This window comes from Arcticibacter svalbardensis MN12-7 (assembly GCF_000403135.1).
Taxonomy (GTDB): Bacteria; Bacteroidota; Bacteroidia; order Sphingobacteriales; family Sphingobacteriaceae; genus Arcticibacter; species Arcticibacter svalbardensis.
Genome location: NZ_AQPN01000043.1, coordinates 1 through 57,671 on the forward strand (window position 1 = coordinate 1; position 57,671 = coordinate 57,671).

At 38.5% G+C, this 57,671-nt stretch carries 53 protein-coding genes (1 of these 53 running past the window's edge); 32 read left to right on the plus strand and 21 right to left on the minus strand.

Features of this window, described 5'->3' with window-relative positions; all coding sequences use genetic code 11:
* Positions 1 to 54 precede the first annotated feature (54 nt).
* The gene (locus ADIARSV_RS04585) at positions 55 to 2,007 is read right to left on the minus strand and encodes a KUP/HAK/KT family potassium transporter (protein WP_016194238.1); all 1,953 of its coding nucleotides are present in this window, start codon (positions 2,005 to 2,007) and stop codon (positions 55 to 57) included.
* Between the two features lie 183 nt (positions 2,008 to 2,190).
* Between ADIARSV_RS04585 and ADIARSV_RS20425 the strand changes: the two genes are divergently transcribed.
* The 6 genes from ADIARSV_RS20425 to ADIARSV_RS04615 all read left to right on the plus strand — a co-directional run bounded on the left by ADIARSV_RS20425 (position 2,191) and on the right by ADIARSV_RS04615 (position 7,511).
* Positions 2,191 to 2,712: a T9SS type A sorting domain-containing protein gene (locus ADIARSV_RS20425; RefSeq protein WP_052016950.1), complete on the plus strand. Its 522-nt coding sequence runs from the start codon at positions 2,191 to 2,193 to the stop codon at positions 2,710 to 2,712.
* Between the two features lie 109 nt (positions 2,713 to 2,821).
* Entirely contained in the window at positions 2,822 to 3,433 is a 612-nt protein-coding gene (locus ADIARSV_RS04595; RefSeq protein WP_016194241.1) for a fumarylacetoacetate hydrolase family protein, read from the plus strand.
* On the plus strand, positions 3,420 to 5,135 hold the full coding sequence (locus ADIARSV_RS04600) for a peptidoglycan DD-metalloendopeptidase family protein (protein WP_052016957.1): 1,716 nt from the start codon (positions 3,420 to 3,422) through the stop codon (positions 5,133 to 5,135). Before ADIARSV_RS04595 ends, ADIARSV_RS04600 begins: the two co-directional genes overlap by 14 nt.
* Before the next feature lie 4 nt (positions 5,136 to 5,139).
* The gene (gene bcp / locus ADIARSV_RS04605; RefSeq protein ID WP_016194243.1) at positions 5,140 to 5,607 is read left to right on the plus strand and encodes a thioredoxin-dependent thiol peroxidase; all 468 of its coding nucleotides are present in this window, start codon (positions 5,140 to 5,142) and stop codon (positions 5,605 to 5,607) included.
* A 76-nt stretch (positions 5,608 to 5,683) separates the two neighbouring features.
* On the plus strand, positions 5,684 to 6,529 hold the full coding sequence (locus ADIARSV_RS04610) for a transketolase (RefSeq protein ID WP_016194244.1): 846 nt from the start codon (positions 5,684 to 5,686) through the stop codon (positions 6,527 to 6,529).
* A gap of 22 nt (positions 6,530 to 6,551) precedes the next feature.
* Positions 6,552 to 7,511, plus strand: coding sequence for a transketolase family protein (locus ADIARSV_RS04615; protein ID WP_016194245.1), 960 nt, complete (start codon positions 6,552 to 6,554; stop codon positions 7,509 to 7,511).
* A gap of 147 nt (positions 7,512 to 7,658) precedes the next feature.
* Here the strand turns inward: ADIARSV_RS04615 and ispG are convergent, their stop codons facing one another.
* The 7 genes from ispG to ADIARSV_RS04645 form a co-directional block, all read right to left on the minus strand.
* Positions 7,659 to 9,677: a (E)-4-hydroxy-3-methylbut-2-enyl-diphosphate synthase gene (gene ispG, locus ADIARSV_RS04620; protein WP_016194246.1), complete on the minus strand. Its 2,019-nt coding sequence runs from the start codon at positions 9,675 to 9,677 to the stop codon at positions 7,659 to 7,661.
* Between the two features lie 91 nt (positions 9,678 to 9,768).
* Positions 9,769 to 9,921, minus strand: coding sequence for a hypothetical protein (locus ADIARSV_RS22385; protein WP_016194247.1), 153 nt, complete (start codon positions 9,919 to 9,921; stop codon positions 9,769 to 9,771).
* A gap of 15 nt (positions 9,922 to 9,936) precedes the next feature.
* Positions 9,937 to 10,323, minus strand: a complete 387-nt coding sequence (locus ADIARSV_RS04625; RefSeq protein WP_016194248.1) for a glycoside hydrolase domain-containing protein — start codon at positions 10,321 to 10,323, stop codon at positions 9,937 to 9,939.
* A gap of 192 nt (positions 10,324 to 10,515) precedes the next feature.
* Positions 10,516 to 10,755, minus strand: a complete 240-nt coding sequence (locus ADIARSV_RS04630) for a hypothetical protein (RefSeq protein ID WP_016194249.1) — start codon at positions 10,753 to 10,755, stop codon at positions 10,516 to 10,518.
* Between the two features lie 241 nt (positions 10,756 to 10,996).
* On the minus strand, positions 10,997 to 11,611 hold the full coding sequence (locus ADIARSV_RS04635; RefSeq protein ID WP_016194250.1) for an RDD family protein: 615 nt from the start codon (positions 11,609 to 11,611) through the stop codon (positions 10,997 to 10,999).
* 1 nt (position 11,612) lies between these two features.
* The gene (locus ADIARSV_RS04640) at positions 11,613 to 12,545 is read right to left on the minus strand and encodes a LiaI-LiaF-like domain-containing protein (protein WP_016194251.1); all 933 of its coding nucleotides are present in this window, start codon (positions 12,543 to 12,545) and stop codon (positions 11,613 to 11,615) included.
* A gap of 8 nt (positions 12,546 to 12,553) precedes the next feature.
* Positions 12,554 to 13,063, minus strand: coding sequence for a PspC domain-containing protein (locus tag ADIARSV_RS04645; RefSeq protein ID WP_052016952.1), 510 nt, complete (start codon positions 13,061 to 13,063; stop codon positions 12,554 to 12,556).
* Between the two features lie 284 nt (positions 13,064 to 13,347).
* On the opposite strand from ADIARSV_RS04645, the gene ADIARSV_RS04650 reads away from it, so the two are divergent.
* From ADIARSV_RS04650 to msrA, 5 genes are all read left to right on the plus strand, one after another.
* Complete coding sequence (locus tag ADIARSV_RS04650; protein WP_016194253.1) at positions 13,348 to 14,079, plus strand: MlaE family ABC transporter permease; 732 nt, start codon at positions 13,348 to 13,350, stop codon at positions 14,077 to 14,079.
* On the plus strand, positions 14,076 to 14,828 hold the full coding sequence (locus ADIARSV_RS04655) for an ABC transporter ATP-binding protein (RefSeq protein WP_016194254.1): 753 nt from the start codon (positions 14,076 to 14,078) through the stop codon (positions 14,826 to 14,828). Before ADIARSV_RS04650 ends, ADIARSV_RS04655 begins: the two co-directional genes overlap by 4 nt.
* A 117-nt stretch (positions 14,829 to 14,945) precedes the next feature.
* Entirely contained in the window at positions 14,946 to 15,842 is an 897-nt protein-coding gene (locus ADIARSV_RS04660) for a class I SAM-dependent methyltransferase (RefSeq protein ID WP_016194255.1), read from the plus strand.
* A gap of 264 nt (positions 15,843 to 16,106) precedes the next feature.
* On the plus strand, positions 16,107 to 17,123 hold the full coding sequence (locus ADIARSV_RS04665) for a hypothetical protein (RefSeq protein WP_016194256.1): 1,017 nt from the start codon (positions 16,107 to 16,109) through the stop codon (positions 17,121 to 17,123).
* A 40-nt stretch (positions 17,124 to 17,163) separates the two neighbouring features.
* The gene (msrA, locus tag ADIARSV_RS04670) at positions 17,164 to 17,706 is read left to right on the plus strand and encodes a peptide-methionine (S)-S-oxide reductase MsrA (RefSeq protein ID WP_016194257.1); all 543 of its coding nucleotides are present in this window, start codon (positions 17,164 to 17,166) and stop codon (positions 17,704 to 17,706) included.
* A gap of 2 nt (positions 17,707 to 17,708) precedes the next feature.
* On the opposite strand, the gene ADIARSV_RS04675 is transcribed toward msrA, so the two are convergent.
* Together ADIARSV_RS04675 and ADIARSV_RS04680 are read right to left on the minus strand one after the other, a co-directional pair.
* A complete protein-coding gene (locus tag ADIARSV_RS04675) occupies positions 17,709 to 20,462 on the minus strand; it encodes a DNA gyrase/topoisomerase IV subunit A (protein WP_016194258.1) in 2,754 nt (917 codons plus the stop codon).
* Between the two features lie 111 nt (positions 20,463 to 20,573).
* Positions 20,574 to 23,135 carry an ATP-dependent Clp protease ATP-binding subunit gene (locus tag ADIARSV_RS04680; protein WP_016194259.1) on the minus strand — a complete coding sequence of 854 codons (2,562 nt, stop codon included), beginning with the start codon at positions 23,133 to 23,135 and terminating at the stop codon, positions 20,574 to 20,576.
* Positions 23,136 to 23,324: 189 nt separating this feature from the next.
* On the opposite strand from ADIARSV_RS04680, the gene ettA reads away from it, so the two are divergent.
* Positions 23,325 to 25,007: an energy-dependent translational throttle protein EttA gene (ettA, locus tag ADIARSV_RS04685; protein ID WP_016194260.1), complete on the plus strand. Its 1,683-nt coding sequence runs from the start codon at positions 23,325 to 23,327 to the stop codon at positions 25,005 to 25,007.
* Positions 25,008 to 25,052: 45 nt separating this feature from the next.
* On the plus strand, positions 25,053 to 25,874 hold the full coding sequence (locus tag ADIARSV_RS04690; RefSeq protein ID WP_016194261.1) for an MOSC domain-containing protein: 822 nt from the start codon (positions 25,053 to 25,055) through the stop codon (positions 25,872 to 25,874).
* 3 nt (positions 25,875 to 25,877) lie between these two features.
* Here ADIARSV_RS04690 and ADIARSV_RS04695 read toward each other — a convergent pair whose 3' ends face one another.
* Entirely contained in the window at positions 25,878 to 26,939 is a 1,062-nt protein-coding gene (locus ADIARSV_RS04695; protein WP_016194262.1) for a metallophosphoesterase, read from the minus strand.
* 245 nt (positions 26,940 to 27,184) lie between these two features.
* Here ADIARSV_RS04695 and ADIARSV_RS04700 point away from each other — a divergent pair, with 245 nt between their 5' ends.
* Positions 27,185 to 27,562, plus strand: coding sequence for a hypothetical protein (locus ADIARSV_RS04700; RefSeq protein ID WP_040299093.1), 378 nt, complete (start codon positions 27,185 to 27,187; stop codon positions 27,560 to 27,562).
* A 38-nt stretch (positions 27,563 to 27,600) separates the two neighbouring features.
* Here ADIARSV_RS04700 and ADIARSV_RS20430 read toward each other — a convergent pair whose 3' ends face one another.
* On the minus strand, positions 27,601 to 29,562 hold the full coding sequence (locus ADIARSV_RS20430; RefSeq protein ID WP_152439773.1) for a tetratricopeptide repeat-containing sensor histidine kinase: 1,962 nt from the start codon (positions 29,560 to 29,562) through the stop codon (positions 27,601 to 27,603).
* A 390-nt stretch (positions 29,563 to 29,952) separates the two neighbouring features.
* Between ADIARSV_RS20430 and mnmA the strand changes: the two genes are divergently transcribed.
* The 5 genes from mnmA (at position 29,953) to ADIARSV_RS04730 (ending at position 37,450) form a co-directional block, all read left to right on the plus strand.
* Positions 29,953 to 31,041, plus strand: coding sequence for a tRNA 2-thiouridine(34) synthase MnmA (mnmA, locus tag ADIARSV_RS04710; protein ID WP_016194265.1), 1,089 nt, complete (start codon positions 29,953 to 29,955; stop codon positions 31,039 to 31,041).
* Positions 31,042 to 31,127: 86 nt separating this feature from the next.
* Complete coding sequence (gene topA / locus ADIARSV_RS04715) at positions 31,128 to 33,473, plus strand: type I DNA topoisomerase (protein WP_016194266.1); 2,346 nt, start codon at positions 31,128 to 31,130, stop codon at positions 33,471 to 33,473.
* Between the two features lie 24 nt (positions 33,474 to 33,497).
* Entirely contained in the window at positions 33,498 to 33,902 is a 405-nt protein-coding gene (locus ADIARSV_RS04720) for a hypothetical protein (protein ID WP_016194267.1), read from the plus strand.
* 417 nt (positions 33,903 to 34,319) lie between these two features.
* Positions 34,320 to 36,449 carry a ribonuclease R gene (gene rnr, locus ADIARSV_RS04725; RefSeq protein WP_040299094.1) on the plus strand — a complete coding sequence of 710 codons (2,130 nt, stop codon included), beginning with the start codon at positions 34,320 to 34,322 and terminating at the stop codon, positions 36,447 to 36,449.
* Positions 36,450 to 36,472: 23 nt separating this feature from the next.
* Positions 36,473 to 37,450 (plus strand): polyprenyl synthetase family protein, encoded by a 978-nt coding sequence (locus tag ADIARSV_RS04730; RefSeq protein ID WP_040299096.1) that lies wholly within the window; start codon positions 36,473 to 36,475, stop codon positions 37,448 to 37,450.
* A gap of 84 nt (positions 37,451 to 37,534) precedes the next feature.
* Here ADIARSV_RS04730 and rpmA read toward each other — a convergent pair whose 3' ends face one another.
* Together rpmA and rplU are read right to left on the minus strand one after the other, a co-directional pair.
* Positions 37,535 to 37,849: a 50S ribosomal protein L27 gene (gene rpmA, locus ADIARSV_RS04735; RefSeq protein WP_016194271.1), complete on the minus strand. Its 315-nt coding sequence runs from the start codon at positions 37,847 to 37,849 to the stop codon at positions 37,535 to 37,537.
* Positions 37,850 to 37,919: 70 nt separating this feature from the next.
* Positions 37,920 to 38,231: a 50S ribosomal protein L21 gene (rplU, locus tag ADIARSV_RS04740; protein ID WP_016194272.1), complete on the minus strand. Its 312-nt coding sequence runs from the start codon at positions 38,229 to 38,231 to the stop codon at positions 37,920 to 37,922.
* A 271-nt stretch (positions 38,232 to 38,502) separates the two neighbouring features.
* Between rplU and ADIARSV_RS04745 the strand changes: the two genes are divergently transcribed.
* Both ADIARSV_RS04745 and ppnP read left to right on the plus strand, forming a co-directional pair.
* On the plus strand, positions 38,503 to 38,706 hold the full coding sequence (locus ADIARSV_RS04745) for a hypothetical protein (protein WP_016194273.1): 204 nt from the start codon (positions 38,503 to 38,505) through the stop codon (positions 38,704 to 38,706).
* A 111-nt stretch (positions 38,707 to 38,817) separates the two neighbouring features.
* On the plus strand, positions 38,818 to 39,099 hold the full coding sequence (gene ppnP / locus ADIARSV_RS04750; RefSeq protein WP_016194274.1) for a pyrimidine/purine nucleoside phosphorylase: 282 nt from the start codon (positions 38,818 to 38,820) through the stop codon (positions 39,097 to 39,099).
* A gap of 24 nt (positions 39,100 to 39,123) precedes the next feature.
* On the opposite strand, the gene ADIARSV_RS04755 is transcribed toward ppnP, so the two are convergent.
* Positions 39,124 to 40,026: a histone deacetylase family protein gene (locus tag ADIARSV_RS04755; protein ID WP_040299098.1), complete on the minus strand. Its 903-nt coding sequence runs from the start codon at positions 40,024 to 40,026 to the stop codon at positions 39,124 to 39,126.
* An 83-nt stretch (positions 40,027 to 40,109) separates the two neighbouring features.
* On the opposite strand from ADIARSV_RS04755, the gene ADIARSV_RS04760 reads away from it, so the two are divergent.
* The 3 genes from ADIARSV_RS04760 (at position 40,110) to ADIARSV_RS04775 (ending at position 42,786) form a co-directional block, all read left to right on the plus strand.
* Positions 40,110 to 41,054: a Smr/MutS family protein gene (locus ADIARSV_RS04760; protein WP_016194276.1), complete on the plus strand. Its 945-nt coding sequence runs from the start codon at positions 40,110 to 40,112 to the stop codon at positions 41,052 to 41,054.
* 20 nt (positions 41,055 to 41,074) lie between these two features.
* The gene (locus tag ADIARSV_RS04765; RefSeq protein ID WP_016194277.1) at positions 41,075 to 42,121 is read left to right on the plus strand and encodes a hypothetical protein; all 1,047 of its coding nucleotides are present in this window, start codon (positions 41,075 to 41,077) and stop codon (positions 42,119 to 42,121) included.
* Between the two features lie 239 nt (positions 42,122 to 42,360).
* Positions 42,361 to 42,786 (plus strand): nuclear transport factor 2 family protein, encoded by a 426-nt coding sequence (locus ADIARSV_RS04775; RefSeq protein ID WP_016194278.1) that lies wholly within the window; start codon positions 42,361 to 42,363, stop codon positions 42,784 to 42,786.
* Between the two features lie 80 nt (positions 42,787 to 42,866).
* Here ADIARSV_RS04775 and ADIARSV_RS04780 read toward each other — a convergent pair whose 3' ends face one another.
* The gene (locus ADIARSV_RS04780; RefSeq protein WP_016194279.1) at positions 42,867 to 44,765 is read right to left on the minus strand and encodes a DNA topoisomerase IV subunit B; all 1,899 of its coding nucleotides are present in this window, start codon (positions 44,763 to 44,765) and stop codon (positions 42,867 to 42,869) included.
* A gap of 238 nt (positions 44,766 to 45,003) precedes the next feature.
* Between ADIARSV_RS04780 and ADIARSV_RS04785 the strand changes: the two genes are divergently transcribed.
* From ADIARSV_RS04785 to ADIARSV_RS04805, 5 genes are all read left to right on the plus strand, one after another.
* Entirely contained in the window at positions 45,004 to 45,195 is a 192-nt protein-coding gene (locus tag ADIARSV_RS04785) for a hypothetical protein (protein WP_016194280.1), read from the plus strand.
* A 374-nt stretch (positions 45,196 to 45,569) separates the two neighbouring features.
* The gene (gene ruvB / locus ADIARSV_RS04790; protein WP_040299126.1) at positions 45,570 to 46,592 is read left to right on the plus strand and encodes a Holliday junction branch migration DNA helicase RuvB; all 1,023 of its coding nucleotides are present in this window, start codon (positions 45,570 to 45,572) and stop codon (positions 46,590 to 46,592) included.
* A gap of 60 nt (positions 46,593 to 46,652) precedes the next feature.
* Positions 46,653 to 48,239, plus strand: coding sequence for a peptide chain release factor 3 (locus ADIARSV_RS04795; RefSeq protein ID WP_016194282.1), 1,587 nt, complete (start codon positions 46,653 to 46,655; stop codon positions 48,237 to 48,239).
* A gap of 135 nt (positions 48,240 to 48,374) precedes the next feature.
* Positions 48,375 to 48,704 (plus strand): hypothetical protein, encoded by a 330-nt coding sequence (locus ADIARSV_RS04800; RefSeq protein WP_040299104.1) that lies wholly within the window; start codon positions 48,375 to 48,377, stop codon positions 48,702 to 48,704.
* 82 nt (positions 48,705 to 48,786) lie between these two features.
* The gene (locus tag ADIARSV_RS04805) at positions 48,787 to 49,230 is read left to right on the plus strand and encodes a tail fiber domain-containing protein (protein WP_016194284.1); all 444 of its coding nucleotides are present in this window, start codon (positions 48,787 to 48,789) and stop codon (positions 49,228 to 49,230) included.
* A 10-nt stretch (positions 49,231 to 49,240) separates the two neighbouring features.
* On the opposite strand, the gene ADIARSV_RS04810 is transcribed toward ADIARSV_RS04805, so the two are convergent.
* The 3 genes from ADIARSV_RS04810 to ADIARSV_RS04820 all read right to left on the minus strand — a co-directional run bounded on the left by ADIARSV_RS04810 (position 49,241) and on the right by ADIARSV_RS04820 (position 51,998).
* Positions 49,241 to 50,020, minus strand: coding sequence for an N-acetylmuramoyl-L-alanine amidase family protein (locus tag ADIARSV_RS04810; protein ID WP_016194285.1), 780 nt, complete (start codon positions 50,018 to 50,020; stop codon positions 49,241 to 49,243).
* A gap of 102 nt (positions 50,021 to 50,122) precedes the next feature.
* Positions 50,123 to 50,761, minus strand: a complete 639-nt coding sequence (locus ADIARSV_RS04815; protein WP_016194286.1) for a hypothetical protein — start codon at positions 50,759 to 50,761, stop codon at positions 50,123 to 50,125.
* 94 nt (positions 50,762 to 50,855) lie between these two features.
* Positions 50,856 to 51,998, minus strand: coding sequence for a putative sensor domain DACNV-containing protein (locus tag ADIARSV_RS04820; RefSeq protein WP_016194287.1), 1,143 nt, complete (start codon positions 51,996 to 51,998; stop codon positions 50,856 to 50,858).
* A 249-nt stretch (positions 51,999 to 52,247) separates the two neighbouring features.
* Between ADIARSV_RS04820 and ADIARSV_RS04825 the strand changes: the two genes are divergently transcribed.
* A complete protein-coding gene (locus ADIARSV_RS04825) occupies positions 52,248 to 52,748 on the plus strand; it encodes a YMGG-like glycine zipper-containing protein (RefSeq protein WP_040299132.1) in 501 nt (166 codons plus the stop codon).
* A 76-nt stretch (positions 52,749 to 52,824) separates the two neighbouring features.
* Here the strand turns inward: ADIARSV_RS04825 and ADIARSV_RS04830 are convergent, their stop codons facing one another.
* Positions 52,825 to 55,548: a hypothetical protein gene (locus ADIARSV_RS04830; RefSeq protein ID WP_016194289.1), complete on the minus strand. Its 2,724-nt coding sequence runs from the start codon at positions 55,546 to 55,548 to the stop codon at positions 52,825 to 52,827.
* A 122-nt stretch (positions 55,549 to 55,670) separates the two neighbouring features.
* Between ADIARSV_RS04830 and ADIARSV_RS04835 the strand changes: the two genes are divergently transcribed.
* Both ADIARSV_RS04835 and ADIARSV_RS04840 read left to right on the plus strand, forming a co-directional pair.
* Positions 55,671 to 56,789 (plus strand): alpha/beta hydrolase, encoded by a 1,119-nt coding sequence (locus tag ADIARSV_RS04835; protein ID WP_016194290.1) that lies wholly within the window; start codon positions 55,671 to 55,673, stop codon positions 56,787 to 56,789.
* 99 nt (positions 56,790 to 56,888) lie between these two features.
* Positions 56,889 to 57,080, plus strand: coding sequence for a cold-shock protein (locus tag ADIARSV_RS04840; RefSeq protein ID WP_016194291.1), 192 nt, complete (start codon positions 56,889 to 56,891; stop codon positions 57,078 to 57,080).
* 75 nt (positions 57,081 to 57,155) lie between these two features.
* Here the strand turns inward: ADIARSV_RS04840 and ADIARSV_RS04845 are convergent, their stop codons facing one another.
* Positions 57,156 to 57,671, minus strand: the 3' portion of a protein-coding gene (locus ADIARSV_RS04845) for a DUF5686 and carboxypeptidase regulatory-like domain-containing protein (RefSeq protein ID WP_016194292.1). The gene runs 2,082 nt beyond the window's last position; 516 of the gene's 2,598 nt are visible here — the last part of the coding sequence; the start codon falls outside the window, past its right edge; the stop codon is at positions 57,156 to 57,158.

The window sequence follows — 57,671 nt, forward strand, 5'->3', positions numbered from 1 at the left end:
ATGAATGTTATTTAGATTGATAAACCTTATTTAGTCAAGCATAAAACTGCTCAACTAATTATTATCGTACTTTATTCGGGTAAGATCTACCGTATCTGTCGTGGTTACTATCAAAGGAACCTGCTCTACGGTAACGAAACTTAGATCTAAGCCAAAACCTTTCTCTTCAGAAAGACCAAGACGTTTGAGTATAAAGTAATAAGCCATGGTGAGTCTTTCAACCAAACTTAGTTTATTAGAGCGGGAAAGAACTTTTTCCAGCACCACAAATCTAAAGTCACCTACAATATGATGCTTATTAAGTGATGGGTATTTACTGGTGATGTCAATTTCGCCGTTTTTAACCAGCTCCTCTACCACTAACCTAAAAAGTACGTTGATACGTTGCTCAATGCGGAAACCAAGTTTAAAATCTATTCTGATTAGTTTCTGAGGAATTAAAAAATCAACTTTATACTCTAGTGTATAAGGCTCATCCGTAACATCAACATGTACTAACCAGTATACGTCGGCACGCTTAGGCTGTTTCTGAAGTATAGAGTACATGATCTTTGCTTCAATCTCAGATTTAAAGTTTGCACTTGTAAGGTAAATTAGCTGCGATGCATATTTAGGAATACTGGTATCTTCACTTAAATCATTGATGATGGTATAATAATCTTCCACCTCTACAAATTTCACATAGCGGTTCTTAATCCTTCGGGCAGCGGACCATGACCACATGACCGAGAATATAATCACAGAAAGCATGATTGTAAACCAACCACCATGAAAGAACTTGGCCATATTACCAATTAGGAATACTAGCTCAAGCACTCCATATACGACAGCAAAGGTTAAGATCGCATATAGAGGAAATCTTTTTCGCTGAAGGTATACCGTAACCAGAATGGAAGTCATAATAAAGGTAACTGTTATAGCAAGACCATAAGCACCTTCCATTGCTTCCGATCTTTTAAACAAAAGGATAACCACAATACAGCCTGCCCATAAAATCCAGTTCATAGAAGGAACATATAATTGTCCTTTTTGATCAGAAGGGTAATTGATTTTAACCTTCGGCCATAGATTAAGTCGTACTGCTTCAGAAATTAAGGTAAAAGAGCCGGTAATCATGGCCTGACTGGCAATCACGGCTGCAAGTGTTGCAATGGCGATACCATAAGGGAGAAACCATTCGGGCATGATCAGGAAAAAGGGATTGTTACCAATACCCAGTGTTGCACCCTGATGTTGCCATAACCAAGCGCCCTGACCAAAATAATTGAGCAGTAAACAGGTCTTTACAAACATCCAGCTGATGCGGATGTTATCACGTCCACAATGGCCTAAGTCAGAATATAACGCTTCAGCCCCAGTAGTACACAGGAATACAGCACCTATAATAAGTAAGGCAGCGGGGTTGCCGTATAAAATATGCCATGCATAGTAGGGATTAACCGCCTTTAATATAAAGGGACTTTCAAAAACATAAGCAGCTCCAACAACAGCCATTGTTCCAAACCATATAGACATCATGGGTCCGAATGCTTTCCCTAAATGAGAAGTACCAAATTGCTGGATCACAAAGAGCAGTGAAATGATGATAATGACGATGGGAACCGTTGGGAGATCTTTAGAAAATATTTGGAGTCCTTCGATAGCAGATGATATGGTGATTGGTGGAGTGATCATCCCATCGGCTAAAAGAGAGGCGCCTCCGATCATAGCGGGAAAAACCAGCCATTTTGCCCTTCTTTTTACGAGGGAGTACAAAGCAAAAATACCTCCTTCACCCCTGTTATCAGCACGGAGTGTAATAATCACATACTTAATGGTAGTTTGAAGGGTAAGCGTCCAGAAAATACAGGAAAGTCCCCCCAAAATAAGGTCTGTTGTTATAATACGATCGCCTATAATTGCTTTAAAAACGTATAAGGGAGAGGTTCCGATATCGCCGTATATAATACCTAAGCTGATTAATAATCCTGCAGCTGTAAGTTTGTTTAAATCTTTGTGATTTGCCACTTTACTTGTTTAAAAGACGGATGCAAAAGTAAGTTATGAAATCCATTTAAACAATGACCATTTTTAATAGATTATTTCGTAAATTACAAAAGAAAATCAAGAGGTTTGTTAAATTTTGTTAAATAAGATTTCGTTTTAGTTTAATATCTATTAAATCATTAGTTTTGTTAAAGCATTTAGAATATGAAAAAAATCTACCAAATCTCTATACTGTTTTACTTTACTTTACTGGGCGTCAACGCTTTCGGTACTAGTAAATTCCTTTTAAGTAAGGCGGATGCTTCCGATTCTACCAAGAGAATACAGCAAAAAGGTGCCTCTCATATAACAGATACGCGCCCAAACAGACCCTCGAAGGCTGATGTTAGGTTAAATATCACTCCATTTAAGCCTTTGGCATCCCGTCCTGTTGGCTCTTCATCTAAGGCTGCTTCAGATTTTAAAGTCTTGAATAATGTTAAAGTATATCCTAATCCTGCGGAAGATCAGATTACCATTTCTTATACATTAACAAAAGAATCGACTGTTACGATCAAGATTATGGATGTTTTAGGGAATGAAATTGCAACTCTTTTATCCCAGCGTCTCCCATCAGGTGAACAGAATAACAGCTTTAACATCGCATCGCGTTTAAACAGTGGATATTATTTCATCCGTTTATTAGCGGGTAATGAAACAGTTATCAAGCGAATCTCTATTTTGTAAACAATCCTGTATAGAGAGCTTGCCCTAATTATTTAAATTCGATGATCGACTCATTCCATGTAGTGAGCGAAATTTTCTTGTTTAATTTTTTAAAAAATAAATCAGACACATGAAGATCATTGCTATAGGTAGGAATTATGCTGAACATGCTAAAGAACTAAATAATCCGGTACCCGGAGTTCCTGTTATCTTCATGAAGCCGGAAACGGCCGTTCTGAAAGATAATCTACCTTTCTACTATCCTGAATTTTCAACAGATATCCATCATGAGATTGAAATTGTTCTAAAGATCTGCAAGGAAGGAAAGTATATTTCCGAGAAATTTGCAGGGAACTACTATGATGAAATAGGTCTTGGAGTTGATTTTACAGCCCGGGATATTCAAACTATACATAAGGAAAAAGGTTTACCATGGGAACTGGCTAAGGCGTTTGATAACTCTGCCCCTATCAGTGCTTTTAAGTCCAAGGAGTCTTTTCAGGATATTTACAATCTGAACTTCAGTTTAAATATAAATGAAGAAACAGTGCAAATGGGCAACACAAAGGACCTGTTATTTTCGTTTGAAAAGATAATTGCATTTGTTTCACAGTACATCACCCTAAAAAAAGGGGATCTTATTTTTACCGGAACACCAAAGGGTGTCGGTAAAATAAATGTAGGAGATCGGCTTCAGGGATTTATAGAAAAAGAAAAGCTTTTTGATTTTGAGATTAAATAATTTTCGCACCGTAATTTTAGGTACACTTTTACACATTTTTAGTTACCCCCTTTTAGCACAGGTCTCTCCCGAGTTATTTCCTGCTACAGATTTCAGATTGCCTCTTGATATTAAACCAGCTTTAGCTGGTTCATTTGGGGAAATAAGAAGCACTCATTTTCATTCTGGTACTGATTTCAGGACCAATCAAAGAGAGGGCTACCCCGTTTATGCTGTCTCTGACGGTTATGTATCTCGTTTAAAGGTTCAGATTGGAGGATTTGGAAACGCAGTTTATCTTACCCACCCCAATGGCTATACAACTGTGTACGCACATTTACAACGTTTTAATACCGCTATTACGCGTGTTATTACAGCTCGTCAATATAGAACCCGTTCTTTTGCAGTAGACATCCCTCTTCTAGCAATTGAAATTCCAGTTAAAAAGGGAGATATCATCGCATGGTCGGGAAATACAGGTGGGTCTGCAGGGCCACATCTTCATTTTGAGGTGAGGGATAGCAGAACGGAGGATATTGTTAATCCAGCTTTATTGGGCATCACTCTTCCAGATAACATAAAGCCTACAATCAGTGGTTTCTATATGTACCGGCTAAATGGATTGCCATTCAATGAAAGTACGGTTAGACAATCTTTTGAGTTGATAGGAAGTAATGGAAATTATAAACTAAATAAGTCCCCAATAATTAATTTTAGTGGTGATATTGGATTTGGAATCAGTGCATATGATCTTCAGCCAGCGGGTAATAAAAATGGCGTTTATTCTATTGAACTTCAATTGGATAAGGCTACGATTTATGAGTCGGAATTAAATCAGTTTTCTTTTTATACCAGTGGTGCGGTATCCTCCCACATGGATTATCCTTATTACAAACGATCAAACAGAACAGTGATCAAGAGTTTTGTGGAGCCTGGTAATCCTTTAAAGATTTACAAAAATTTGGTAAACAGAGGGGTGATCAATATAACCGATGATAAAATCCATGAGTTGAGGTATATTGTAAAAGATGTGAAGGGAAATACGAGTATTCTGGACTTTAGAATCCGTTATAACGCAAAATCAGTGATTACCTCTTCTTATCCTGAGGGGCTGAAAAAGTTTAGCTATAACCAGGCAAATGAATACGCCACCAGTGATTTTATTATTAAAGTGCCTGCAGGAGCTTTATACAGTGATCTTAATTTCAGGTATAGTAAGGGGCCAAAGAAAGGCTACTCGGCAATTCATCGTGTGCATACCTCTTTGATTCCTATTGATGGCAGTTATAATCTTTGGATCAAAGCGGACTCTTCACTCCCTGTTCAGCTGCAAAGCAAAGCTTTAATTGTAAATGAAAGAGGTAGATCAGTGGGCGGTACTTATGAAAATGGCTATGTAAAAACCAGTTCAGGAGCGTTTGGAGAATTTAATGTAAGTGTGGATACCACAGCGCCTGTCATTCGGTCAATAAATGTAAAAGACGGAATGTCGGTTTCCGGTATTCCTGTTTTGAGGTTTAGAATTTCTGATAATTTATCGGGGATCAGCAGCTTTAGTGCTACTATTGATGGACAATGGGTTTTAACAGAATATGATCCGCGGAATGGCTCTGCATGGCATACTTTGGATAAATCATTGGCATCAGGAAAACATCATCTTCAATTTTCAGTTACTGATGTAAAGGGAAATTCTAAAACCTTTAACGCAATATTTTATAAATAAAAAAATGGCAGAGTTAAAAGAAGGAGATTCAGCTCCACAGTTTACAGCAAAGGATCAACATGGCAAGACTATCTCGCTAAGTGATTATGTAGGTAAAAATGTGATACTTTACTTTTATCCTAAAGATGACACCCCGGGTTGTACTGCTGAAGCATGTAATTTCAGGGATAATTATCATCGCTTACAGCAACAAGGTTATGTTGTATTGGGAGTGAGTACAGATGACGAAACTTCACACCAGAAATTTATATCTAAATATGAATTGCCTTTTACGCTGATTTCTGATGATAAAAAAGAGATTGTAGAAGCTTACGGGGTATGGGTGGAGAAAAACATGTATGGCCAAAAGTATATGGGCACTGCAAGAAAGACCTTTGTTATTGATGCTGATCAAAAGATCAATAAAATCATTACGAAGGTTGATACAGCGAATTCCTCTCAACAGGTTCTTGATTTATTAGCTAAAGATTAATAAATTGTCTTTATTTAGTAAAAATTTTAGTTGATATCTGAGTGCTATTTCATACTTTAGGCGCTTTGAAATAAATATGAAACCAGATATTGAAAAATTAACTGACATTGCGACTCAGGTTCGTCGGGATATTGTAAGAATGGTACATCAGTGCCAGTCAGGTCACCCCGGCGGTTCTTTAGGTTGTGCAGATTATTTTACAGCCCTTTATTTTCATGTATTAAAGCATAATCCAGACTTTAATATGGATGGAACGGGCGAAGATCTTTTCTTTCTTTCCAATGGACACATTTCTGCAGCATGGTATAGTGTGCTTGCCCGTTCGGGATACTTTGAAATTAAAGAACTTTCTACTTTCCGCAAAATAAATTCACGTGTTCAGGGTCATCCTGCAACGCATGATCATCTTCCGGGAATTCGTGTTGCTTCCGGTTCTCTTGGACAGGGTTTATCTGTTGCTATCGGTGCAGCGCTTGCTAAAAAACTTAATGGCGACGATCGGTTAGTTTACACCCTTCATGGTGATGGTGAACTACAGGAAGGTCAGATTTGGGAAGCTGCCTTATTTGCTCCTCATAACAAGGTTGACAATTTAATTTCTACCATTGACGTAAATGGCCAGCAAATAGATGGTCCTACGGATAGAGTACTTTCTTTGGGAAATTTACACGCTAAGTGGGAAGCTTTTGGTTGGGATGTTCTGGAAACAAATGGAAATGACATGGAAGCACTAGTTGCTACCCTTGATTTGGCTAAAAGCAGAGCATTTAAAGGTAAACCAATTATGATCCTGATGCATACTAATATGGGTCACGGTGTGGACTTCATGATGGGTTCTCATAAATGGCATGGTGTTGCACCTAATGATGAACAGTTAGCCGCAGCGCTTGCTCAACTTACATGTTCTACCCAAGACTATTAGTCGTTAACAAAGAGATACTTTAATGAAGAAATATACTTTTACAGAAAAAAAAGACACACGGTCTGGTTTTGGTGCCGGACTTCTAGCAGCTGGTAAAAAGAATAAAAATGTGGTAGCCTTATGTGCTGACCTTGTTGGATCACTTAAAATGGAAGCTTTTATTAAGGAGTTTCCAGAAAGATTTATCCAGGTTGGTATTTCAGAAGCGAACATGATGGGTATGGCAGCAGGTTTAACTATTGGTGGAAAGATTCCTTTTACAGGAACTTTTGCTAATTTTTCTACCGGTAGGGTTTATGATCAGATTCGTCAGTCTATTGCCTATTCAGAGAAAAACGTAAAGATTTGTGCTTCACATGCTGGTTTAACTTTAGGAGAAGATGGGGCAACGCATCAGATTCTGGAAGATATAGGCATGATGAAAATGCTTCCTGGAATGACGGTTATTAATCCATGTGACTATAACCAAACTAAAGCGGCTACAGAAGCTATAGCTGAGTTTGAAGGTCCTGTTTATCTTCGCTTTGGTCGTCCGGTTATCCCTATATTCACTGATCCTGATCAGGAATTCATCATTGGAAAAGCATGGATGGTGAATGAAGGTAAGGATGTCAGTATTTTCGCAACCGGTCACCTGGTGTGGGAAGCGATCTTAGCTGGAGAAAAACTGGCTGAACTTGGCATCGATGCGGAGATTATCAATATCCATACGATTAAACCTCTTGACGAGGCAGCGGTATTGAAATCAGTAGCCAAAACAGGTTGTGTGGTTTCAGCTGAAGAGCATAACCGTATTGGTGGACTTGGCGATAGTATAGCGCAACTGCTTGTACGGAATAACCCTACTCCACAAGAGTATGTGGCTGTTGATGATTCCTTTGGAGAAAGTGGTAAACCTGCTGAACTGATGGCTAAATATCATTTGGATTGCGATGCTATTGTTGCTGCAGTACAAAAGGTAATTGCTAGAAAGAAGAAGTAAGAATTTCTATATTTTATACAAAAATAGGCTGTCCTTTTGAGTAGGGATAGCCTATTTTTGTATTTTTTTATTTAAGATTTGATTCGTTTTTTTTTGATTTGATCTAAAGAATGAGTTTAAGAAGTACACATTTTGATAATATGTTTTTTATGTAGGGATTTGAATATCTAATTCAATCCAGTTACCATCTTCCCGGATGATATCAATCAATTCATCCAATGCATTGTCCTTATTCACACTCTTTTTAACCACTTCTTTACCTCTATACAGGGTTATCTTACCAGGACCCATGCCTACGTAGCCATAGTCTGCATCAGCCATCTCACCGGGTCCATTTACGATACAACCCATTATAGCGATCTTGACGCCTTTAAGGTGACTGGTTCTACTCCTGATCATTTGGGTTGTTTCCTGAAGATCAAATAAAGTACGTCCACAACTAGGACAAGAAATGTACTCCGTTTTAGAGATCCTGGAGCGGGTTGCCTGCAGGATGACAAAAGAAGTACTCACGATGGTCTTTGCTGAAACAGTACCGGAATTAAGCCATATTCCATCGCCGAATCCATCTAGCAGCAGTGCTCCGACATCTGTGGAAGAATACAGTTGAAAGTCAGAATCCAGCTTATCCTGTAGCTCAAGAACTTCAGACTTGGTTGTATACGATCTTTTTATAATTACAGGAGTTTGAATCCCTGCATTCTCGAGGGCAAAAAAGAACTGCCGCTGGTCTGCCATACCATGTGATTGATCGGTTGTCAACACAAAAACAAGGGTTTTATCTGTTGATAGGATCTTGAAAACACTAAGATATTGCAGGAGGTCTTTGTTGCTTACCTGTACCAGATTTAAGTACTGATCCTTTAATTGTGCTGACTGAAAGTCATTCCATGAAGCAAACAGAGGATGCATATTCTTTTTGTCTGTAATTTTAAGCCAGGTAGAGTAATCATACAATTGTTTCAGATTTCCCGGCATATTGAATGAAGGAAGCTGATCTGCCAGGTAAACAAAATCAACAGACTGCTCTGCCATATTGAATTTATCCAGTAGCGGTGAGTACAAATAACCAGCAGCTGCAAGGATCTGTGGATCCATTAGGCTAGACTTGGATAGGTCAAGAATAACACGTGGAACCTGATGCCCACCTATAAAAGTATTGAGTTCAGTGGTTATGCGTTTGGTATATTGATAAGGACTAAAGCCAATGGGTACCGGTATGGTAACATCTGGTTCGTCTTTAATAAGTTGAGTCCTGTGTTTATATCTATCAGCCAGGGCGATTGCTACAGGAGCCTCCAGTTCCGGATCTTCTGTTAAAGAAACGCGGATAGTATCACCTAATCCGTCTTCCAGAAGTGTTCCTATGCCTACAGATGATTTAATTCTTCCATCCTCTCCATCACCTGCTTCTGTAACGCCCAGATGTAAGGGGTAATTCATTCCCTCTTTGTTCATGGTTTCCACTAGAAGCCTGTAAGCCTGCACCATCACCTGAGGGTTGCTCGCCTTCATGGAGATGACAAGGTTATAATAATTCAGGCTTTCGCACATGCGCATGAATTCCATAGCCGATTCGACCATTCCTCCAGGTGTATCACCATAATAGCTCATGATGCGATCGGATAATGATCCATGATTGGTACCAATGCGCATAGCCGTACCATATTCTTTACAAACCTGAACAAGGGGAGCAAACTTTTTATAGATCCTTTCTAACTCAGCTTCGTATTCAAAGCTGGTATATTCCAATTGATCAAAGCGTTTCTTATCGGCATAGTTACCCGGGTTGATCCTTACTTTTTCAACAATCCTTGCTGCTGCTTCTGCTGCATTAGGGGTAAAATGGATATCGGCAATTAAGGGCACATTATATCCTCTTGCAAGGAGCTCTTTCTTTATCGCTGCTAGATTGAGTGCTTCTTTAATACTTGGGGCTGTAATCCGTACATATTCGCAACCTGCATCTACCATGCGGATAGTCTGCTCTACAGTACCTATAGTATCCATGGTATCGGTAGTGGTCATACTTTGAATCCGGATAGGGTTGTTAGCGCCCATTGGAATATGCCCAATCGATACTTCCCGTGTCAGGTATCTGGAGTAATCTGTTAAAGAATTGCAGTAAAGACCTTTTAAGGGTATGCTGGAAATAGAAGCGTTCATACTTATTTAAAATCTATTACAAAAGTAATAATTAATATGTTTGAACGCTCCTGTATGTCTGAATGAGAAGGGTACAATAAAATTTACACGATTATTTACTTGCCGCTGATAAAGAGAATGGTTTATCGGCTGCAGTTAGCCCCTTTTCTTTTGCAGGATTACTTCCCATTTCAAATTTTAGCGTGCAAACATTGGTGATATCTGATTGTCTGAAATAGTGAGCGGTGTAATTTTTACCATTCAATGTAGCTGATTGGATCTATACGATTTTGCCATTATTATTAGTGGCCTCAATAATGAATTTCTTCTCGTTTTCCAAAGTAATGGTTGCCTTTTTGAAAACAGGACTTCCTATTGTATACTGATCGGTACCCGGACAAACGCTATAAAAGCCTAATGCACTTAGCACGTACCAGGAAGATGTTTGTCCCGGATCTTCAACACCTGGATAACCATTTTCAGTAGAATTATATAAGCGGCTCATCACCTGACGGATATGATATTGCGTCTTCCAAGACTCTCCTGCATAATTGTACAGGTAAATCATATGCTGTATAGGTTGATTTCCATGAGCATACTGTCCCATATTTGCCATTACCATTTCCGTCATTTCATGGATCATTCCTCCATAAGTGCCGACGTTCACTTTATTAACCTGAGTTCGATGGTTGATAATAATTAGGTTTGCTGTCTCATTAGAATGACTCAATCATGTAGCTCTCTCCTCTTCATTTACTTTTAATACGCCAGTAACGGGCATAAAAGAAAAGACGGCATAGTCATTATTCCAGGAGCTGCACTGATGCGCTTGCTGAAATCCCCTAATTGTTTTTTTCTCCTACTGATATTTCAAGCCATCATCATTTCTTCCTGTTTGTGGTGTCCAGGTATTCATTCCATTGAGCAAAGCTGTTGTTGGGTAGATATTTCCACGTGTAAGCTCATGTTTTGAATTGCTACCTTGAAGTGTATTTACATAATGTACCAGCTCTGGTGTCTGTGCAAAAAATGGTCTAATAAAAAGTAAGAGAATCTTAATTTCATAAGCAAGTACTTTACACCGTGATTTTGGAAGCAATTTAGTGTCAGAATTTATAATAGCTAATTGTTGCCTGTTGTAAATTAAAAGAACGGACAGTATTTAATGGTTTACTTTTAGGTTGAAAACAATTGTATAAAACAAATATAAATTGTATTAAACGAATGAAAAATATAATACTCCAATTTAATAACACTGAATAAGTTTTATCAACACCGCTCTATATGACCTACATCCTAACCAGAAAGCAGAATTTCAGTTTAAGTAAAAGTATGAAGGCTTAAATAAGACGATCCCTGACTACTAAGGTTTTCGCAATCCGATCATGCCAGCATTGTTGTTTTCTATCAAAAAAGCCAGCTAGGTAACCAATTCCCAAACTTAAAATACAAAGAAGCTTTAAGCTATTTCGATAAAAGCTTTGTTTAAGGTTCAAGGGATTGGTGTCTTCAGTCGTAACCTTTATACCCAGCCATGACTTACCAAATGTTCCCTGTCTTTTAGAAGCCTCCATGAACACATTCATAAAAAATTTAATGATAGGAATTACAGGTAAAAAAGACACCGATACGGCCACTCTAAGATATTGAGACTGACTATTAGAGATTTTGATTATAACAACAATGAGGATCAGGTAGATAAAAAGCAATAATAAATAATCTATGACAGCAGCAAGGAGGCGCATATCCATAGAGGCAAAATATTGTGCATGCGCTTTTTCAAGTTTAAATCCAAGAGCATCACATAAAACAGCAATTTCATGTGCTTCTTTATAATCACTCATTTTACTCGTTTTGACAAAAGTGTCCGGAGTGATTTGCATTCCCTTCATTTCTTCTATCGAGAAAGGGCCTTGAGGTTTACCTGATCGAACAACGAAATAGTTTTCTTCCATATTAATACCGGTCAACATGAAATTTGGAAAATCCACCTTTCATATTAATGATAATTTTACTAGACGCAGTATTGAAATTAGAGGTTTGATAAGAATCCTTACCGGTTGAATTAAATCCTTCAAAATCACTTGATGATAAACCTGAATCCGTTTTTATAGTACATCCCGAAGATTCAGGTACAGAAATATTTATTTCTGATATACCTGATTCAATGGTTACTACCGTATATTTATTCAAATCACCCATCTTAATATCAAAAGAGGCAACCCCACCCTGAAGTTTTAAGGTACTAATTTTGAATCGGGTTAAGTCAAATTCTGTTTTCCCAGCACCTGTTTCTAAATTAATGGCCCATAATGGTTGAGTATTTAAAGCCAATACCACTTGATTCGCTTTTGACTTATTCATATCCCAGTTACTCTTCCCTGTCATTTTAAAATCTACAGTTTCGGTACTATCGCCAGACGTTTTGAATAACGAATAGTTTCCATAGGTTTTCTTCACTTGCGCAGTAACCAATGTAGAAGAGCTATCCTTAAGTATAAACATGGTAGCCCCACCCTTTATATTTAGAGTCGCGAGACGAGTTCCCTTGACGAAAGGCTCACTAAATACTGTAGATTTAAGCTTATCTGTATCTTTATTGAATAAATCGCCTTCATCAAAAAAAGGAATACCTTCTCTTCCTGATGTATTAATACCTTTATAAGCAATAAATGACAACACGATTATGGTGATTAAGATAGAAACAAGACTACCTGCCTTATTAGTTGAATAAGAAAATAACATATTCACACCAATCAGGATCAGAATAACGGGCCAGAATCTCCAAATAGTAGCCCAATCAAAACTAATCTGATCAAAGTTCTGCAATAGCAAAATCCCTCCTATAAAGAGGAGCACTATTCCCCAAATAATCCTTTCAGTCTTCATATAAGTATTTATGTTAAGGGTTGATCGTCTGTTGGTTCATTAAACTTAAATTCCTCTTTTTTCACTTCTTCAACTTTCTGCTTCTTACCCGATCTGAAGAGGAAAACCAACCCTATTATGATTAATATGACTGGCCATAATTTTCTCAGTTCAAACCAATCAGGAACAAAACCGAATTCTTCAAATAAAAAGTAAACCCCTAAAGCCACCAGAATTAGTCCTGCAATAGGCGCATTTTTTGATCGCTTGCCCATATCTCCAAAGGTGCGAAAGGAACCAGGGTTTGCACTATAATCCCCATTTATTTTAGCATCCGAATCGAAAGGAAATGTACAAGGTTTTGCAGGTACAACGATCCATAATATAAGATAAATCAATACTCCGGATAACCCAAGTACAATCATCAGTATAAAGATCAGCCTTATCCACATCACCTCAATCTCAAAGTATTCTGCTAAACCGGCAGCTACTCCGGCCAGAACTTTATTATTTTCATCTCGCTGCAGTTTCTTTTCCATAACCCCGATAATCAAGCTAATTAATAAACAATTATCTAATCATTAGAGATTTCTTTATAGACTTTGTTACAGATGATTCATTTATCACTTGTAAAGGTCTATATTATAATACAGGCATAAAAATTCGAACAATTAGAATTGAGAGTTACATGACGATTAATTAAAACATCGACTCAAAGATTATGTTGTTGCCTTAGTTAGCAAACGACATAGTTTTAAAGATTCAGAAATTTAATTAATTTAGCTATCATTATAATTATCATATAAAATATACGCAATCATATATGTTTACAGATTTCGGAAGATATATTCTTCTCCTAAAAGCAGTATTCAAACGCCCTGAGCAGTGGAAGATCTATTGGAAAAACATCAGTCACGAAATGGTATATATCGGCGTAAACTCCCTATACCTTATTGGCATAATTTCCGTATTTGTAGGAGCTGTAATGACCTTGCAGATTGCTTTTCAGCTACAAAGTGACCTGATACCTAAAACAATCATCGGATCTGTAAACCGTGACTCTGCTATCCTGGAACTTAGCCCTACCATCAGTGCCTTGGTACTGGCCGGAAAGATAGGCTCGTCCATTTCATCTGAAATTGGGACGATGCGTGTTACAGAGCAGATTGATGCTTTGGAAATTATGGGAATTAACGCTCCCGGATTTCTGATTCTCCCCAAAATTATTGCGGGTGTAACCATGATTCCTTTGCTAGTCATTGTATCCATTGCCTTAAATATTATAGGCGGCTACATTGGAGGAACCTTTTCGGGCGCAATCACAGGATCTGATTATTACAGAGGCATCACCGAGGGATTCAATCCTTTTACTATTGTAGTCTCTTTAGTTAAAGCTTTCTTTTTCGGTTTTATCATTACTACTGTATCTGCGTATCAGGGCTATTACGTTAAAGGAAGTGCATTAGAAGTAGGTCGTGCAAGTACAAGCACTGTGGTTATCAGCTGCATTTCTATTCTATGTGCCGATTATGTGATTACAGATTTATTATTATGATCGAAATAAAGGACATCCATAAATCATTTGGAGATAATTATGTCTTAAAAGGTATATCCGGGAAATTTGAAGCGGGAATGAATAACCTGATCATTGGTGGTTCAGGATCAGGAAAAACGACTCTTTTGAAATGTATGGTTGGCTTGCACGAACCTGATGAAGGTTATGTGTTGTATGATGGACGTGACTTTACCCGCCTCACCAAAGATGAGCGAATAGATATCAGAAAGGAAATCGGCATGCTCTTTCAAAACTCTGCACTTTTTGACTCGATGACTGTACAGGAGAACGTGATGTTTGCTTTGAATATGTTTACGAAGCAGAGCAAAGAAGAAAAGTTAGAACGGGTAAATTTCTGTCTGAACAGGGTTAATCTTGAAGGGAAAAATGATTTATACCCATCTGAACTATCAGGGGGAATGAAAAAGCGCGTTGGTATTGCCCGTGCTATATCCATGCAACCCAAATACCTCTTTGTTGATGAACCCAATTCAGGACTTGATCCCCTTACTTCAATCGTTATTGACGAACTTATTGATGAAATTACCAATGAATATAACATCACTACAGTAGTAGTTACCCATGATATGAATTCAGTAATGGGGATTGGTGAAAGTATATTATTTCTTGCTGAAGGTAAAAAAGAATGGGAAGGTTCTAATAAAGAGATTGCTCACACGGACAATCAAAGGGTAAATGACTTCGTTTTCGCAAGTAAATTCGCTCAGGCAGCTAAAGAAAAACTATAATCTTTTCTACCTGAAAATTATACCACAGAGCTGATTAAGTCCTTCCTGGATTATTTTTTCCAAGTATGCTGTCTATATTTAGTAATTTCGCAATCTTAATTACGGATATAATTAGCTATGATTGCATTACTTACACCTGAACATTGGAAAGATTACGAACTATTAGACTGCGGAGATTTCGAAAAGCTCGAAAGATTCGGAAACGTGGTTCTTATCCGTCCTGAACCTCAGGCAGTATGGTCCAAGCAATTGCCCCCGTCTGAATGGCAAAATCTAGCTGACATTCGTTTTCAGGGACGTTCAGCTACTTCAGGTGAATGGGCAAAGAAAAATAGTAAAACACCTGATCGCTGGCACATCACTTATCGCAATAACGACATTGAAATCAAATTCCGCCTGGCATTAACTTCCTTTAAACATGTAGGGATTTTTCCGGAACAGGCTGTTAACTGGGACTTTATATCCAGCACGATCAAGGAATTCAGCACTCCTCAGCCCAAAGTTCTAAATCTTTTTGCTTATACAGGCGGTGCATCTCTGGTAGCTAAAGCTGCAGGTGCTGACATCACACATGTCGATTCAATTAAACAAGTGGTAAGCTGGGCAAATGAAAATCAGGAGTTATCCGGATTAAAAGATATCCGCTGGGTGGTAGAAGACGCCTTAAAATTCGTTAAAAGAGAAATCAAAAGAGGAAAAACATACAATGGTATTATTCTTGACCCTCCCGCATATGGCCATGGACCAAATGGTGAAAAGTGGAAATTAGAAGATCAGATTCTTGAAATGATGAATGATGTCGCTAACCTTCTTGATCCTGAGGAACACTTTATGATTTTAAATACCTACTCATTAGGGTTTTCATCCGTTATTGTAGAAAATCTGATCAAGGACTCGATTAAAAATCCTCATAATTTGGAAACAGGTGAGCTTTATTTACAAGCAAAGACTGGAAATAAATTACCACTTGGTGTTTTTGGTAAAATCAAAAAGGTTAGAGCAGTAAACAAATAAACGATTGAACTGAATTTACAATTCTAAACTCCATAATCCCTAATTTTGCTATACCCTATTTTAAGAGTTCCGCATAAACAGGAAGCGCTAAAATTTCAGACTGATAACGATGATACCAGACCATTTTCACCTGTCTTTGTACTCTAATTCAAAAGAATAAGGTTATGAAATGACCTACAAAGTGATAATCTTAATTCTTTTGACTACTTTGGTTGAAATTTTACTTCAATTTTTATAATGACTTATAAGTTCTTAACAGTAGTAATGTGTGCATCATGCATCATTTCTCTTGGATGCAGCGAAAATAAAAGTACCGCAAGTTCAAAAACCGCACTAAATATCTCTACTCAAAAACAAACAGTAGAAGGTGAGGCTGATAGCTTAGCAGTCAGCAATACTATAGACACATCAGACTATAATAAAAGGAACTTACACCTGGCAAATGGAGATACTTCAGGTTACTGGCCTGTAAAGAAACAGCCATACCCGCTTCCCGGAGCTATCTTGCCTTTCAAAAGAATTATAGCTTATTATGGAAACTTATACTCGGTAAGAATGGGTGCCCTGGGCGAATATGCACCTAAAGAAATGCTTGCTCGTCTAAACGTTGAAGTTAAAAAATGGGAGAAAGCAGATCCTGGTACTCCTGTGCAACCAGCTTTACATTATATAGCCGTAGTGGCTCAAGGCGCTGCCGGAAAAGATGGTATGTATCGTACCCGGATGCCTGATAAACAAATTGATTCGGTTCTCACAATTGCTAAAAAAATCAATGCAATAGTATTTCTGGATATTCAGGTCGCTTTAAGTACCGTCAAAGATGAACTTCCTTACTTTGAAAAATATCTAAAATTACCACAGGTTCATTTAGGAATAGATCCTGAATTCTCCATGAAAACTGGCGCAAAACCAGGTACCCGCATAGGCACTTATGACGCTGCTGATATTAATTATTGCTCAGCTTACCTGGCCAAACTGGTTATCGATAACAATCTTCCTCCCAAAGTACTTACCGTTCATCGTTTTACCCGAAAAATGATAACAAATACAGAAAACATTAAACTTCATCCTGAAGTTCAAATTGTAATGCACATGGATGGATGGGGTCAGCCTGAATTGAAAAAAGGAACTTATCGCCACTGGATCTATCCTGAGCCAGTTCAATTCACAGGATTCAAACTTTTTTACAAAAACGATATCAAACAAGCTCCTAAAAGAATGATGACTCCAGAAGATCTTTTAAAATTAAAACCTCAACCCATCTACATTCAGTACCAATAAAACTTGAAAAACATTGCCATTAAATCTGCGTTATTAATTTATGGCATTAGAACAAGCAACTTTTGGAGCAGGATGTTTTTGGTGCACTGAAGCAGTTTTTCAGGGACTTAATGGTGTATCATCATCTATATCCGGATATATGGGAGGTGAGCTTCCAAATCCGAATTATAACGATATCTGCAGGGGCAACACAGGACATGCAGAAGTAATCCAAATAGATTTTGATCCCAGTATCGTAACCTATGAAGAATTACTTCTGGTCTTCTTTAAGACACACTCCCCGACTTCTCTAAATAAGCAAGGCAACGATAGTGGCACACAGTACCGTTCTGTGATTTTTTATCATAATCAGGAACAAAAAAAAGCTGCTGACTTTATGATCGATACCTTAACTAGAGAAATGGTATATGATAAACCTATTGTAACTGAAATTGTACCCGTTTCCGAATTTTATAAGGCAGAGGACTATCACCAGAATTTTTTTAATAATAACCCCTTAAAGGCTTATTGTGTATTTGTTATCCAACCGAAACTGTCCAAGTTTACCAAGGATTTCAAAGAAAAGCTTAAACTACAACAGTAAAATTAAAAAAGGTCAAGTTGCCCTTTATCATCTATATCATCCGGATTGGTAATTTCCAGCTTGATATCTTTACCTTTTTTTGGAGCAGGCAAGTCTTTCTTAGCAGGCAATTTTGCAACAGGTAATTTATCTTCCTCAACGGCATCCGTATCTAATTCCACAACATCCTTTTCCGCTTCTTCATCAGCCTTCTCTGCCTCAACTACCTCTTCCAATGAAGATTCAGGTATAGGGCCAGGAACATCCTCTTCATCATCATGTTCTGCGATGAGCTCAATGTTCTTTATATCAAAAGCAGACAATTTATTTCCCTGCGCTTTCATACCCTTAATATCAATAGTATCTGCCAGGTTCAGTTCAAACTGTTCTACAGCCTGATTTTTCCCCTTACTTATTTCTAACCTTACTACAGGCTGCGCCGCACCAGAAATCATTCTAAGTTTTGATCCACTTTCTTCATTAATGATATGTACCGTTTTCCCGATTGAAATATCATCAAATTTAAACCGCTTCACATAATAGTTTTTAGTCTTTCCATCCAGATGGATTACGGTATACACTTTATCAGCATCATACTTTTCAATGAGCACCATTTTATCATCAAAATGATTAGTCAGATCAAAAGAGCTAAGCTCATAAATCCCTGCTGCTGAAACAGTAAGAATTTTATCTGATCCATCAAATTCACCCAGATATATTCCCCTGCTATCTACATTTAAACGTTTTAAACTTTCATCATACCATATCTTTCGACCTGATAAAGTAGAAATCCCCCTGCTTTTCAATACCACCTTTCGAACCGGATATTTAGTAACAGTATTACCCATTGAACCACGTCCCTTTATAGAAATATCTGCAAAATTTACATCAAGCTGTAACTTTTTTAGTTTTGAATGAGGTTTCAATTGAATAGTAACTACCTCCGCTTCTCCATTTGGATTTGCGCTAAAATAGTATAGTTTAGAACCCTTAGTGCCCTTAGTCAGATCATATTCTTTATCCCGGGTCACCCCTAAAACAGCAAATCTTTTCACATAACAGGTTCCGCTCTCCCCATCTTTATAGATCATGTTGTACACAGTACGTTCATCGCCCTTTTTAAACACGGCAACATGAATAATATCCTTCCCAACGAAAACCTTATCCTGGATCTTAGTAACGACAAAGCGTCCTCCCTCTCTAAAAACAATTATCTCATCCAGATCGGAGCAATCACAAATAAATTCATCCTTTTTAAGTCCTGTACCAATAAAACCGTCAGCTTTGTTTACATACAACTTCACGTTAGCCAGAGCAACTTGTGTGGCTTCAACCCGATCAAACACACGAAGTTCGGTTTTACGTCCCCTATCCTTACCATACTTATCCCTGATGTGTTCAAACCAGGATACCGTATATTCAACCAGGTTCTTTAAGTTATGCGTAACTTCTTTTATCCCGTCTTGTAAAGATTTCAACTGTTCATCCGCTTTCTTCACATCAAAGCGGGTAATGCTACTCATCGGCCTTTCAATAAGCCTTTTATAGTCCTCCGGTAGAATAACGCGATAAAACTTAGGAAAATAAGGTTCAAATAACTTATCCAGCACTACAACAACCCGCTCAAAACTGTTTGAACTTTCGTACTCAGTATTTTTGTACATTCCCTCCTGAATAAAGATCCTTAACAGGGAGCTGAAGAATATTTTTTCCTTCAATTCCAATAAGCGGATCTCCAACTCACGTTTCAATAGATTACGGGTGTTATTGGTATTTTCAATCAGGATATCATTTACACTTAAAAAATGAGGTTTATCATCTTTGATGACACAGGTATTTGGAGAAATGGATACCTCACAATCAGTAAAGGCATATAAAGCATCTATGGTTACATCAGGAGAGGTTCCTGGTGCCAGATGGATCATGATCTCTACATCCTTTGCCGTATTATCCTCAATCTTTTTTATCTTAATCTTTCCCTTGTCATTAGCCGAAATCACACTATCAATCAAACTGCTTGTTGTAGTAGAAAATGGAATTTCAGTAATGGCAAGCGTCTTTTTATCTCTTTCCTCAATCTTTGCACGGACCCGAACTTTTCCTCCTCGTTGTCCTTCATTATAATTGGAACAATCTGCGGTACCTGCTGTAGGAAAATCCGGCAATAACTGAGGTCGGATTCCTTTTAACACGCCAATCGAAGCATCTATAAGTTCAATAAAGTTGTGAGGAAGAATTTTTGTTGCTAACCCTACTGCTATTCCTTCAGCACCCTGAGCCAATAATAATGGGAATTTAACAGGCAAGGTTATCGGTTCCTGATTCCTACCATCATAACTAGCTTGCCAATACGTAGTATCCGGATTAAAAACAACTTCTAAAGCAAATTTAGAAAGACGTCCCTCAATATATCTTGGTGCAGCTGAAGAGTCGCCAGTCATTGGATTTCCCCAGTTTCCCTGCGTTTCAATAAGAAGGTTCTTCTGACCGATTTGCACCATAGCATCACCAATAGACGCATCACCATGTGGGTGATATTTCATGGTATTGCCTATCACATTTGCCGCCTTGTTAAATCTGCCATCATCCATTTCTTTTAAAGAATGGAGAATTCTTCTTTGAACTGGTTTAAAACCATCATTAATATGTGGCACTGCCCGGTCTAATATTACATAGGAAGCATAATCAAGGAACCAATTTTCATATAAACCATTAATAAGAATGACATTTTGCAACTTATCTCTATTCTCATTATTATTACTCGACTCTTCGCTCATTATATCAATAAAGATCTTGGGATGGGCAAAGATAAGAGTTTAAATAAAAAAACCCCATGTTTCCATGGGGCTTTTAAAATCTATTAAATCAAATGATAAAAAAAAGGAAATTTATTCTTCGTCGGCATCCTTTTTACCTTCCGGCAAATGAGGCTCTTTCTTCTTTTTTACAGCTATCAGTTTTGGAGTTATAACAATCTTATCATTTTCTTTGTTATAATCTACTTCCATTACCTGGCCTTCTGTCAAATCACCCTTTAGAATTTCTTCCGCAATCGGATCTTCCAAATGTTTCTGAATCGCTCTCTTTAAAGGTCTTGCTCCAAACTGTGAATCATAACCCTTTTCCGAAATAAACTCTTTCGCTGCGTCGGTTAATGTAATTTCATAACCTAAATCATGCACTCTTGAAAAAAGAGCAACCAATTCAATATCAATGATCTTAAATATATTCTCCTTTGACAATGAATTAAATACAATTACATCATCAATACGATTTAAGAATTCCGGTGCAAAAGCACGTTTCAGTGCATTTTCAATAACCCCTCGGGAATGATTGTCTACCTGCAATGACTTAGCCGATGTAGTAAATCCAACACCTTGTCCGAAATCTTTCAACTGACGTGCTCCAATATTGGAAGTCATGATGATAATTGTGTTACGAAAATCAACTTTCCGTCCTAAACTATCTGTTAGCTGACCTTCATCCAACACCTGTAACAGAATGTTAAATACATCCGGATGTGCTTTTTCAATCTCATCCAGTAGAACTACTGAATATGGTTTACGACGAACTTTCTCTGTCAGCTGACCACCTTCTTCATAACCTACATATCCCGGAGGCGCTCCCACTAAACGTGATACAGCAAATTTCTCCATGTACTCACTCATATCAATCTGGATCAATGAATCCTCATTGCCAAACATGAAACGAGCCAGTTCTTTTGCTAACTCCGTTTTACCAACTCCAGTAGGACCCAGAAATATAAAGGAGCCAATAGGCTTCTTTGGATCCTTTAATCCGGCTCTGGTACGTTGAATTGCTTTCGTTAACTTCTTAATCGCTTCATCCTGTCCGATAATCCGACCAGCCATCAACTCAGGCATAGCCAGTAACTTCGCACTATCAGACTGGCCTACACGCTGAACAGGAATCCCTGTCATCATCGAAACCACTTCAGCAACATTATCTTCCGTAACCGTGTACCTTTTTGTCTTTGTATCAGCTTCCCATGCGCCCTTAGCACGTTCTAACTCTTCAAGCAAATGCTTTTCAGTGTCCCGTAACTTAGCAGCTTCTTCATATTTCTGACTCCTTACAACCTTATTCTTTTCGATCTTGATCTCTTCGATCTTTTGTTCGATATCAATAATTTCCTGAGGAACATGAATATTAGTCAAATGGACACGAGATCCTGATTCATCCAAAGCATCAATTGCTTTATCCGGAAGGAAACGATCTGTAATATACCTGGAAGTTAAACTTACGCAAGCATTGATTGCTTCAGGAGTATAAGTCACACCATGGTGCTCTTCATATTTCTCCTTAATCCGATTCAAAATTTCAATTGTTTCTGCAGGAGTAGCAGGTTCAACCATCACCTTTTGAAAACGACGATCCAAAGCACCATCTTTTTCAATATACTGACGGTATTCATCCAATGTAGTGGCACCCACACATTGAATTTCTCCCCTAGCTAATGCAGGTTTAAACATATTCGATGCATCCAGAGAACCCGAAGCCCCTCCAGCACCAACAATAGTATGAATCTCATCAATGAACAGAATCACATCCGGAGATTTTTCCAGTTCGTTCATCACCGCCTTCATCCTTTCTTCAAACTGTCCCCGGTATTTAGTACCAGCAACTAGCGAAGCAAGATCAAGCGTAACCACCCGTTTGTTAAACAATACACGGGAAACTTTACGTTGGATAATCCGAAGAGCAAGACCTTCTGCAATCGCAGACTTACCCACTCCAGGCTCACCAATTAAAATTGGGTTATTCTTTTTACGACGGGATAAAATCTGAGATACCCTTTCGATCTCCTTATCCCTACCAACAATAGGATCAAGTTTACCATCTTCAGCAGCTTTGGTCAAATCGCGACCAAAGTTATCCAATACAGGAGTCTTTGATTTAATATCCGATACTTTTTTAGGTTGACTAAAAGAAGACTCTTCCTCACGGAAATCATCATCTCCTGCCGCAGAACCAGATGCTTCATCTCTGAAACCATCTCTGTTTTGTTCTACTTCTCCTTTAAATATATCGTAATTAATATTGTACTGCATTAAAATCTGCGATGCGATGTTGTCATCGTCCCTTAAGATAGATAGCAGGAGATGTTCGGTACCGATCACATCACTTTTGAAAATCTTAGCTTCCAGATAAGTGATCTTCAAAACCTTCTCTGCCTGCTTTGTAAGTGGGATATTACCTAAGTTTGCGGTCGTTCCAGAAGTACTTTTAACAGCATCTTCTATCGTCCTGCGCAATCTTGAAGTATCGACAGCTAGTGATTTAAGAACCTTTATAGCCATTCCATCACCTTCCCGGATAAGACCCAGCAGTAAGTGTTCTGTACCAATATAATCATGTCCTAAGCGAAGTGCTTCTTCTCTGCTATACGAAATAACGTCTTTGACACGGGGTGAAAATTTAGCTTCCATTTATTAACCTTTCTAACGTGTGAACGCCCTAATGTAATAATTTGTTTCATCAATACACCAAGCGAATTTGTAATATTTTAAACAACAATTAAGCCAATTTGAAAATAATCGCTGTCCATACTTCTAAGTTAATAAAAAATTATATCAAAACGCCCCAATTATTGATATTTGCACCATTAATAAGCAAATATGGCAGACGAAAAAATAATCTTTTCAATGGCTGGGGTGAATAAAATCTACCCTCCCCAAAAACAGGTTCTTAAAAACATTTACCTATCTTTTTTTTACGGTGCAAAAATTGGTGTAATTGGCTTAAATGGCTCCGGAAAATCTTCTTTATTGAAGATTATTGCTGGCTTAGATAAATCCAATCAGGGTGAAGTAGTTTTTTCTCCCGGTTACAGCATAGGATATCTCGCTCAGGAACCTATTCTTGAACCAAGTAAGACAGTAAGAGAAGTCGTTTTGGAAGGTGTAGCAGAAACCACAGCGATTTTAAAGGAATATGAAGATATTAACGAGCAGTTTGGCTTGCCTGAAGTATATGAGAATGCCGATGCAATGGATAAACTCATGCTCAAACAAGGTCTGCTGCAAGATCAAATCGATGCCCTGGGGGCATGGGAGCTCGATTCTAAGCTTGAAAGAGCCATGGATGCTTTACGCACACCCGACCCTGATGCCTTAGTAGCCAATTTGTCAGGAGGTGAGCGCAGAAGAGTAGCACTTTGTCGCCTTTTACTTCAGGAACCTGATGTTTTACTCCTGGATGAGCCTACCAATCACCTGGACGCTGAATCCATCGACTGGCTGGAACAACATTTAAAGCAATATAAAGGAACCGTAATTGCGGTAACACATGATCGTTATTTTCTGGATAACGTAGCCGGATGGATTCTCGAACTTGATCGCGGGGAAGGCATTCCTTGGAAAGGGAATTATTCTTCCTGGTTAGACCAAAAATCTAAACGACTGGCTCAAGAGGAAAAGACCGAAAGCAAACGGCAAAAAACGCTCGAAAGAGAACTCGAATGGGCGCGCATGGCTCCTAAAGCACGTCATGCCAAGTCTAAAGCCCGTTTAGCCAACTACGATAAACTGGCCTCCGAAGAAACTAAAGAAAGAGAAGATAAGCTGGAATTATTTATTCCACCAGGCCCCCGTCTTGGAAATATCGTCATCGAAGCTCAAAATGTAAGTAAGGCTTATGGTGACAAAATATTATTTGACAATTTGAACTTCTCTCTTCCCCCTGCAGGTATTGTAGGTATAATAGGACCAAATGGAGCTGGAAAAACTACACTTTTCCGTCTGATTACCGGACAGGAAACCGCCGATAGTGGATCCTTCCGTGTAGGCGAAACAGTAGCGCTTGGTTACGTAGATCAAATGCACAATGACCTGGATGCCGACAAATCAGTTTGGGAGAACATTACAGATGGGCAAGAAACCATTTTATTAGGCAATAAACCTGTTAATTCCCGTGCTTATGTATCCAAGTTCAACTTCAACGGAGCTGATCAGCAAAAGAAAATCAGTGTAATTTCCGGGGGAGAACGAAATCGTGTCCATCTGGCAATCACGCTTAAAAAAGACTCCAACGTACTTTTACTCGATGAGCCAACCAATGATATAGATATCAACACGTTAAGAGCACTGGAAGAAGGAATGGAAGGATTTGCTGGTTGTGCTGTAATTATTTCCCATGACAGGTGGTTCCTTGACCGCATTTGCACGCATATACTTGCCTTTGAAGGCGATTCCCAGGTCTATTTCTTCGAAGGAAACTACAGTGACTATGAAGAGAACCGTAAAAAGAGATTGGGTGACCTTGCTCCTAAACGAATAAAGTATAAAAAACTCTCAGTTTAAAATCACTAACCAACCGGGAATTCCGGTTGGTTTAATTTCAACCGGATGTTACAAATCACCGAACTCTTCATCTATCCTATCAAGTCATTAAGCGGTATATCGGTTAATCAGGCGGAGGTTACTTCCCGTGGATTTAAATACGACAGACGATGGATGCTGGTGGATGAGCATAATCGTTTCCTTACCCAGCGCGAACACCCGCAAATGGCCCTCATTCAGGTGCACATCACCAATACAGGTTTGCAAGTTTCTCATCCTTTACACGGATCGCTGAACATTCCTTTCCACAACCTGGATCAAAACAAACTGCCTGTAGTCATTTGGGATGATACCTGCGACGCCGAATTCGTCGGGGATCAGCAGGATGCCTGGTTCAGTACTGTCCTGAACACAAAATGCCGCCTGGTTTATATGCCTGATGACAGCAAACGCGAAGTCGATCAGCGGTATGCAAAATCAGGAATCATTACCTCTTTCTCCGACGGATACCCTTTTCTATTGATTGGACAGGCCTCACTGGACGATCTGAATTCACATTTACAACAGCCTTTGCCAATAGATCGGTTCAGACCCAATATAGTCTTTCAAGGAGGCCAGCCCTATGAAGAAGATCGTATGAACGCCATTACTATTGCAGGAATTCAATTTTATGGCGTAAAACTATGTGCCCGCTGCACCATCACCACTATCGATCAGCAAACAGGTATCAAGGATAAGGAGCCTTTAAAAACACTGGCCACATATCGTTTAAAAAATAATAAGGTACTCTTTGGACAAAACCTGACGCATGAAGGTTCAGGACACCTTACCATTGGTGATCAGATCAAAGTCTTAAGCATACATGATGAAGATCGGTTTATCGTATAACAATCATATAATTTGCTCCTCATAAATCAGCTTACCCTTACTTAAATTCCCCGAAGTATCAAGAGCCCAGGCAGAGAGATAAACAGTACCATCAATGGCAAAATGCAGCTTAAAAAAACCCTTACTCTTCTCTCCAAATTGCAGGTATTTACCCGATTGCACCACATATTTCACTTTCGATCCCGAACCACTTACTATAAAATGATTTCTATTTTTACGGATATACTGCAGATTATGCTCATGTCCTGCTGCATAGATCAGATTACTATAATTAGAAAGAATTTCTTTTAATTTATGCCTCAGTCTGCGGTAAGGCGGATGCGCCATATCTTCCCTCGCCCCTAAAAAACGCCGGTATAAAGGCAGCAAAGACCCAATGCCCGGCAATGGGATCCATGCATCCTGATCAAAGAGCGTTAAAGGGAAAATATGATGTTTTAATTTAAAGCGACCACCATGAATGGCGTAACTATAAACCGGATGATGCCCTATTACCAACAAATGTTTTCTCCGGTTGGCATCCAGCAACTGCACCAACCGGTCAAAAAAATCTTCTTCCGATGTTAACCCGTCCGCACAAGCTAATCCATTAAAACTTAAGGCCTTTTGCATCCACCACTGCGTATCAATGGCCACAACTGCTATATTATCATTCAGGGTAAAGGATGCGGGACCGGGACAACCTCCTTCCGGGAGCAAAACCTTTTCCCCAAATAAACCTTCGAGGTATTGACCCTGCCGCTCAATATATTCCTTTCCATTTTTTCTTCCTTTATTCCAATCGTGATTACCCGCTATAAAAACCACCTTACCCGGATAATTTTTTAAGGCCTCATGATGTCGGATCAATGTATTTTCGGCATTCTTCCGAAGGATATTCCCTACCGGAGGCAATCCACGCGGATAAATATTATCACCTAAAAAAATGACCGACGATGCTTGATTCGGATCAAAGTGCGCATTGAGCATTTCCAGTACAGGGTCAGGCTTAGACAAAGCAATGTCTCCCGTATCACCAATAAGGAATAAATCAAAAGATGTGTTAGAGGAGGTTTGAAGCGGCATAATTACTTAACAAGCCCCCCATGATATTGTTGAAATTCATTTTAATAAGGTTTTCCTAAGCAGTAGACGTATCAGATTTATGCTATAAAACTCATCAAAATATAATTTTTAAACATTTAAATAATACAAATTCTCTTCTATACAGGAAAAATGTTAAACTTTATAACAATTTGAGAGTTATTAAAGTAACGCCTCAAAAGTTTTGAATCAACGAATGCTTTTTCCATAAAATCATATATAAAAGAATGCTGAATTTATATCGTCAGTTAATTAGCACTAATCTTAATAATACTATTTTCGAAGAATTATCCGAAGAGTGGTTAGACAGGATTTCACCTGAAGTCAGAAGTGTGATTATTAGCGGATTTTATAACGCAGGCATTTTGACCATTAACCTTTCCGATTTCAATAAAAATGAGTTTTACACGAAAACCATCCGGCACAAATTCCCGCACTACTGCGAAAATTTATACATCCAAATAGGACCTATCATTCAAAGATGTTTGCGTAGAATGTTCCTGGGATTTAACCCCAATCTTCTGGAATACAAAGTCGTACTATTTATGGAAGGAAACGATGATGATCATCTGGAACCTGTAAAGTTTCATCTGGAGATCTTTTAGACCCTTGAAGTCAAAAACAAGCTTTTACAAAAGCATTTTTACCTTTTAAAGGTAAAGAAAAACTCAGCCCCTTTATCCTGTCCACTTTCAACCCAGATCAAGCCATCGTTAGCCAGAATAAACTCTTTACACAACATTAAACCAATACCAGTTCCAAGTTCTCCATTAGTCCCCTCTGCTTTAAGTGCAAACGAAGAAAACAGATTCTGCGCATCCTGCTCATTCATCCCTTTTCCATTGTCGCACACAGAAAAACGGATATATATATCCCACACCTGAGCCTTTAGCTCAATAACACCTCCTGCGTAAGTAAATTTTATCGCATTACTGATCAGGTTTCTTAACACAAAATCAAAATGATCCGGATCAGCACATATCTGAATCCCCGCCGGAATATGATTTACAATTTGTATCAACTTCGCGCTCGAAGGAGCTTGAAAAATGTTCAGATTTTTCTTAACAATACTGTCAACCTCAAAACTCGTTTGTTTAACACTCACGCCCTGAATCTGAATTCTTCCCCAATCTAGTAAAGAATCCAGGGTTGACAATGAGGCCTCTGTATGCTTTTTAAGCACCCCAACGATCCCCTTCAATTCAGCCTGATCCATTCCTCCGTTTTCGAAGAGCGTTAACATTTGTACAATATTACCCACCGGACCTCTTAAATCATGTCCAATTATAGAAAATAGTTTATCCTTTACCAGATTCGATGCCTTTAGTTTTTTATTTAGTTTACGAACATTGTATAAGGTGATGTATACGGATGCGAGAATAAGGATCACAAAAATGGCTACTCCTATTCCTGTATTTCGCTGAAGTGTTCTTTTGCTATTTACAAATTGGAGCGTTTTAACATGTGCATTTGCCTTATCTTTTTCGTAGACAGACTGCATCATTTCCATCTCTTTTTTTCGGTCTATACTAAATGCATCCTTATTTAAATTATATCGCTTCTCCGATATTAGAAAAGCATCTTTATAATTCCCCTGTTCATTAAAAACCGCAATCATTGCCTCACAGCTTTCTGATATGAGATTTTTATCGTGAATAAAAATGGCTATGCTTAACGACTTTTGTAACCGCTCAAGCGCCTGTTTAAATTCTTTTTTATCCGAATAATCGGAAGCAAGATTTAACAATGCCCTGGATTCGCTTGCTGGCAATTTATAAATCCTGGATTCTGAAAGTGATTGCTGATAATAAGTCAGCGCTTTATCCTTATATCCCAGCTTATAATACGCATTACCTGTATGTATAAGCATAGGTACATGCAAACTTGCAAACGCTGGCTTGTTGGATTTTTGAACTCCTTTTAAAAAATAGGTTAATGCCTGCTGCGTTTTACCCATACTGACATATAAAATTCCAAAACCTTGTAATATCCTTATGGTCTCGTATTCCGAAGGTTTTTTGTCGCTCAACCGCTGCGCCTTTTTATAATAACCCAAGGACTTTTCCAGCTCTCCTGCACCACTACAAATCTCCGCTAGCTTGATAGTGGATTGAACAACACCAACATTATTATTTAATTTTTTATAGATCGCAACCGACTTTAGTAAATCCGCTATCGCCTCGGGATAGTTTCCCATTTTGCTTTCCACAGTCCCAAGAACATCATATCCGGAAGCAACCCCTTGTTTATTATTAATTTTTATTAACCCTTTTAAAGATTCTTCTGCATAATGTTTAGCCAGACTTAAGTTACCATCATAGGTATTGATGGTCGCCAATTTACCTATCATCACCAGTTCAGCATAGGGATAATTTACTTTACGCGCCAGGGTTAGTCCACTTTTTATATAATAAAGCGAGGAATCTAAATTTGAACCCAAATAATAAGTACCAAGATCCTGATAGATCCATACTTTAGCCGTGTCAGATTTTTCCACTTTTAGCTTTAAAAGCAGTTTTGAAGGATGTTCCTGTGATAAGGCAATCGTATTTAAAAACACAAAACAAATAAGTGAGAGTTGCCTCATTGCTTTACTATTCTTCAATTTTAGGAATATAAGTAAGATTTATGCTTGTCAAAAAAAAAAGCTTGTTAACTTAATTTTGATGTATAATTTATCAAAATAAATTCAAGTATACCTCTTTTGCTTTGCAATATAGGCTTAAGCTTTTATTAATTGATCGTTGCTGGATATGGTTACCCATAAGACTACCCTAATAAATGATTTCAATCATCTCAAATAAGTCCTTCTGATCACTTTTTATTTTCTCAAATACACGGATGTTTGTCTCAATGATTGTTGCTACCCCAAGCAACTTTTTCATAGGTAGATGTAGGGTCAGGCAGTTTCATATTGCCTGACTTTTTTTTTAGGCTACATTTTACACGTCATTGACCCCCTATACTCATCTTTAATTTATCTTTGTAAATAATTATGAGTAAGCACGGAAGAATTTTAGTGGCAATGAGTGGCGGAGTGGATAGTTCCGTAGCTGCTGTCATGTTACACGAACAGGGCTATGAAGTAATAGGCCTGACGATGAAAACCTGGGACTATGCTTCCTCTGGTGCTTCATCAAAAGAAACAGGATGCTGCAGTCTGGATTCCATCAATGATGCCCGTTCTTTAGCCGTAGGATACGGATTTCCTCATTACATTCTGGACATTAGAAGTGAATTCGGAGATTTTGTGATCGACAATTTTGTCGATGAATACCTGGCGGGAAGAACGCCCAACCCATGTGTATTATGCAACACCCACATCAAATGGGAAGCGCTATTAAAACGTGCAGACAAACTGGACTGCGAATTTATAGCTACAGGTCACTATGCCAATATCCGACCTCAGGATAGCGGACGTTATGTAATTTCAAAAGGTAAAGACGAAAACAAGGACCAATCTTATGTCTTGTGGGGCGTGTCGCAAAAAAACCTTTCCCGTACTAAATTCCCATTAGGAAGTTTTACAAAAACAGAAATCAGGCAAATGGCGGTCGATATGGGCCAGACCGAACTCGCCAAAAAAAGTGAGAGTTACGAAATTTGTTTTGTTCCCGATAATGATTACCGTTCTTTTTTACGCCATCGCGTAGAAGGACTGGAAGAAAAAGTAGAAGGCGGAAACTTTGCACTCACCGACGGATCAATTGTAGGCAAACATAAAGGTTATCCTTTCTACACAATAGGTCAGCGAAAAGGTCTGGGCGTTGCTTTTGGACATCCCATGTTTGTGAAGGAAATATTACCCGAAAGCAATACAGTAGTACTAGGCACACATGAGGAGCTAAACAAGTCTGTAGCCTTCGTAAAGGGCTTAAACCTGGTCAAATACGCAAGTATAGACCAGCCGATGGAAGCCATTACCAAAATAAGATATAAGGATGCTGGTGCCAATAGTATTATCGTGCAGGAAGAGGGATTAATGAAGATCGAATTTGAGCACGCGGTTACCGGAATCGCACCAGGACAATCAGCCGTTTTCTATGAAGGAAATGACCTTTTAGGTGGAGGTTTTTTAATCTAGTTATTAAAATAAGCAGGCCCAAATCAACATCTTATTTTGGATTGGGTTGATTAATGCCTTTATTTGCAGAAAAACCAAGCGATTGAATGGCTAAAAATTTACTAATCGTAGAATCTCCTGCTAAAGCAAAAACCATAGAAGGTTATTTGGGTTCCGATTTCATGGTAAGATCTAGTTACGGACATATCCGTGATTTGGTTAAAACCGATGATGCTATAGATGTTAATAATAATTTTACCCAGCGGTATGAAGTACCGGCGGATAAAAAAGCTGTGGTCAGCGAACTGAAGAAATTAGCTAAGGAAGCCGAGATGGTTTGGCTGGCGTCGGATGAGGATCGCGAGGGTGAAGCCATTTCCTGGCACCTTTTTGAAACTTTAGGACTAAAGGACGAAAAGACGAAGCGCATTGTTTTCCATGAAATCACTAAACCGGCAATTTTAAAAGCGATTGATTCACCACGAACCATCGATTATAATCTTGTTTATGCACAACAGGCACGCAGGGTACTGGACCGTCTGGTAGGTTTTGAATTGTCTCCCATTCTATGGAAGAAAGTAAAACCATCTTTATCTGCGGGCAGAGTTCAATCCGTTGCTGTACGATTAATCGTAGAGCGCGAACGTGAAATCAATAAATTTACCCCCATTGCTGCCTATAAGGTTACTGCCATCTTCAGCACAGACAAAGCCAAAGAGATCTTTAAAGCTGAGCTCCCTGATCGTTTTGATACGGAAGCTGAAGCAACAGACTTTTTAAACGCTTGTATGGATGCTACCTATAAAGTAACATCTGTTGAAAGCAAACCGACAAAACGTAACCCATCCGCTCCATTTACCACTTCTACCTTACAACAGGAAGCGAGCAGAAAGTTAGGTTTTTCAGTTTCCAGAACTATGTTAATTGCCCAGAAGCTTTATGAGTCAGGGAAAATCACTTACATGAGAACAGACTCCGTGAATTTATCGGATACTGCTCTGGAAGCTGCCACCAACGAAATCAACAATGCTTATGGCGAAAAATACCATCAGCACCGTAAATATAAAACCAAGTCTGCCGGCGCTCAGGAAGCGCATGAGGCAATCAGACCTACCTATTTTGATGTCCATTCCATTGATGGTGATGCTTCAGAAAAACGTCTGTATGAACTGATCTGGAAGCGCTCTATTGCTTCTCAGATGAGTGAAGCTCAATTTGAAAAAACAATTGCCAAGATCAACATCTCTACCCGGAAGGAAAACTTTACTGCCAATGGTGAAGTTATGAAGTTCGACGGATTCCTGAAAGTATATATGGAATCGGTGGATGACGATCTGGAACAGGATGTTAACCTGGATGAAGACGCAGATAATGCCCTGCTCCCTCCTCTTACTAAAGATCAGTCACTGGTTAATCAGGAAATCAAGGCAACTGAACGTTATTCGCGTCCACCTGCCCGTTATACTGAAGCCAGTTTAGTTAAAAAGTTAGAAGAGCTTGGTATCGGTCGTCCATCTACTTACGCGCCAACCATTTCAACTGTTCAGAACAGGGGTTACGTACTAAAGGAAGACCGCGAAGGAAAATCAAGGAATTTCAATGTATTGACTCTTGCCAAATCAACTGTAGTTAAAGATATCAAAACAGAGATTACAGGTGCGGAGAAATCTAAATTATTCCCTACTGATATCGGTGCGGTTGTTAATGACTTCCTGGTACAACATTTTAAGGGGATTGTCGACTTTCACTTTACCGCTAGTGTAGAAAAAGAATTTGATGAGATCGCCAACGGACTAAAAGACTGGACCGAAATGCTTAAGGCATTTTACAGTCCATTTCATGCAGAAGTAGAGAACACCTTACTCAATGCGGAAAAAGCCCGTGGAGAAAGAGACCTCGGTGAAGAACCAGGAACTGGTAAAAAGGTTTCTGTAAGGATTGGCCGCTACGGTCCCTTTGTTCAGATTGGTGATACCGAAGGAGAAGAAAAACCACGTTATGCCAGCTTACGTTCCGGCCAGATGATTGAAACCATTACGATGGACGAAGCAATGGAGCTTTTCAGACTTCCTAAGGTTGTAGGCGTGTTTGAAGAAAAAGACATGACTGTAGCCATCGGACGTTTTGGTCCTTACGTACGCCATAACAGTATTTTTCATTCTTTACCAAAAGGAGTAGATCCACATTCGGTTACCGAAGAAGCTTGTATTGAAATCATCAAGGAAAAACGTCAGAAAGATGCCGAAAAGTTAATTAAAACGTTTGATGAAGATCCAACAGTTAAAATTCTGAATGGCAGATGGGGACCCTATATTGAATACGGAAAAGCTAATGTGAAAATTCCTAAAGATAAAGAAGCAAGTGAACTGACTTACGAAGAAGTAAAGGTCTTATTCGAAGCTTTTGAGAAGGAACCTAAAAAAGCAACAAAAAAATTCGCAAAGAAAAAATAAATCGTTTGATCTGACTATCCACCTATGAAAAAAGATATTCCAGAAAACCGCGTAGAAGATATTGGGATAACCGTTGTACTTGAAAGTGACAGTCCCCAGGGACGTTCATGGAATGTATATCTGATAAACTTGAAAAATGTGGCCATTGAAACTGTCCTGGTATCATCCAAAGGATATGGAACAAAAAATGGAGTGGAAGTAAAAACTTCTATTTTAAGACATTCAATTGGTGATGTATCATCAAAAGGATATGCTAAAATAGAAGCCATAGATGAACAGGTATTTGGCTTGACAAATGAATATTTATTAAGCTATTATATTGATAAACAGATCTTCGATAAGAAATACATATTCGTGCCCGAAAGTATTGTAGAAACGAATATGGTACGAATTCCACTACTCAATAAACCTGGTGTATTAATCCTGTAGGTTAGGATTTATTATACTTTGTATCTTTAAAAAGAGGCGACCGATCAGGTCGTCTCTTTTTTTTTGTTTTATTATTAGAAAGCAGACAAATAGATCTAGTCTTTAAATTCCACATACTGAACTAAGGTAAATCTAACATCAAATAATGGTCAGATTTACGGTGATGCCACAGTGATGCCACGGTGACGCCACAGTGAGGCCACGTTTTTGCGTCAAAAGGTGGCCTCACTGTGGCGTCACTGTGGCATCACCCTTGCGTCAAGGATAATCTGATGGTAATCTGAAGGTAACTTGTTTAATCCTTTTGATCTAAAAGACTACCATCGATCGTAGTAATTTTATATATTCGATCCAGATAAAAGGCAAATTTATTAACTTGGCCTTTTACGATCAATACATCTGAAATAACCATGAACTATGGCAAAAAAAAAATCCAACCATCTGATAGTTGTTTTTACGCAACTCATCACTGATATCTTGGAAAAGGGAGGTAACACTCCTATGAATTATAAACAGATTGCTTCAAAACTAAATTTGACTGACCCCGAATCACGGGAGACCATATTATTAGTATTGCAGGAGGAGACCCATAAAGGAATCTTTTCTGAACCTCAAAAGGGCAAATTTCAACTGAAAGAACTTAAAACCATTGTCACAGGTAAAGTTTCAATGACCAGTGATGGCTCTGCTTTCATTGTACCTGATGATGACCTTGAGGAAGACATCTACATCGCTCCCCGAAAAGTAGGGATCGCGCTAAATAACGATAAAGTCCGCGCTTACGTTTTTGCAAACACCAAAGGCAGAAGAAAAGAGGGCGAGATCATCGAAATCCTGGCCCGTGCCAAAATGGATTTTACGGGAATCGTAAAGATCTCAGATAACTTCGCTTTTTTTATACCGGACGACCGCAAGATGCTGAGGGATATTTTTATTCCATTAGAAAAGCTGAACGGAGCTAAACACGGAGAAAAAGCAGTTGCCAAAATCACGAACTGGCCCGACGATGCGAAGAATCCACTAGGAGAAATCACTACCGTATTGGGTAAACAGGGTGAAAACGATACCGAAATGACCGCTATTCTGGCCGAATACGGGTTTCCTTTAAAATTTCCAAAAGAAGTAGAGCAGGAAGCGGACGCAATTAAGGATGGGATTACAGCAAAGGAAATTGCGAAGAGAAGAGATTTCCGCGACATCCTGACCTTTACAATTGACCCTGCAGACGCAAAAGACTTTGATGATGCGATTTCCTATCGTGTGCTGGAAAATGGAAACTATGAAATAGGGGTTCATATTGCGGATGTTTCGCATTACGTCATCCCCGGTACAGCATTGGATACGGAAGCCTTTGAACGGGGTACTTCAGTATACCTGGTCGATCGTGTGATCCCGATGTTGCCGGAGCGGCTTTCGAACGGAGTATGTTCATTACGTCCAAACGAAGACAAATTAACTTTCTCAGCGGTATTTGAGCTGGACAAAAAAGCGAATGTTATTGAACAATGGTTTGGAAAGACTATCATCCATTCCAACAGACGTTTCAGTTATGAAGAAGCACAGGAAGTGATTGAAGGCAAATCAGAAGATCTGAAGGACGAAATCCTGAAACTGAATGAACTTGCTTATATCCTGAGGGACAAAAAATTTAAACAGGGAGCGATCAGTTTTGAGACTTCTGAAGTGAAGTTTAAGCTTGATGAAGCGGGTAAACCTATCGGTGTATACGTGAAGGAACGCAAGGATGCACATAAACTGATTGAAGATTATATGTTGCTGGCCAACAGAAAGGTGGCTGAGCTGATTGCAAAAAAAGGAAAGGGTAAAAACAAATACACGTTTGTATACCGTTCGCATGATGCACCAAAGGAAACCGCTTTACTTAGTTTTGCGCAGTTTGCTGGTAAATTTGGCTATAAAATCAATACCTCTTCCAGTAAAGAAGTGGCCAAATCGCTCAACCAGTTAATGGAGGATGTGGAAGGCAAAAAAGAACAAAATGTGCTGACTCATCTGGCAATCCGCTCCATGGCAAAAGCCGTTTATACCACGAAGAAATCCAGTCACTATGGCCTGGCTTTCGATTATTATACCCACTTTACCTCTCCTATCCGCCGCTCACCCGATGTGATGGTGCACCGTTTGTTGCAACATTACCTGGATGGAGGGAAGTCCGTGAATGAAGAAGAGTACGAAAAACTGTGTCTCCATGCTTCACAAATGGAGAAGAAGGCAGCAGATGCAGAACGTGCTTCGGTTAAATATAAACAAGCTGAGTATCTTCAGGACAATATTGGTAAAGAATACAATGGTATTATTTCCGGTGTTACTGAATGGGGCATGTTTGTGGAGATTGAAGAAAATAAATGCGAAGGCATGATACGGCTTCGGGATATCTCAGATGATTTCTATGTATTAGACGAGAAGAATTACTGTATCATCGGTCAGCGCAAAAAGAAGAAATATCAGCTGGGAGATGAAGTCAGGATCCTGGTGAAAAAAGTAGAATTGGCTAAACGTCAGATTGACTTTAAATTATTGCATTAAAAAAGGAACCCTATTCGCGAATGATGTACACGATTACGCAATTACAGGATTTAGTAAATAAGCAGATAGCTGCGAAGAGTTACACGGAATCCCCGTCGGAACTATATGAACCTATTACTTATATTATGTCGTTAGGGGGCAAGAGAATGCGCCCTGTGCTAACTTTAATGGCTTGCGACATGCTCGATGGACCGATTACTGCCGCACTTGATGCTGCAGTAGCCATAGAAGTGTTTCATAATTTCACATTGATGCATGATGATATTATGGATAAGGCTCCTTTACGAAGAGGAAAGGCGACTGTGCACTCGAAGTGGAATGACAATATAGCAATCCTTTCGGGCGATGTGATGCTTATTGAATCATACAAACTGCTGCTGGGTTCGGTGGAGAGCAGTATCTTGAAAGAGGTACTGGATGTATTCAACGATACCGCCGCGGGTGTATGCCAGGGGCAACAGATTGATATGAACTTTGAAATCACAGATGAAGTCAGCGTTGCCCAGTATATGGAGATGATCCGGCTTAAAACAGCTGTATTGCTTGGTGGAAGTTTAAAAATTGGTGCGCTGATTAGTAAAGCTTCTACCGCAGTAGCGGATGAGTTGTATAATTTTGGGGTAAATGTTGGAATTGCCTTCCAGCTGCAGGACGATATTCTGGATGTTTACGGAGATCCGGAGAAATTTGGTAAGCAGGTTGGCGGGGATATTCTTTCCAATAAAAAAACGTTCCTCCTGATCAAAGCACTGGAATTAGCAGATGAGCTGGATAAAGAAGAATTAACCTATTGGATTAATGCCAGGGATTTTGATCCTGCCAGCAAAATAAATTCCGTTACAGGAATTTATAACCGCTTAGGCTTAAGACCACTTGCTGAAGAAGAAATGAACCACTATGCCAGGAAGGGACTTGCCGCACTGGACCAGGTTTCCGTAGCTCAGGAGAAAAAGCAAGCGCTGGCAGAATTTGCGGGACAGCTTTTAACCAGGGAAGCATAAGTTTCCAATCTGGCTTAAATAAATTTATCGTGTAATAAAAAAGGCTACTGATCAGTAAGGCCTTTTTTATTACACGATAAATTCTTATTCAGCAGTAGCAAGAGCTTCAGCTTCAACAGCTGGACTTTCTACTAGAACAGAAGCTTCTAAAGGAAGAATAGAAACATATGATCTGTTATCTTTTTTCTTTCTGAACATTACAGTACCATCAACCAGAGCGAAGATCGTATGATCTTTCCCTAAGCCAACATTCTTATCTGGATGGTGTTTAGTTCCACGTTGACGAACAATGATGTTACCTGCAATAGCTGCCTGACCACCAAAGATCTTAATACCTAAGCGTTTGCTATGCGATTCTCTACCGTTATTCGAACTACCAGCGCCTTTCTTATGTGCCATGTTTTTTTATATTTTTGAATTGAAAGATCAATTCAGGTTATTATTCTGTGTCTGTATATTAATTTGTGAATTACAAACTAATACTTGTGATTGCAATCTTTGTGAACTGTTGACGATGACCGTTCTTTTTCTTGTATCCTTTACGACGTTTCTTTTTGAATACAATCACTTTATCTCCTTTTAAATGAGTTAAGATCGTTGCTGAAACTTTCGCACCAACTAAAGAGGGAACACCTACTTTAATATTACTTCCGTCTACAGCTAACAATACCTGATCAAATTCAACACTAGCGCCTTCTTCTCCTTGTAAGCGATGTACAAAGATCTGCTGGTCTTTTGCAACCTTGAATTGCTGTCCTGCTATATTTACTATTGCGTACATTGTTAGTTATTATTTTTTTTAAATGAGGTGCAAATATAGAAATTATTTCTTAACAGGACAAGCATGTGTATATAAATGCGCATAATAATTAATTTGAGTAGTTTTTGAGGTACTAAACTACACACCGTGGTGATGTTCTACATATTCTACTTACAAGTAGAATCCATTAAGCATTCATAACGAGCGTTTTAGCTATATTTCTAACAGTGGCACGGTAATGCTACGAGGGTTTATATAAATAATTGAATAATTTAATTTAAAACAATATAACATGAAAAAATTAATGATCGCCGCTTCTTTAATGGCATTTGCAGGAGTTACAACTTTGACAGCTACAAGTCACCCGGTTAAATATACTACAACACAAGTTGCACAGGACACTACAACTGTTCCTACCGATACTACGAGTACACCAGCACCTACTCCAACGGATACAACAACTGTACCGACTGACACTACAACGGTTGGTCAATAATCTGTTCATCACAGAGATTTCCCTTTAATATATAATTAAAAACTACCTTAAAGCCCCTATATGGGGCTTTTTTCATTTAAAATCCTGATCTTCCGTTTTTAAAATAAAGATATGATACAGGTAAACGAATATTTTGACGGTACAGTTAAGTCATTGGGATATGAATCACCAGAAGGAAAATCGACTATTGGAGTGATGGAAAAAGGTGAATACGAATTCAATACCTCCCAAAAGGAATACATGACCGTAATAGAAGGAGAGTTAGTGGTATTGCTACCTGAAGCTACGGCATGGAAAAGTTTTAAAAAGAATGAGACCTTTAGTGTAGATGCTCATCTATCCTTTAAAGTAAAGGCTAACGAACAAAGTTCTTACCTCTGCAAATATGCCTGATGGAAGGAGGGCAACCTGCTCTCTTTAAAAGAATAACTGATCTGCAACTCTATAGGTATTGCAATGGGCCTCTACAATATCGATCATCTGAACGGAGTAACCACCACCCATACTAACCTGCAAGGGGATATTCCATTGCTTGCAAGTACGCAGCACAATTTCATCGCGTGATTTGCAACCTGCCCTGCTTAAGGAAAGATGTCCCAATTTATCAGAAGCCAATACATCTACACCGGATAAATAGAACACAAAATCGGGTTTTATCTTTTCAAAAAGCTTTGGGAGCTGCGTATTTAATATATCCAGATATTCCTGATCTTCCATACCATTAGGTAATCCAATATCCAGATCGGACTTTTCCTTTCGGAAGGGAAAGTTTTTCTCCGCATGCATAGAAAAGGTAAAGACCTTGTTATTATTGGAAAAGATTTCCGCAGTACCATTGCCCTGATGCACATCCAGATCAACAATTAAAATATTTTGCGCTAAGTGTTCGCTAAGCAGATAATTGGCGGCAATGGCCTGGTCGTTTAAAAAACAAAAGCCTTCAGCCCAATTACTGCCGGCATGATGCGTACCACCAGCTACGTTAAAGGCAATACCATATTGCAGCGCGTAATGGCAGCCGGCAATGGTACCTTGGGCAATCCGCAGTTCGCGATCTACCAATGGACGTGTTAAAGGGAAACCTGATCGTCTGATTTCTGCAGGACTTAAACGCAAATCCCGCAAACGTTCCCAATAATCTTGCTGGTGGGATAAAAGAATGATATCTTCAGTGACCTTACCGGGAGAAAAGATATTCTCTTGCGTGATTAATCCCTCATAAAGCAGCTGTCCCGGAATCAATTCATACTTCAGCATTGGAAAACGGTGCCCCCCAGGTAAAGGCAAAACATATGTGGGGTCCCAGGCGATCTTTAACACAGCCCTAAAATACAAAAGAAATGAAACTCCCTTATATCATTCGCTAATTAAGTAGTTTTGTTTTTCAATTAAGATACATCATCATGGATTTGAAGCTAGGAGAATTTGTTCGGTTTGTAGACGAAAAAATGGAAGGTTATATCACCCGTATCATCAGTGAAGATATGATAGGAGTAACAGGAGAAGATGACTTTGAAATTCCTGTACCGGTTGCCAAGGTAACGCGGGTACATGGGCATAAATATGCGGATTCGCCCGAAGAGGTAACGCCTGCAGCAGCAGTATATACAGGACCATTTGAAACCAAGGGAATCTTTGTTTCTGTGGTACCTGATCAGAATAAAGGATCAGTGGTTCATTTTAACCTGGTGAATGAAACCTCCTTTCAACTTCTGACAACACTGGTTACAGAGAAGGCGGGCGTATCCAAGGGAGAATACGCGGGTATGATCAATCCACATTCCACAATGGATATCTATTCTGCTAACCTGGCAGACCTGAGTGTATGGCCTGCATTTACAGTAGAGATCCTTTACTTCTCGAAACTAAGTAGCAGTATCCCTGCTGCGCTACGGTTTACAGAGCGTTTTAAAGGAAAGGATTTTGCTGGAACGAAAAAGAGGGTTGCCCTTCTAAATAAGGATGCCTGGACATTCCGCCTGGATGAAGAAGATGTTGTTATTGACGCAGAAGCACTGAAGGAAAGTTTTTTTAAGCCAACAGAAGAAAAGAAGACCGTAGAGAAACCGGCAAATGAAATTGATCTGCATATCGAAAAGTTGCGGGATGATTTTGCGCTTTTAAGCAAGACCGAGATTCTTAAGATCCAGATGGATCATTATCAGAAGGCTTTGGATGCCGCTATTGTACATAAGCTACATTCCGTGGTCTTTATTCATGGCGTTGGCAATGGAACCCTAAAAATTGAAATCCACAAAACCCTTGGACGGAATAAACAGGTAAAGACCTTTATGGATGCCCGCAAAGAAAAATTCGGGTATGGAGCTACAGAGATATTTTTAAAATAGTATATAATATAATTTTCCCTATGCCGGATTACGAAACCAGAGCAGACGTACCTTCAAAGAAAAAGTTCTGTTACCCTATTACTGAACCCTTAAGGGAATATTTAGTCAAATACAACAGGGAGGTAAAACTTCCTGTGCAGTATGCCGATTTGCTGCGTTTTCAATTCAGCACTCCTTTATTAGATAAGGCAGGAAATGACACTCTATGGCAAACGGTATATTATGACCAGTCGGAAATGGCGGACCTCTTTCCGAACCTGAATTATATTTATGCGTTGATGAATGCGGACGGGGATATGCAGGTAATGGAACATCTGCATATTGCGCAAATAGACTATTGTACGTTCGGGAATTCCAAACCTTTCCGGATCAGGGTAATCAATAGGTTCAATGATAACTACGATTACTTCTATGTAAAGGTGGCAGACGCTTCCAGAGTGTACGGAATCGAGCTGGAGCACATTCTATCGCCAAATCGAATTACGTACCTTACAGACAACAATACGCTTATTGAGGAGCATATCTCCGGACTTCCGGGTGATGTTTTCATTCAGCAGCGTACGAATACCTCGAAATTTAACCAGATCCGTATTTGCAAGGAGTTTGTTAAATTCAATGAACGCTGTTTTATCCGTTTGCTTGGCGACATGCGGTCCTATAATTATGTAGTTCATATTACTCCGGATATTGAGGGGAATCAATATCGGATCAGGGCGATTGACTTTGATCAGCAATCCTATGAAGGGCGAAGAAACTTTTATCTGCCACAGTATTTCAAAGAAAACAACAAGCTTGTTCAGTTGGGCATACAACATATGGACAAAACAACCATGCGGCAATATCAGGAAGAAGAGCGAAGCTTAATCAATGGTCGCATGAAACTAGTGAAATACCGGCTTAGCGATATATTGAATGTCATGAAGAAACATGAGATTTCTCCAAGGGAAAAAGTGCTGCAATTACGCAACGAATTATGGGAATATCATAAAAAGGGGTCTTTCTTAAAATGCAACACCATGGGAGAATTAGTAGAGGAACAACTCATAGTATTCTTCGAAAAAAAATAATGTGCTTAAGGTCATTTTTAAAGAGGCATATTTGATAAAAATCACAATATAATTAATGCTTTTTTTAATCGAAAAACCACTTAAAAGCGATAGTAGAAAAGTAATAATTTGCAGAAATTACAAGGGCTTTCATACATTGTTGAAATTCAAGCAAAAGTACTGTTGAATGATGTGAACAGGCTTTTTCAGCTGTATATTTGTTGTACAAAAAATAAAGAACAACTAAATAAAATAAAGTTATGAAAGCTTTTAAATCTATACTCGCCACATTATTATTGTTATCCTTAATTATCACTTCAGGTTATGCTAAAGTTGACAAAGAGTCTCTTACTATGGACTATGCCATTAAAACTTACATAGGTGCTGTATCTCAAGGAAAAGTTAAAGGAATAGAAGATATATTAGATCGCAATGTTAAGTTTACTCTTGCACAGGGAAGTAAGGTAATCAACTATAACAGAGCCGATATGATCAGCTCTATGAAAGTGTCAGAAAACATTAACCAAAACTGCAAGACAGATTACTCTATAATTGAAAAGGGAGATGCGCAGTCTATCGTTAAAGTAACTATGACTTACGAAAACTTTTCAAAAGTGAACTATGTCACTATTTCAAATACAGATGAAGGATGGAAAATCACTAACGTATCAAGTGTATTCAACTAATCGTATTCATTAAACACAAGAAGGGGCTGTATTTGCATACAGCCCCTTCTTGTGTTTAATGGTTTTTTACGTTTTTTTTATCAGGCAGCAGAATCTCCTTCATCATCTTCTGCTACTGTTATTTTCTCTTCTGTGAGAATGAGGTTGTCATCTTTCTCTACACGCAGATTTCGTACAATATGCTGCTGCCGATCAGGTGTATTTTTACCCATAAAGTATTGCAGGAGTGCCTGGATATTGGAATCCTTCAATATGACAGGGTCTAAGCGGATATCTTTACCGATAAACAAGCCGAATTCACTGGGTGAGATTTCGCCCAATCCTTTAAACCGGGTGATTTCTGGTTTAACACCAAGCTTGGTTATGGCTTTGAGACGTTCATCATCACTGTAACAATAGATTGTTTCTTTTTTATTTCGTACCCGGAATAAGGGCGTCTGTAAGATAAAAACATGTCTGGCTTTGACCAGGTCGGGGAAAAACTGAAGAAAGAACGTCATCAGTAAAAGCCGGATATGCATTCCATCCACATCGGCATCCGTTGCGATCACTATATTATTATAGCGGAGACCATCCAGCCCGTCTTCTATATTCAGCGCATGCTGCAAAAGGTTGAACTCTTCATTTTCATAGACCACTTTTTTAGTTAGTCCGAAGCAATTTAGCGGTTTACCCTTAAGGGAGAACACGCCCTGGGTCATTACATCTCTCGATTGCGTAATGGATCCGCTTGCAGAATCACCTTCGGTAATAAATAAGGTGGTATCTTGTTTACGCTCGTGATTATCTTCAAAATGTATTTTACAATCTCTTAGTTTACGATTATGGAGCGATGCTTTTTTGGCGCGATCGTTGGCCAGTTTTTTAATTCCGGCAATATCCTTACGTTCGCGTTCTGACTGCATGATCCGCTTTAGCAAGGCTTCAGCAACTTGCGGATACTTATGCAAATAGTCATCCAGACTTTTTTTAATGAAATCGTTGACAAAGACACGTACTGTTGGTCCATCCGGACCCACATTTAGAGAACCTAATTTAGTTTTAGTTTGAGATTCGAACACGGGTTCCTGAATACGTACCGAAACAGCAGCAACAATTGATGCCCTTACATCAGCGGCTTCAAATTCTTTCTTAAAGAATTCACGGATTGTTTTGACTACGGCTTCGCGGAATGCAGCCTGATGGGTACCTCCTTGAGTGGTATGCTGACCGTTTACAAAGGAATAGTACTCTTCGCCATATTGCTGCGCATGAGTTAGGGCAACTTCAATATCATCCCCTTTCAGGTGAATGATGGGGTATCGAAGCGTTTCGGCCTCTGTATTTTTAACCAGCAGGTCGTGAAGACCACGTTCAGAGAAGTATTTTTTTCCGTTGAAAATAATGGTCAGTCCTGCGTTCAGGAATACATAATTCCAGATCATATTTTCTATGAATTCGGGAATAAAGCGATAGTGTCTGAAGATGGAATCGTCAGGATGGAACGTGATTGATGTGCCGTTACGCTGTGTGGTTTCCTTTTCTTCTTCATCCCTGACAATCTCACCTTGACTAAACTCTGCAATTTTCGTCCGGTTATCCCGATAGGATTGTACAATAAAGATAGATGAAAGTGCATTTACAGCCTTTGAGCCCACTCCATTCAGACCAACGGATTTTTGAAAGGCACGGGAATCGTATTTACCCCCGGTATTTATTTTAGAAACGCAATCCACTACCTTACCAAGAGGGATGCCCCTACCATAATCGCGAACAGATACTTTATGCTCCGAAATATTAATATCAATCGTTCTTCCTGCCCCCATCACGAATTCATCTATGGAGTTGTCGACAATCTCTTTTAATAAAACATATATACCGTCATCGTAAGCAGACCCGTCACCAAGTTTTCCTATGTACATTCCGGGTCTTAAGCGAATATGTTCTTTCCAATCCAGTGACTTGATGCTATCTTCACTGTATGCGTTAATTTCCGCCATATTAGTATACTTTCAGTCCTCAGTTGCAAAAATAAGAATAATCAATCCTTCTCAAACATGGATTCGTCCTTTTCCTGCTACAATAACATGGGAAACGGATGTATTTATCGAAATTGTGTATAGAATTAATGACAGTGCTTATTTTATTGTCGTTACATGACCGTGAATTTATGTGAAATTCCATGAATTTTTCAATCCTTTATCAATCTTGGTATGGTATTGGCAAACGGTTAAGTATATGGTTATATCAAATAAGTTAATCATCCCTAAAATAGAGCAGGAAGAGAATCCGGAGAAAGAGGATTTATCCTGGGAAAACCCATCTGATCCTGAAAATGCATCAGATGTAAGAGATGTTGAACAATTGCAAAGGCAAAAAAAAGAAGCAGAAGCAAGGAAAAATAATTTATCAGATCATCCATCAAGTTAGTACATCATTACCACCTAGGCTAAACGACATGAAAACTAGAAAAACAGCACAGATAACACCATTAAAAAAAATAGTTGCAGCACCAGTGAGAATTCATAGGATCGAATCTCATTTGTCAAATAGTGGTCCTGATCATATTATTATTAATATGATCCCCTACTCTCAATGTTTTTTAATTGCTTAACACATAAACAATTTTAACTAAACGGCGCTCTCATCGCTCAAAATAAAGAGGGTGTATCTTAACAGATACGCCCTCTTATGCATTAAAATCAGATTGTATATTTAGGGATGAGATTTGATACTGAATTTCCATAACCTGTATACCAAAAAATTTAGTATACTAATAAATGATTTAGTAATTTAGCAGCATGCTGAATGAGAATATAGATCCCGACTCAGAACGTCTAACACCCACAGACCGTGATATAGAGCGGGTGTTGCGACCACAGGTATTTGAAGATTTCACAGGACAGTTTAAGCTGCTTGAAAATCTCCGAATATTCGTACAGGCAGCTAAACAAAGGGGTGAATCTTTAGATCATGTATTGCTACATGGCCCTCCAGGCCTTGGAAAAACTACCCTTTCGCATATCATTGCGAATGAAATGGGTGTAAATATTAAAATTACTTCGGGGCCTGTATTGGATAAACCAGGTGATCTTGCAGGGTTGCTAACTAATTTGGAAGAAGGTGATATCCTCTTTATTGATGAGATCCATCGTTTAAGTCCGGTAGTTGAAGAATACCTTTATTCGGCAATGGAAGACTTTAAGATCGATATTATGCTGGAATCAGGACCTAATGCACGTTCGGTGCAGATTACACTGAATCCATTCACGTTGATTGGAGCAACGACACGATCAGGACTCCTTACTGCGCCTTTAAGAGCCCGTTTTGGCATCAATTCCAGGTTAGAATATTACGATGCGAAGTTACTCACCACTATTGTACTACGTTCCTCTTCGATCCTTAAAACACCTATAACTGAAACAGGGGCATATGAAATAGCCCGACGGAGCCGTGGAACTCCCCGTATAGCGAATGCATTATTAAGACGTACGCGTGATTTTGCACAGATAAAAGGGAATGGATCCATTGATACGGATATAGCTAAGTATGCGCTTAATGCGCTTAATGTGGACAGCTATGGACTGGATGAAATGGATAATAAAATCCTGGTTACTATTATTGATAAATTCAAGGGTGGGCCTGTAGGGCTTAAAACGATCGCTACAGCTGTGGGAGAAGATGAGGGAACTATTGAGGAAGTATACGAACCCTTTTTAATTCAGGAAGGCTTTTTAATGCGGACAGCAAGAGGCCGTGAAGTCACTGACCTGGCTTACCGTCATTTAGGTCGGCTGAAAGCCACTGATCACCCTACTTTATTTTGAGTTTTGCCTCCAGTTCTATGTTATCATTAATAATGGTACATTTGCAACCATTTGAAAACAATGAGTGTCCATCCAGAAATAGATAAAAGAAAAACTTTCGCAATCATTAGTCACCCCGATGCGGGAAAAACAACTTTAACTGAAAAGTTTTTGTTATTTGGTGGTGCAATCAATACTGCCGGTGCAGTTAAACGAAATAAAGCGAATCAGAATACAACTTCCGACTTTATGGAAATTGAAAAGCAGCGTGGTATTTCGGTGGCTACTTCTGTGATGGGTTTTGAATATAAAGGTAAAAGAATAAATATTCTGGATACACCGGGACATAAAGACTTTGCTGAAGATACATACCGCACATTATCTGCAGTGGATAGTGTGATTTTGGTTGTAGACAGTGTAAAAGGTGTAGAAGAGCAGACTGAAAAACTAATGGAAGTCTGCCGGATGCGTAGTACACCGGTTATTATATTCATTAATAAAATGGATCGGGAAGGGAAAGATACCTTTGATCTGTTGGATGAACTGGAAACAAAACTTGCGATTAGTGTTTGTCCGCAATCATGGCCTATCGGTCAGGGGCATACCTTCAAAGGTGTTTATAATATTTACGGCAATCAGCTTAATTTATTTGAGCCTGATAAGGCAAAGGTTACTGAGCCTGTCATTCATGTGAAAGATTTGCATGACCCTACCCTTTCAGAATATCTGCAAGACAAAGCATTGGATAAATTGAAGTCTGATCTTGAACTGACGGAAGGAATCTACGGTCCACTAGATAAAGAAATGTATCAGGAAGGTTTGCTGGCTCCTGTATTTTTTGGCAGTGCCATTAACAATTTTGGAATTCGTGAATTATTAGAGACGTTTATCGTTATTGCACCAAGTCCGGCTAGTCGTGAAGCAGACCAACGTATGGTTTATGCAGATGAAAAGGCCTTTACAGGTTTCGTTTTTAAGATTCATGCTAACCTGGACCCTAAACACCGTGACCGTATTGCTTTCTTAAGAATCTGTTCCGGAAAGTTTGAGCGTAATAAGTTTTATTTCAATACCCGTCTGAATAAGAAGCTGAAGTTCTCCAATCCGATGGACTTTATGGCAAATGATAAAACACTTGTAGAAGAAGCATGGCCAGGTGATGTAGTTGGCTTGTATGACAGTGGAAACTTTAAAATAGGCGATACGCTAACTGAAGGGGAAGAATTGCAGTTTAAAGGCATACCAAGTTTTTCTCCGGAGATTTTCAAAGAAGTCGAAAATAGAGATCCTTTGAAGACCAAACAGTTGGAAAAAGGAATTCAGCAGTTAACCGAAGAGGGTGTTGCCCAGTTATTTATTCAACAACCGGGGAATAGAAAGATTGTTGGAGCTGTTGGTGCATTGCAATTTGAGGTGATCAATTTCAGACTAGAGCATGAGTATGGTGCAAAATGTGCATTCAGACCTCTGTCTTTCTCCAGATCAAGCTGGATTACTGCTAAAGATAAAAAACAGCTACAGGAAATCATACAACGACGCTCAGCTCATATTGCTTTGGATAAGGATGGCAATGCCGTATTTCTAGCGGATAATGATTGGGCCATCAATCTGGCTAAACGTGATTTTCCAGAAATAGAGTTTCACCTAACATCTGAATTTAAAAAATAATAATTTAGCTGCATTTATAATTCATATAATAATTTTGGTGAATTTGTAACGGATACAATACATATTTCCATTGCAAATGATAGTTTCATCCTATATCTTTGAGACCAGCAGTACAACAGTTATGTACCTTAGGTTATGAAACTCAAATTGCTCAAACAGTATATAATTACGTTCTTTTGTATCTTTGCCATCTTGGAAAGATCAGGAATTCCGGTTGTATCTGTATTTATGGCTGATAAAAATCAAGCAGTTGAGATGATGCTGTCTGATACAGAAAGCAGTTCCAAAAGTCTTGAAAAATTAAATGAATCTTCACCTCTCAATGAGTTTTGGACAGCATTTAACAAATACAGATCCCTTACTCCTTACTTTAGGTACTTAATTAATGCATTTTATTTAGTTGAATTACGCCAACACCTTACTTACATCCCCTCTGTTCTTACACCGCCACCTGATTATTCTTAGCTTTTACGACATCGATACTTTTATCGATTATGAAAAAGAAAGATTGATAATCAGTTAAACGAAAAGTAATAAACAGAACCACATGAAAGTATTAAGTTTCATAACAGGATTGTCCCTGATGGGGATTTCCTGCCTTACCTTAAGCGTATCCGCACAAACGAATCGGCCAACTAATAGTGAGCTAATTAAGCAATCCTCGCCATTAATCAATACCTTATCAGATATTAACCAGTTAAATCCTGTCATTTTTGAATATGACACAAATCAAAGTCAGAAGTTAAAACTTCCTTCAGGACAGCAATATGGGTTCATTGCGGAAGATGTTCACAAGATCAGGCCTGAATTAGTAAAAAGCAGTAAAAAGATGATTCCTGCAGGAAAGAATGCATTTAATACTGTTGATGTGAAAGATGTAGATATGAACAGTATAATAGCCCTTCTGGTGGCTTCGGTAAAGGAGCAACAAATAGAGATCGAAAGACTCAAATCGGAGATGCAATCGTTAAAATCTATATCAGCTCGTTAGCGCTATGGAATTATTTTCTAACCGACTTCTTGTATGCAAGCACAGCATTCATGAGGTCGGTTACAATTTCACTCTGACCTTGAGATGATCGCATATATTGTTCCTCAGCAGGACTACTTAAGAAACCGATCTCAGTAAGCACAGCAGGCATAGATGCACGAGCCAATACAGCCAGACTTTTCTCTTGTACTGTGCGATCCTGTCGTCCTGATTGAGTAAATTCCTTTTGAATAATTGAGGCTAGTTTGATGCTCTGATTTCGATAAGCATTTTTCATTAGCGATAGAATAATGTAACTCTCCGGATTTCTGGGGTCATATCCTGCATAGTTTTTCTTGTAATCTTTTTCCAGAAGAATAGATGCATTCTCACGAAGTGCAATATCCTGTTCATCCAATCTACCAAAACCCGAAACAAAGGTTTCTGTGCCCTTTATAGATGCACGATTGCTTTTATTTTGTGGCATAGAGTTGCAATGAATAGAGATAAACAAATTTGCTTTTACTTTATTGGCAAGGCCAATTCGCTCATATAATGGTATGAATCGGTCAGTACTCCTCGTAATAATCACTTTAACCCCCTTCTCCCTTAATTTTTCACTAAGAAGAAGAGAGACTTTTAGTGCAATATCTTTTTCTTTGGATATTTTACCGGCAGCACCACCATCATGTCCCCCATGACCTGGATCTATGACTACTGTAAATGTTGTAGCTATCTTTTCGGCAGACTCACCTAAAATAAGTTGAGGAATCAATAATAGTAAGATTCCCTGGAAAATAAATTTGATCATGTGCGATATAGTTCGTTAATGATAAAGGCGCAAAGATAGTATAAATACTAATTTGCGCCTTTTCCATTGTGAACAAAGCTTATTGAAGCTTGATAAGGTCTGTTAAAATTGCTTGATTACTCCATCTTCAATCATTTTTTGAGCGATCACTTTTGCGTATCCTTCAATAAATTTATTCAGGCTGGAAGGATTATGCGTACGTGACTGTACTGACCAAATAAGTTCACCGCTTTTTGAGTTGAAAACATTTGTTTCCAGGTAGTAATCCTTGTCTAAAGAGGAGAATCCGTTATCATAGAAACCTCCACCCCATCCCCCATACATACCCATACCCCATCGGTTTCCCCAACCCCAAGGTCCATAACCACCACCTGAATAGTTTTGACTAACTTTTTTATCAACTACCGTGTTTGTAACAATGATGTCACTATTAAATCTACGGAGTTTCCGGAGCAAAGCTTCTTTGTCTTTGGAAGTTTTACTGTTCAGATTAGGAGGAAAAGCATCTATACTTTTAGTGACAACAACCCCTGGTCTGCTCAGTATCATTGATAATTCCTCTTCTACTTTTTGCTGCGCGTTTATGTTATTAGTTAAAGCGGCAACTAATACCCTTTGATAATTCAAGGTTTTTATTTCGGACTTTTGCCAGGATCCAACGATCTGAGTTGAAGTCCCGCAAGAACTTAATAATACAAAAGGTATTATTAAGCTTGCTAATAATTTCAAATACTTATTCATGTGTGTTTGTTTTAATTCGTCTACTATATGTACGTATTGTTTGAGCTCTTTGTGTCAAGGTATCGAACATTTTACTTCTTTTTTATTAAAATCATTATAATAATAAAGTGTCTATACGATGAGCCTGTACAATATTAGCCAAAGGTGACCATGAAAAGATAGTAAATACGCCATCCTGAGAAGCCACTAAAGCAATTGCATCATGCTGATCATGTACGAATTGAGCTGCAGACAAGTGCCTTGTGCCACCAATCTTTCCCGGATGGACGGTATCTGCTTCTCCTCCTACAATTGGTTCAATTAAAGCGACACGTTCAATACGAATACTAGTTTTCGCTATACCTACTTTTGCCCCAAATGCAATTAATTCATGCTGATCATTTAAAACTGTAGCACCATCAATTGCAGTAAGACCACCTATATTGTCCACTTCTTTGTTCAGCATACTCTGCCAAACACTTTCGCTTCGATCTATCCCCTCTTTCCATACCATTTCGGCCAGGCCAGTAAAGGGGGGATTGACCGCATATTGCATCGGTTGAATGACAGAGTGTTTCCATTCAGTGCTACCTGCAGGAACGACGAGTAATATTCCACCCTGACCATGCGCCCGCATAGAAACAGCCAATTGAATTAATACGTTTACAGAATGATTAACAAAGGAGGATAGATCCAGTAAAGCTTTTACAATAGGAGGACAATCTAACGACTGCACGCAAGATTCATCGACTACCTTAATCTGATCTCCTTTTAGAACGGCGACGTTTGAATATTTTCCAAAACCACACATGCGCCTGTGTTTAATAACCAGTAAGCCCGGTTCGGAAACATCAAGTACAAAACAGAAGTTTGGCAATTTTATAGTAGTACCCCAAACAAACAATCCATCTTCGTCATACCATACACCTAAATGAATACCAGGTCTTTCTACTCCGGGAGCTAACTTAGTTAAAACAAGTGGAGTAAGAGGTTGTCTGGATTCAAATAATAATGCTTTAGAAACTTGATCAGGAGCTAAGAAAGCAATAGAAATACGGGGACTTCTCCCTTCTTCCTTCCTTAAGCTTGCCCAAAATGCAGCATCTATCATTGCTTCAATATAATAAGCAGGAGGTTGTTTTGCCAGATTTAGCATGCCTTGTTCAGAAGCAACACTTACGTGATGAGCAAAATGAGCCTCCACTGTTTCAGCTACAGAACGTGCGGCCATGTAAGTTGAATCGTAATTTCTGGTCATGATATAAAATTAAACTAATTGTCGGACGCTTTTGCAATATGTATGGGTATCTATACAATTTTACACTGTAATTGTACAAATAGAACATTTTGATTAAAAATTTTAAAACAAATAAAAAGTTTAATTTTTATGATTATTTAAGGTTAAGATACTCGATCTCAATTAACTATAGGTAAATAATTTGTTATTCTAACCGCATTAAACCTTTTTGGCATCATTATGTCATATATGTTTACGAATTATACGATTATGAAAAAAATATTAATTATACTCGCTTTTGCCTCAATAGTTGTTGCATGTAGCTCAAATAAAAAAACTGAAGCTGATCTTAAAGCAAAGAATGATTCAATGAAGATTATGAAGGATAGTTTAAAACTTGATAGTTTTCAAAGAGCATCTACACTTATAGAGGAGCAAAAAAGAATTGAAGCCCAAGAAGCTAAGGAAGCTGAGGAAGCTGCAGTTTTAGCAGCCGCAGCCAGAAAATCAACTAAGAGTACAAATACAGTACGTTACGTAAATTCTCCTTCAAGTTCTTCTACTAGCGCAGCTACAACACAATCACAGAAAAAAGGAATGAGTTCTGCTGCAAAAGGAGCACTTATAGGTGGTGGTGCTGGTGCTGTAACAGGAATACTGGTTGATAAGAAAAATGGTCGTGGAGCTATTATTGGTGGTGTCCTTGGTGCTGGTACTGGTTATGTTATCGGACGTGGTAAAGATGTAAAATCAGGTAGAGTTCAAAAATAACACTTACCTTTTAATTTATAAGCCCTCTAATTGAATCTTATGAAAAGATTGAATTAGAGGGCTTATTTTTTTGATATTATTTGATCGTATAGCGATAAACAAATCTGCCAATATTACCTTCAGTATCCATACCTTCAATTATTGCACGGTAGGTACCTTTTGAATCTGCATTATAGTACTCTACAACTGCATTACCGGATTTATCCGTTGTAATTAAAGGATTCCAATAAATAGTAGTTCTCAGATCGGCAGTAATTACACCCTTTTTAGGCCCCTCATATTTAGGAGAATAAAATTGCTTTGCTTTTCTATACCCCATAGGCGAAAAGTCAATCACATTACTTTTAGGGAGCAAATCTGCCAACTGACCTGGCTTTAATTTAATCTTTTCTATTTTTTTAGTATTAACAACCAGTACACCATTGGTATTATAAAGGCGATTTACCGTTCCCAGATCATCCCGTAGAAAGATTTCAACAGATTCAACCTCTGAAGAATTAACTGTACTCAAACCATTTACATCAATAGGCATCCCATTTAAAAAGACTTGTACTGGTGTACGGTTTCCTGAATTATAATCTCTATTGACATAGAACTGTTCGTCCGCAAAGATCAACCCCATTGCTGAAGTCTTCAAACAATTCAACAGAAAAGGACAATCTTTAAACCGATCACCAGTTATTAGATGATCTGGCATCATACTTAGCCCGCTCAAAGAAGAGTGGTCTGCATGACTTGGTTTTTTTATAGTGCTTTTAGCCATAATAACCACTTCATCCAATAAATTCGCTGTACGATACTGGCGCTTGCTATTTTGCAAATACGGATTTAAAGTGCTATCAATATTGACAACAGCATCGGCCATGTTGGTATTTTTCGTAACCGAAGGGAAGGCAGATCCATCTACAACAATGATCATATTACGAGAATTCAGGTTATTTCTGGCACTTAATATCGCTTTAGCAGAATCAGGAAAAACCAGATTACTAAACCTAAACTTACCCTCTTCATCTGTAAGTACGCTTAATGAAATATTCTTATCCGGAATACTTAACTGCATATTACCCTTTATAACAGGCATTCCATTCATCATTCTTAATGTACCTGTTATTTCCATGCCTTGTTCGGGCAGAAAAGAAATAGGAGGATATTTGTCGTTTAAATAGTTTTCATATTCAAAGGCACGGTATCCTTGTGTCAGCATGAGTAAATCAAGATCAGCTCTTTTTTTATCATCCTGTTTATTAAAATAATAATTAGGTAACTCTATATATCCACGAAGATCGGAACGAAGAAGCATGCTACTGAATATAGAGGTTTCTGCATCTTCATTATAAGGTACCTTACTTTCATCTACTACCGAAAGGGAATAACTCCCAGGTAAAACTTTAAGTATATTTTTAGCCGAAACCGTCATCTTTACCTTTTGTCGGGGTAAGTATGATGGTTTATCACTCGTTAGTGTCAATTTAAACGTTTCAGGGTGCTGAACAAATGCAATCCGCTCACTCAAAGGCATGCCTGATGAGGTAAATAATGTTATTTGAACAATCCCATTTGGAAACTTGTTTTTCGGAATCAACGCATTATAAATCTGGCTCTGCAGCTTTATCTGAGCGGCATAACAAACCACACCAGAACTCTGTGCGATGATATAAAATGCTTTATTTTTATAATTGTCAACAAAGGTGCTACTTGCAGCAATCCGCACAGATAAACTAGCGGTATCCACATCGTTAATTGCAATATTGATCCCTTCCTTTAATGCGGCAGGCATATTGTAAGTACTACTTGTTCCATCTGCAAATGACACATTGGCTTTATACGTTTTATTTGGTTCAGGAATATAGTTGAGCATCCCTAATCCCAGATGCTGAGAGGCGAATTTCACCACCTCTTTGCCTTCATTATCAGTAATGTTTCCCTTTACCGCAATTCCCAAACCGTCAGATTTAATTGCTTTAAAAGCGAATTTTGTGGTAAGACCGATAAGGGCTACACCGCCTTCTGGAAGAAACTGAATCTCGTTAGTTGTTAATGTAGATTTTAAAGAAAATGAACTGCTTAACGTTTTTTCAGTACTTACGGAAAGATCAGTTTCAAGTGTTCCAGCATTTAAAAGAGCCCTATTCGCATTTGTTGCAGAAATATTAATAAAGCCGTTCGCATCTGTTACTGCTTTTCCCTTGCTGATTTCCTCAAATTTGGACACTACTTTCCAGTTCACTTTCCTATCAGAATAAGGTTTTCCTGCTTCATCCTTAAATTGAACCTTTGCATTTACCTCTGCTTGTTTATCTGTAAAGCTACTTTTAAGCGTAATATTGGTATATAATTTCTTATTGAGTGTATTTCCTATAGTGATGGTTTTATTAAAGAAATACGCTTCTCCAAAATTCATCATCCAATTGGTATAAGCCCTGAACTGATAGTTTCCCTCAGCATAGTTCATCGGTGCTAAAGTCAGATTTCCATTTGCAATACCACTTGAAACAGGAAGCTTCATGGTTTCTATCAAAGAATCACGGTCATTTATAACATCGACATAGACCACTTTACTAATTGGTGATGGTTGCTGAAGTCTGCTCGATATATAGGTCTTAAACCAGAGCGTATCACCAACGGCATAATAAGGTTTATCAAAATGAAGATGAACCTTCTCTGTTGGGTAATGTTCAGAGTATTCAACGGCCTTTTCAATAATGGTCTTCAGACTAACACTATCTTCTTGTGCCATGACTGAAATATGCATTGCTAAACATAAAAGCAAAAGAGTAAAGAATTTTATAATTGAATTCATTAAAACTATTTAAACAATATGGAGCATAAAGATATTCAATTATGACCGAGCAATAAAGTTTCCGGTCATGTTTAACACTTTTTCACATTCATATGGTTCGTTTAGGCCTAATTATAACTATTTTGTTACTTTCTCTTCTTGCTTTATTTAACGCGCCGACCTATCATCTCTGGCTTGCTGCGGTAGCAATTACTGAATTTCCATTAATCTTCATAGGGATCACCTTTATTTTGATCCTTTCTGTAACCATTACAAGAAGATTTAAATCAATAGGCACTTTCCTGGGGATTATTGCTTTGATTATTTTTAGTACTCCAATTGCCCGTGCTTATTTGATTGCTGATAACCTGGAGATTGAAATGGATGAAGCCTTTAAATCAAGTCCCGTTACTTCCCATAATTATAAATTTAATTTTTGGAAACTTGCCTCTAGGGAAGCTGATCTATCTTCCTACCAAACACTGAGATATGTAAAAAGTCAGGATGCAGACTTAACTCTGGATTATTATCAATCTGACAGTGCAGGCCGGAGACCATGCATTATTGTCATTCATGGGGGATCCTGGAGTAGCGGAAATAGTCAGCAATTGCCTGAATTAAATACGCGCCTTGCCAAACTAGGCTATAATGTTGCATCGGTAAACTATAGAAAGGCCTCTAAGTTTAAGAGTCCGGCTCCACTGGAAGATGTAAAAAACGCATTATCCTTTCTCAGTAAAAATGCGGACAACCTGCATATTGACACGACCTCATTTATATTACTAGGTCGATCTGCTGGTGCACAAATTGCTCTTTTAGAAGCTTACACACTCAAAAATAAAGGCATTAAAGGAGTTATAGATTTTTACGGACCTGCTGACATGGTTTGGGGTTACTCCGTACCTGCTAACCCGCGGGTTATGAACTCCCAAAGAGTGATGGAAAATTATCTAGGAGGAACTTATAAACAAGTGCCAGAAAGCTACAAATCAAGCTCCCCCTTAAATTATGTGAGTAAAAACAGCGTACCCACCTTGATGATTCATGGTAAAAATGATGTATTGGTATCTTATCAGCACAGTATTCATCTGCAAAAAAAACTTAATGACCTCGGGATTCCAAATTATTTACTCAGCTTGCCTTGGGGAACCCATGGACTAGACTACACCTTAAATGGCCCCAGTGGCCAGCTATCCACGAATGCAATAGAAATATTTCTTAAAAAACTGACTACAGAACAATCTGCTGTAAGACAGCAATAATAGAAATACACTATTTATGAAATAATTATTTTAATTATTATTCTTTTACCAAAAATTGCTTTTTTTCGCTTATCTTTACAACTTTAATATTTAAATACAATGCAAGAAGGAACAGTAAAATTTTTCAACGAAACAAAAGGTTTCGGATTCATTAAACCAAGCTCAGGTGGCAGCGAAATCTTCGTTCACTCTTCAGGTCTTATCGATAGCATTCGTGAGAATGATACTGTAAGCTACGAAGTAGAACAAGGTAAAAAAGGTTTAAATGCGGTTAATGTAAAAGTAATCTAAAGATTAAATTAACATCATATATCGTATAAGCATCCGGCTCCTCCGGATGCTTTTTTTGTTTAAAGACAATTATTTTTACTTCGTTGTCACCTTAAACATCGTTGCTATTCCAATTCGGTAACCAAATTCTTTATAATGACTATCCAAAAATGAGGTAGCTATTTCAACCCTGAAAATTCTAAATATATTATCAAGCGAATAACCCAGCTCGTAATAGTTTGCAGATCGCTCTGTTTTTAAATAATTACCAAACAAATTTTCTTTTAGCCCTGCTAGCCTTACCTCAGGAATCCGTGTAAATAATAATTTCCTGATTTGATAGTATACATTTGCCGTAATATAGGATCCATTTGTACTGTAATAATAGTAATCCAACAACCGGAAAGTACCTGCAGGTTTTGCACTTGCCAGAAAGACCCTGTTCGCGTCGAAATGTTTGTAATCCATAAAATACATCTGCTTGCTGTTCAGAAAAGTTCCTCCTCGCACTTCAAAGTTCAATCTTGATCCTAGTCCTGCTTCAAACCCATGATTAACACCCAGCTCCACCTGATCAAAGTCTACATCACTTCCTAATAATCCCGAGATACC

Bases quoted from the DNA above. Each gene is read 5' to 3' on its own strand.
- ADIARSV_RS04805 (WP_016194284.1), top strand. From the start codon at position 48,787: ATGAAAGTATTAAGTTTCATAACAGGATTGTCCCTGATGGGGATTTCC.
- ADIARSV_RS04645 (WP_052016952.1), bottom strand. From the start codon at position 13,063: ATGGAAAAGAAACTGCAGCGAGATGAAAATAATAAAGTTCTGGCCGGA.
- ADIARSV_RS04785 (WP_016194280.1), top strand. From the start codon at position 45,004: ATGGTTATATCAAATAAGTTAATCATCCCTAAAATAGAGCAGGAAGAG.
- rnr (WP_040299094.1), top strand. From the start codon at position 34,320: ATGGCAAAAAAAAAATCCAACCATCTGATAGTTGTTTTTACGCAACTC.
- ADIARSV_RS04680 (WP_016194259.1), bottom strand. From the start codon at position 23,135: ATGGAAGCTAAATTTTCACCCCGTGTCAAAGACGTTATTTCGTATAGC.
- ADIARSV_RS04760 (WP_016194276.1), top strand. From the start codon at position 40,110: ATGGATTTGAAGCTAGGAGAATTTGTTCGGTTTGTAGACGAAAAAATG.
- mnmA (WP_016194265.1), top strand. From the start codon at position 29,953: ATGAGTAAGCACGGAAGAATTTTAGTGGCAATGAGTGGCGGAGTGGAT.
- ADIARSV_RS04595 (WP_016194241.1), top strand. From the start codon at position 2,822: ATGAAGATCATTGCTATAGGTAGGAATTATGCTGAACATGCTAAAGAA.
- ADIARSV_RS04840 (WP_016194291.1), top strand. From the start codon at position 56,889: ATGCAAGAAGGAACAGTAAAATTTTTCAACGAAACAAAAGGTTTCGGA.
- ADIARSV_RS04800 (WP_040299104.1), top strand. From the start codon at position 48,375: ATGAAACTCAAATTGCTCAAACAGTATATAATTACGTTCTTTTGTATC.
- ADIARSV_RS04830 (WP_016194289.1), bottom strand. From the start codon at position 55,548: ATGAATTCAATTATAAAATTCTTTACTCTTTTGCTTTTATGTTTAGCA.
- ADIARSV_RS04820 (WP_016194287.1), bottom strand. From the start codon at position 51,998: ATGACCAGAAATTACGATTCAACTTACATGGCCGCACGTTCTGTAGCT.
- ADIARSV_RS04650 (WP_016194253.1), top strand. From the start codon at position 13,348: ATGTTTACAGATTTCGGAAGATATATTCTTCTCCTAAAAGCAGTATTC.
- ADIARSV_RS04730 (WP_040299096.1), top strand. From the start codon at position 36,473: ATGTACACGATTACGCAATTACAGGATTTAGTAAATAAGCAGATAGCT.
- ADIARSV_RS04610 (WP_016194244.1), top strand. From the start codon at position 5,684: ATGAAACCAGATATTGAAAAATTAACTGACATTGCGACTCAGGTTCGT.
- ADIARSV_RS04655 (WP_016194254.1), top strand. From the start codon at position 14,076: ATGATCGAAATAAAGGACATCCATAAATCATTTGGAGATAATTATGTC.
- ADIARSV_RS04780 (WP_016194279.1), bottom strand. From the start codon at position 44,765: ATGGCGGAAATTAACGCATACAGTGAAGATAGCATCAAGTCACTGGAT.
- ADIARSV_RS04810 (WP_016194285.1), bottom strand. From the start codon at position 50,020: ATGATCAAATTTATTTTCCAGGGAATCTTACTATTATTGATTCCTCAA.
- bcp (WP_016194243.1), top strand. From the start codon at position 5,140: ATGGCAGAGTTAAAAGAAGGAGATTCAGCTCCACAGTTTACAGCAAAG.
- ppnP (WP_016194274.1), top strand. From the start codon at position 38,818: ATGATACAGGTAAACGAATATTTTGACGGTACAGTTAAGTCATTGGGA.
- ADIARSV_RS04745 (WP_016194273.1), top strand. From the start codon at position 38,503: ATGAAAAAATTAATGATCGCCGCTTCTTTAATGGCATTTGCAGGAGTT.
- ADIARSV_RS04675 (WP_016194258.1), bottom strand. From the start codon at position 20,462: ATGAGCGAAGAGTCGAGTAATAATAATGAGAATAGAGATAAGTTGCAA.
- ADIARSV_RS04795 (WP_016194282.1), top strand. From the start codon at position 46,653: ATGAGTGTCCATCCAGAAATAGATAAAAGAAAAACTTTCGCAATCATT.
- ADIARSV_RS04700 (WP_040299093.1), top strand. From the start codon at position 27,185: ATGCTGAATTTATATCGTCAGTTAATTAGCACTAATCTTAATAATACT.
- ADIARSV_RS20425 (WP_052016950.1), top strand. From the start codon at position 2,191: ATGAAAAAAATCTACCAAATCTCTATACTGTTTTACTTTACTTTACTG.
- ADIARSV_RS04815 (WP_016194286.1), bottom strand. From the start codon at position 50,761: ATGAATAAGTATTTGAAATTATTAGCAAGCTTAATAATACCTTTTGTA.
- topA (WP_016194266.1), top strand. From the start codon at position 31,128: ATGGCTAAAAATTTACTAATCGTAGAATCTCCTGCTAAAGCAAAAACC.
- ispG (WP_016194246.1), bottom strand. From the start codon at position 9,677: ATGAACGCTTCTATTTCCAGCATACCCTTAAAAGGTCTTTACTGCAAT.
- ADIARSV_RS04695 (WP_016194262.1), bottom strand. From the start codon at position 26,939: ATGCCGCTTCAAACCTCCTCTAACACATCTTTTGATTTATTCCTTATT.
- msrA (WP_016194257.1), top strand. From the start codon at position 17,164: ATGGCATTAGAACAAGCAACTTTTGGAGCAGGATGTTTTTGGTGCACT.
- ADIARSV_RS04825 (WP_040299132.1), top strand. From the start codon at position 52,248: ATGAAAAAAATATTAATTATACTCGCTTTTGCCTCAATAGTTGTTGCA.
- rplU (WP_016194272.1), bottom strand. From the start codon at position 38,231: ATGTACGCAATAGTAAATATAGCAGGACAGCAATTCAAGGTTGCAAAA.
- ADIARSV_RS04765 (WP_016194277.1), top strand. From the start codon at position 41,075: ATGCCGGATTACGAAACCAGAGCAGACGTACCTTCAAAGAAAAAGTTC.
- ADIARSV_RS04640 (WP_016194251.1), bottom strand. From the start codon at position 12,545: ATGAAGACTGAAAGGATTATTTGGGGAATAGTGCTCCTCTTTATAGGA.
- ettA (WP_016194260.1), top strand. From the start codon at position 23,325: ATGGCAGACGAAAAAATAATCTTTTCAATGGCTGGGGTGAATAAAATC.
- rpmA (WP_016194271.1), bottom strand. From the start codon at position 37,849: ATGGCACATAAGAAAGGCGCTGGTAGTTCGAATAACGGTAGAGAATCG.
- ADIARSV_RS04615 (WP_016194245.1), top strand. From the start codon at position 6,552: ATGAAGAAATATACTTTTACAGAAAAAAAAGACACACGGTCTGGTTTT.
- ADIARSV_RS04690 (WP_016194261.1), top strand. From the start codon at position 25,053: ATGTTACAAATCACCGAACTCTTCATCTATCCTATCAAGTCATTAAGC.
- ADIARSV_RS04665 (WP_016194256.1), top strand. From the start codon at position 16,107: ATGTGTGCATCATGCATCATTTCTCTTGGATGCAGCGAAAATAAAAGT.
- ADIARSV_RS04635 (WP_016194250.1), bottom strand. From the start codon at position 11,611: ATGGAAGAAAACTATTTCGTTGTTCGATCAGGTAAACCTCAAGGCCCT.
- ADIARSV_RS04660 (WP_016194255.1), top strand. From the start codon at position 14,946: ATGATTGCATTACTTACACCTGAACATTGGAAAGATTACGAACTATTA.
- ADIARSV_RS04775 (WP_016194278.1), top strand. From the start codon at position 42,361: ATGAAAGCTTTTAAATCTATACTCGCCACATTATTATTGTTATCCTTA.
- ADIARSV_RS04720 (WP_016194267.1), top strand. From the start codon at position 33,498: ATGAAAAAAGATATTCCAGAAAACCGCGTAGAAGATATTGGGATAACC.